The organism is Lamprocystis purpurea DSM 4197 (assembly GCF_000379525.1).
GTDB lineage: Bacteria > Pseudomonadota > Gammaproteobacteria > Chromatiales > Chromatiaceae > Thiodictyon > Thiodictyon purpureum.
In genome coordinates, this window is sequence record NZ_KB902518.1 from 1 (window position 1) to 52,421 (window position 52,421).

The 52,421-nt window shown below is 64.8% G+C and carries 38 protein-coding genes and 1 riboswitch; of the genes, 22 read left to right on the plus strand and 16 right to left on the minus strand.

Annotated features, from left to right (window positions below):
• Positions 1–599: Uma2 family endonuclease (locus A39O_RS0121055; protein ID WP_026199599.1), on the minus strand; the 599-nt coding region annotated here is incomplete at its 3' end.
• A 232-nt stretch (positions 600–831) separates the two neighbouring features.
• Here A39O_RS0121055 and A39O_RS43230 point away from each other — a divergent pair.
• The 3 genes from A39O_RS43230 (at position 832) to A39O_RS38970 (ending at position 4,185) form a co-directional block, all read left to right on the plus strand.
• Complete coding sequence (locus A39O_RS43230; protein WP_211211661.1) at positions 832–3,291, plus strand: tetratricopeptide repeat protein; 2,460 nt, start codon at positions 832–834, stop codon at positions 3,289–3,291.
• A gap of 314 nt (positions 3,292–3,605) precedes the next feature.
• On the plus strand, positions 3,606–3,884 hold the full coding sequence (locus tag A39O_RS0121065) for a type II toxin-antitoxin system RelB/DinJ family antitoxin (protein ID WP_020506652.1): 279 nt from the start codon (positions 3,606–3,608) through the stop codon (positions 3,882–3,884).
• Positions 3,856–4,185 (plus strand): type II toxin-antitoxin system YafQ family toxin, encoded by a 330-nt coding sequence (locus A39O_RS38970; protein WP_083924820.1) that lies wholly within the window; start codon positions 3,856–3,858, stop codon positions 4,183–4,185. Before A39O_RS0121065 ends, A39O_RS38970 begins: the two co-directional genes overlap by 29 nt.
• A 49-nt stretch (positions 4,186–4,234) precedes the next feature.
• Here A39O_RS38970 and A39O_RS34480 read toward each other — a convergent pair whose 3' ends face one another.
• The 3 genes from A39O_RS34480 to A39O_RS42810 are packed head-to-tail and all read right to left on the minus strand — an operon-like array spanning position 4,235 to position 9,000.
• Positions 4,235–6,352, minus strand: a complete 2,118-nt coding sequence (locus tag A39O_RS34480) for a hybrid sensor histidine kinase/response regulator (RefSeq protein WP_020506653.1) — start codon at positions 6,350–6,352, stop codon at positions 4,235–4,237.
• Positions 6,349–6,807: a response regulator gene (locus A39O_RS0121075; protein WP_020506654.1), complete on the minus strand. Its 459-nt coding sequence runs from the start codon at positions 6,805–6,807 to the stop codon at positions 6,349–6,351. The genes A39O_RS34480 and A39O_RS0121075 overlap by 4 nt, the downstream gene beginning before the upstream one ends.
• A gap of 3 nt (positions 6,808–6,810) precedes the next feature.
• Positions 6,811–9,000: a sensor histidine kinase gene (locus A39O_RS42810; protein WP_020506655.1), complete on the minus strand. Its 2,190-nt coding sequence runs from the start codon at positions 8,998–9,000 to the stop codon at positions 6,811–6,813.
• 239 nt (positions 9,001–9,239) lie between these two features.
• Between A39O_RS42810 and A39O_RS36930 the strand changes: the two genes are divergently transcribed.
• Entirely contained in the window at positions 9,240–13,328 is a 4,089-nt protein-coding gene (locus A39O_RS36930; protein WP_020506656.1) for a PAS domain S-box protein, read from the plus strand.
• A 345-nt stretch (positions 13,329–13,673) separates the two neighbouring features.
• Here A39O_RS36930 and A39O_RS0121090 read toward each other — a convergent pair whose 3' ends face one another.
• The 8 genes from A39O_RS0121090 to polA form a co-directional block, all read right to left on the minus strand.
• Positions 13,674–14,759 carry an AI-2E family transporter gene (locus A39O_RS0121090; protein WP_020506657.1) on the minus strand — a complete coding sequence of 362 codons (1,086 nt, stop codon included), beginning with the start codon at positions 14,757–14,759 and terminating at the stop codon, positions 13,674–13,676.
• Between the two features lie 183 nt (positions 14,760–14,942).
• On the minus strand, positions 14,943–15,551 hold the full coding sequence (locus A39O_RS0121095; protein WP_245561950.1) for a DUF3611 family protein: 609 nt from the start codon (positions 15,549–15,551) through the stop codon (positions 14,943–14,945).
• A gap of 346 nt (positions 15,552–15,897) precedes the next feature.
• Positions 15,898–16,389 carry a Na+/H+ antiporter NhaC family protein gene (locus A39O_RS42815; protein ID WP_051088863.1) on the minus strand — a complete coding sequence of 164 codons (492 nt, stop codon included), beginning with the start codon at positions 16,387–16,389 and terminating at the stop codon, positions 15,898–15,900.
• A complete protein-coding gene (locus A39O_RS42820; RefSeq protein WP_026199602.1) occupies positions 16,386–16,712 on the minus strand; it encodes a hypothetical protein in 327 nt (108 codons plus the stop codon). The genes A39O_RS42815 and A39O_RS42820 overlap by 4 nt, the downstream gene beginning before the upstream one ends.
• 15 nt (positions 16,713–16,727) lie before the next feature.
• A complete protein-coding gene (locus tag A39O_RS34495) occupies positions 16,728–17,414 on the minus strand; it encodes a tetratricopeptide repeat protein (RefSeq protein WP_157640309.1) in 687 nt (228 codons plus the stop codon).
• Between the two features lie 143 nt (positions 17,415–17,557).
• The gene (gene arcA / locus A39O_RS0121115; RefSeq protein WP_020506660.1) at positions 17,558–18,826 is read right to left on the minus strand and encodes an arginine deiminase; all 1,269 of its coding nucleotides are present in this window, start codon (positions 18,824–18,826) and stop codon (positions 17,558–17,560) included.
• A 78-nt stretch (positions 18,827–18,904) separates the two neighbouring features.
• A complete protein-coding gene (locus tag A39O_RS0121120; protein WP_245561951.1) occupies positions 18,905–20,371 on the minus strand; it encodes a basic amino acid/polyamine antiporter in 1,467 nt (488 codons plus the stop codon).
• 222 nt (positions 20,372–20,593) lie between these two features.
• Positions 20,594–23,299 carry a DNA polymerase I gene (gene polA / locus A39O_RS0121125; protein ID WP_020506662.1) on the minus strand — a complete coding sequence of 902 codons (2,706 nt, stop codon included), beginning with the start codon at positions 23,297–23,299 and terminating at the stop codon, positions 20,594–20,596.
• A gap of 266 nt (positions 23,300–23,565) precedes the next feature.
• Here polA and A39O_RS0121130 point away from each other — a divergent pair, with 266 nt between their 5' ends.
• Positions 23,566–25,053, plus strand: coding sequence for a hypothetical protein (locus A39O_RS0121130; RefSeq protein WP_020506663.1), 1,488 nt, complete (start codon positions 23,566–23,568; stop codon positions 25,051–25,053).
• Here A39O_RS0121130 and metF read toward each other — a convergent pair.
• From metF to A39O_RS41090, 4 genes are all read right to left on the minus strand, one after another.
• Positions 25,050–25,907 (minus strand): methylenetetrahydrofolate reductase [NAD(P)H], encoded by an 858-nt coding sequence (metF, locus tag A39O_RS0121135; protein ID WP_026199604.1) that lies wholly within the window; start codon positions 25,905–25,907, stop codon positions 25,050–25,052. The two genes, A39O_RS0121130 and metF, sit on opposite strands and share 4 nt — an antisense overlap.
• Positions 25,908–26,085: 178 nt before the next feature.
• Positions 26,086–27,492 carry an adenosylhomocysteinase gene (gene ahcY, locus A39O_RS0121140; protein WP_020506665.1) on the minus strand — a complete coding sequence of 469 codons (1,407 nt, stop codon included), beginning with the start codon at positions 27,490–27,492 and terminating at the stop codon, positions 26,086–26,088.
• Positions 27,493–27,514: 22 nt separating this feature from the next.
• A riboswitch (S-adenosyl-L-homocysteine riboswitch) is annotated at positions 27,515–27,602 on the minus strand.
• 171 nt (positions 27,603–27,773) lie between these two features.
• Positions 27,774–28,964 carry a methionine adenosyltransferase gene (gene metK / locus A39O_RS0121145; protein WP_020506666.1) on the minus strand — a complete coding sequence of 397 codons (1,191 nt, stop codon included), beginning with the start codon at positions 28,962–28,964 and terminating at the stop codon, positions 27,774–27,776.
• A 73-nt stretch (positions 28,965–29,037) separates the two neighbouring features.
• Positions 29,038–29,190 (minus strand): hypothetical protein, encoded by a 153-nt coding sequence (locus tag A39O_RS41090; RefSeq protein WP_157640310.1) that lies wholly within the window; start codon positions 29,188–29,190, stop codon positions 29,038–29,040.
• Between the two features lie 90 nt (positions 29,191–29,280).
• Here A39O_RS41090 and A39O_RS34500 point away from each other — a divergent pair, with 90 nt between their 5' ends.
• From A39O_RS34500 to A39O_RS0121240, 17 genes are all read left to right on the plus strand, one after another.
• Positions 29,281–32,820 (plus strand): response regulator, encoded by a 3,540-nt coding sequence (locus A39O_RS34500; RefSeq protein ID WP_020506668.1) that lies wholly within the window; start codon positions 29,281–29,283, stop codon positions 32,818–32,820.
• On the plus strand, positions 32,817–33,707 hold the full coding sequence (locus A39O_RS0121160) for a GGDEF domain-containing response regulator (RefSeq protein ID WP_020506669.1): 891 nt from the start codon (positions 32,817–32,819) through the stop codon (positions 33,705–33,707). Before A39O_RS34500 ends, A39O_RS0121160 begins: the two co-directional genes overlap by 4 nt.
• Before the next feature lie 358 nt (positions 33,708–34,065).
• On the plus strand, positions 34,066–34,530 hold the full coding sequence (locus A39O_RS0121165) for a YybH family protein (protein ID WP_083924821.1): 465 nt from the start codon (positions 34,066–34,068) through the stop codon (positions 34,528–34,530).
• Between the two features lie 60 nt (positions 34,531–34,590).
• Positions 34,591–34,860, plus strand: a complete 270-nt coding sequence (locus A39O_RS0121170) for a hypothetical protein (RefSeq protein ID WP_157640311.1) — start codon at positions 34,591–34,593, stop codon at positions 34,858–34,860.
• Positions 34,861–34,965: 105 nt separating this feature from the next.
• The gene (locus A39O_RS0121175; protein ID WP_020506672.1) at positions 34,966–35,763 is read left to right on the plus strand and encodes a hypothetical protein; all 798 of its coding nucleotides are present in this window, start codon (positions 34,966–34,968) and stop codon (positions 35,761–35,763) included.
• Positions 35,753–36,904, plus strand: coding sequence for a radical SAM protein (locus tag A39O_RS0121180; protein ID WP_157640312.1), 1,152 nt, complete (start codon positions 35,753–35,755; stop codon positions 36,902–36,904). Before A39O_RS0121175 ends, A39O_RS0121180 begins: the two co-directional genes overlap by 11 nt.
• Before the next feature lie 301 nt (positions 36,905–37,205).
• The gene (locus A39O_RS0121185; RefSeq protein ID WP_026199605.1) at positions 37,206–37,760 is read left to right on the plus strand and encodes a thioredoxin family protein; all 555 of its coding nucleotides are present in this window, start codon (positions 37,206–37,208) and stop codon (positions 37,758–37,760) included.
• Between the two features lie 371 nt (positions 37,761–38,131).
• Positions 38,132–40,138, plus strand: a complete 2,007-nt coding sequence (gene tkt / locus A39O_RS0121190) for a transketolase (protein ID WP_026199606.1) — start codon at positions 38,132–38,134, stop codon at positions 40,136–40,138.
• Positions 40,139–40,346: 208 nt separating this feature from the next.
• Entirely contained in the window at positions 40,347–41,345 is a 999-nt protein-coding gene (gene gap, locus A39O_RS0121195; protein WP_020506676.1) for a type I glyceraldehyde-3-phosphate dehydrogenase, read from the plus strand.
• Between the two features lie 197 nt (positions 41,346–41,542).
• The gene (locus tag A39O_RS0121200; protein ID WP_020506677.1) at positions 41,543–42,724 is read left to right on the plus strand and encodes a phosphoglycerate kinase; all 1,182 of its coding nucleotides are present in this window, start codon (positions 41,543–41,545) and stop codon (positions 42,722–42,724) included.
• A gap of 30 nt (positions 42,725–42,754) precedes the next feature.
• Complete coding sequence (gene pyk, locus A39O_RS0121205) at positions 42,755–44,197, plus strand: pyruvate kinase (RefSeq protein ID WP_026199607.1); 1,443 nt, start codon at positions 42,755–42,757, stop codon at positions 44,195–44,197.
• A 64-nt stretch (positions 44,198–44,261) separates the two neighbouring features.
• Positions 44,262–45,326: a class II fructose-bisphosphate aldolase gene (gene fba, locus A39O_RS0121210; RefSeq protein ID WP_026199608.1), complete on the plus strand. Its 1,065-nt coding sequence runs from the start codon at positions 44,262–44,264 to the stop codon at positions 45,324–45,326.
• A gap of 81 nt (positions 45,327–45,407) precedes the next feature.
• Positions 45,408–45,845, plus strand: a complete 438-nt coding sequence (locus tag A39O_RS0121215; RefSeq protein WP_020506680.1) for a DUF29 domain-containing protein — start codon at positions 45,408–45,410, stop codon at positions 45,843–45,845.
• 610 nt (positions 45,846–46,455) lie between these two features.
• Positions 46,456–46,683 carry a type II toxin-antitoxin system Phd/YefM family antitoxin gene (locus A39O_RS0121220; protein WP_020506681.1) on the plus strand — a complete coding sequence of 76 codons (228 nt, stop codon included), beginning with the start codon at positions 46,456–46,458 and terminating at the stop codon, positions 46,681–46,683.
• Positions 46,683–47,069: a type II toxin-antitoxin system VapC family toxin gene (locus A39O_RS0121225; protein WP_020506682.1), complete on the plus strand. Its 387-nt coding sequence runs from the start codon at positions 46,683–46,685 to the stop codon at positions 47,067–47,069. The genes A39O_RS0121220 and A39O_RS0121225 overlap by 1 nt, the downstream gene beginning before the upstream one ends.
• 25 nt (positions 47,070–47,094) lie before the next feature.
• Positions 47,095–51,237: a DNA methyltransferase gene (locus A39O_RS42825; RefSeq protein ID WP_020506683.1), complete on the plus strand. Its 4,143-nt coding sequence runs from the start codon at positions 47,095–47,097 to the stop codon at positions 51,235–51,237.
• Between the two features lie 224 nt (positions 51,238–51,461).
• On the plus strand, positions 51,462–51,785 hold the full coding sequence (locus tag A39O_RS0121240) for an STAS-like domain-containing protein (RefSeq protein WP_020506684.1): 324 nt from the start codon (positions 51,462–51,464) through the stop codon (positions 51,783–51,785).
• Positions 51,786–52,421: the final 636 nt, after the last annotated feature.

Consider the following 52,421-nt stretch of genomic DNA (forward strand, 5'->3'; position numbering starts at 1 on the left):
TCGGCGCGCAATCGCTCCTGCTCGGCTTCCCGTGCCAGCTCGACCGGACTGCGGAAGGGACGGCCCGCCGGGTCGAAGATCTCCAGGGTTTCCGGAAGCACGGCAAAGCGAATCCCGAGCCGCGGGCTCGTCCAGCCGTTCAGGTGGGACATCTGCCGCAGGCTGCCCCCTTGGCGCAGCCAGATCTCCAGCCGATTGTGCTCGGGGTCGTAGACATAGTATTCCTCGACCCCATAGGTGTCGTAGAACTCCAGCTTGTCGCGCATCTCCTTCACACTGTTGGACGGCGACATGATCTCGAAGACCACCGCAGGCGCGACGCCGCCTTCCTCCCATTGCCGGTACGAGCCGCGCGGGCCCTTGGGCCGGCCGAAGGCGATCATGGCGTCCGGTGTCAGGGGGCCGATGAGCCGCCGGTCCGGCACCGGGTACCAGAAGAGATCCCCGGCGACGAAGACATCGGCGCGATCCGCGAACAGGATCTCCAGGTTCTCCTTGATCTTGACGATCCAATCGAACTGCAGCGTATTCTCCGCCATCGGTGCTCCGTCGCTCTCCGGGTAGGGATCATCCGGGTCGATACGTAACAAGGGGTTCATGGCACTGGCTCCGGGCCGGTGTGGCGGCCCCAGGGGTGGTCCGGTCTGCCGGCTGCGCCGACACGGTCAATCATTCCAAGAAGCATCGCTATGCGCAAGCCGCGCTGCGCAAAGAACCCCCCAGCGGAGCCGACCCGCTCGCCGACGACCTCGGCGTGCCGAAGACGTCGACCGGACGCTTGGTCGAGCGGGTCCGGGCCGGGTTTNCCTTTCCCGAGTTGGAGTGGATTAGGTGGTCGGGATTCCCGGGACAAAGAAATCGCGCGAAAGCCCATGGTTTTTGTATTGCCGCAAGAAAGGCAGGGAATCGTGGTCTGTCCCCGGTATTCCGCTGCCGAGCGTCCCGCCCCCCGGGCGCGCCGCCCTGATCGACCTCTTCGAGCGGGTCGCCTTCCACCCGCTCTCCATCCGGGTGCTGGCGCAGCAGCTCAAGGACCGCGGCCCGGAAGCCCTGGGCGAGCGCCTGGAGGCCTTGCTCAAAGGAGCCGGGGCGTCCCGCCCCGACGCCGCAGGCGAGACGCCCGCGTCCCTCCACGCCTCCATCCAACTCTCGCTCGACCGCCTGGACCCAACCGCCCGCGCCCTGATCCCGCGCCTGGGCGTCTTCCAGGGCGGCGCCTGCGAGGACGACCTGCTCGCCGTCACCGGGCTGGGCGTGCCGGACGAGGCGCCGCCGGACGCGCAGGGACGCGCCCAGTTGCAGATGCTCCTGGAGGCGCTGGAGTCCGGGGACCTGGGGCCGGTCCTGCGGGCGAGCGGGATGCCGGAGGGCACCGTCCTGCCGCCGGAGGTCCTGGCGCAGATTCGCGACCAGATCGCGGGGCAGGTCGATGAACTCCGCGCCCGGCTCGCCGCCCCAACCCCGGCCCCGGCCCCGGCCGCAGCAGGGGGCAGGGGAGAGGCCGTCGCCTGGACCCAGGTCCGCGACCAACTCGTGGCCGCGGCCCTGATCGAGCCCGAGCCGCTTCCCGGCGTCCGCTGGCCCTATCTGCGCTTCCACCCCAGCCTGGCCCCGCTCCTGTGGTCCGAATTGGACGCGCCCGAGCGGGAGCGGCTGACCAAGGCACACCGGGCGCGCTATGCGCAGACGGCCCGCTACCTGTATGTCGAGGACCCCAAGCATCCGCACCAGGCCCGGGCCATCGCCCGGCTGGAACTGCCCAACCTGATCCACGCCTGCCATGGCGCACTGGCCGCGGGGGAGCCGGGGGCGGTCGACTTCGCCGACAGCCTCAACCGGTTCCTGGGCGTCTTCGGGCTCGGCCGGGAGTCCGACGACCTGCTCGCCCGCGCCGGTGCCGCCGCTCGGGTGGACGACCAGGCAGACTGGTACCTGGCCGAGTTCAACCGGGGCGAGCGGCTGCGTACCTCCGGCCGGATCGGCGAGGCCATGGGGTGCTTCGAGTCGATCCTGGCCCGGCTCGGTGAGGCACCGGGCTATCAGCGCGCCGTCATCCTGGGTCTGCTCGGCAGCTGTCTGACGGCCGACGGCCGGCCGGACCTGGCCGCCGCGTGCCAACGCGCGGAAATCGCGGTACTGGACCGGCTGGAACAGACGGATCAGGTCAGGCGCGAGCGGGGGTTCGCACTGACCGAACTGGCCGATGCACTCACCAATAGCGGGGACTATGCCGGGGCGCGGCGGGCCTATGAGGACGGGTTGGAGGTCGCAAAGGGCCTGAGCGACGAGCGCGCTCAGGGCGTCAGCCTCGGCCAGCTCGGCACCCTGGCCATGCGGGAGGGCCGGCTGGACGAGGCGGAGCGCCGCTACCGCGAAGCCCTGGACCTCTTCCAGCGGCTGGGCGAGCCCGCCAGCGAGGCGGTCTTATGGCACCAACTCGGCGTGGTCTATCAGGATGCGCGCCGCTGGGACGACGCGGAGCGTCACTACCGCGAATCGGCGCGGATCAAGGAGCAGCGTGGCGACCTGGCCGCCGCCGCCCGGACCTGGAACAACCTCGCCATCGTCACCATGAACGCCGGCAGGCCGGAGGCGGCCGAGCACTGGTACCGCAAGGCCATTGAGGGCTCCCGCGCCGTCGGCGACCGGGTCAACCAGTCCAATGGTCTTGGGAACCTCGCCAACCTGCTCCAGTCCCAACCCACCCGACTCGCCGAGGCCAGGCGCCTGGCGGAGGAGTCGCTGGCAATCAAGGAGACCCTGGACCCGGGCGCCGCCGAGATCTGGAACACCCACGACATACTCGCCCAGATCACCGACTGCGAGCGCGCCGCCGCCCCGGACCCCGCGACTGCCGCCGCGCTGGCCGCCCAGTCCAGCGCCCACCGCCGCCGCGCCCGCGCGGCCCTGCGCGCCTTCCCCGGCACCCGCCACCGGCTCCAGCCCCACCTGCCGCTGATCCGCCTGGTCGTGCAGGCCCTCGCCGCCCCGGCCCCCGGGCGGGCCGGCCGACTCGCCCGCCTGCCGCTGATCGGCCGGCTGCTCCGGCGCGCACCCGCCCCCGGCCCCGCCGCCGCGCACCTCCAGGCCGAGTTGGAGCAGGCCCTGCCGCAACTGGAGGCCAAGGGCCGGACCAACCTGGCCGCCGCCATCCGCCTGCTGCGCACCGGCGAGCGCGACCCCGACACCCTCTGCGCCGCCCTGGACCCGGAGGACGCCGTCATCATCGACACCATCCTCCAGGCCATCGCCGACCCCGCGACCCTCGCCGCCCTGACCGACCCCCCGTAGGGTCCGCTGTGCGGACCAACGCCCTCGCGTTGACCATGACCGTGCGGCACCGCCCCGGTGGGAGCGGCTTCAGCCGCGACGCGACCTGGGGAAATAGGGGACGTACCACGAAATGCATTTCTGATCGCCCCGCAAGCGCGGGCAAGGGGGCACCGGCGGGCCGCTTGCGCGCGAGCGGTGAGCGGCTGGAGGTGCGGATGGACTGAGGCCGCCGGGGTGATCCGCCGGATCGAGGCGGCTGCGCCGCCCTGCAGGTGCCCGCACAGGCGCCCATTGCGCTACAATGTATCTCATCCCGCTGAGCAGAGGACCCTATGACGACCACATCCATGATCCATGTGCGGATCGACGAGCAGGTCAAGGCACAGGCGAACGCGACGCTGGCAGCGATGGGCCTGACCATGTCCGATGCCGTTCGCGTATTCCTGACGCGCGTCGCCGCCGAACAGCGGCTTCCCTTCGCCCTGGAGGCGCCGAACGCCGAAACCCGCGCGGCGATGTCCGAGGCCGATACGATCGCCCGTCAGCACCACGCCCGTTTCACCACCGCGGCCGTTCTGTTCGATGACCTCGACAGGGCCAGCCGCGAGTAAGCGTGCAATCCCGCCGCGTGCGGCGGACTACACGAAGTCGTTCCTCAAGGACTGGCAGCGACTGACGCGATCCGGGCGGTTCGACATGCGGAGGCTGAAGGAAGCGATGTTGCTCCTGATCGCCAACGACGGCCCCTTGGGGCCGGAGTGGCTGGATCACCCCTTGGTCGGCGACTGGGAGGGGCATCGGGAATGCCACAGTCGAGGCGATCATCGATTTCCAGATGGATGCGCGAGCCGCCGGAACGCGACGGCGCCTGATCGCCGTCTCCTAGCTCCTGATGCGCCCCACTTCACATAGAACGATCAATCGGTGGCAAAAGGGCACCAGGTTGTAGCCGCAACTCCAGTCAGGCCAGGGGCTCCCGGACGTAATCGGGCTCGCACGATACGGGCACCGTGGGCGGCGGCACATGCCCGAACCCCGCAAGCGTTACCAGCAAGGGGGCGAGATCGGCGTCCAGGGCAGTGATGCGCGCCTCCAGGTCGGCCCGTGGCGCCTGCACATGCAGGGCCGTTTCAAGTTCCTGCGCCCGCAGGCACACGGCCGCGGCCCCGAGGGTAGCGGCGGAGCCTTTTAGGGCGTGAGCCAACCGCAGCACCTCGTCTAGCGCACCGGTCGCCAGGTGCCGACGCAGTGCGGCAATGTCGTCGGCGTGGCACTGCGTGAACAGGGCCAAGAATCGCATGTAACTCGACAGATTGCCGCGCACGCAGCGCAACCCGGCCTCCAGGTCGATTCCGGCGATGCCGTCTAAAGTCTGTCGTAAGGTCACGTCCTCGGACTGCGCAGCCGGTGCGGTCACGTCGGCCAGTCCCGGCGCGGCGGGTCGCGGCAGCCAGCGCAACAGGACCGCATAGAGCTGTTCGGGTTCCACCGGTTTGCCGATGTGATCGTCCATGCCGGCGTCCAGACAGCGTTGCCGATCCTCCGCAAAGGCATTGGCGGTCATGGCCAAGATGGGCAAGCGGGCATGTCTCGGCTGCGCGCGGATCCGGCGGGTCGCCTCCAACCCGTCCATCTCCGGCATTTGCACGTCCATCAGCACCAGCGCGTACTCCCTCGCCATGGCGCGCTCGACCGCCTCGTGACCCGTTGCGACCACGTCCACGACCAGACCCAGGCCGCTCAAGATCTCGCACGCCACCTCCTGATTGACCGGGTCGTCCTCCGCCAGTAGCAGGTGCACACCCCGGTAATCGCGCGCCAGGACCACCTCCGGGGGCTCCGCCCCTGGCCCCATCCCGGCGCACGCCGGCGCGGCCTCCGGCACCGCGACCCGGGTCAGCCGGGCCGTCGCCCAGAAGGTGCTGCCCTGGCCCGGGGTACTCGTCACGCCTACGCCACCGCCCATCAGGTTCGCCAGGCGGCGGCAGATGATCAGCCCCAAACCCGTACCACCGAAGCGACGGGTGGTCGAGTCGTCGGCCTGGGCGAACGCCTCGAACAATCGCGCCTGTTGGTCCGCCGTCAGTCCGATCCCCTGATCCTCCACCTCCAGACGCAGCAGCAGGGTCTCCCCCTGATCCTCCGCCACCCGGACACGCACCTGGACCCGGCCCTGCTCGGTGAACTTGATGGCATTGCCGATATAGTTGAGCAAGATCTGTCCCAGGCGCAGGGGGTCACCGCGCACCGCCGCCGGGACCGCGGAGTCGATGTCCCGCTCGATCGTCAGGCCCTTGGCGAGCGCCCGTTCACCCAGGATGCCGAGTGTATGATCGACCACCTCGGCCAGGACGAACGGGACCTCTTCCAAGCTCAGTTGATCGGCCTCGATTTTGGACAGGTCCAGGATGTCGTTGATGACGCACAAGAGGTGCTGGCTTGCCTCACCGACCTTGGCCAGTTGTGCGCTGGACTGCGGGTCGGTGAGCCGCTTGCGCAACAGATAGGTCAGGCCGACGATGGCGTTGATGGGGGTGCGGATCTCGTGGCTCATTCGGGCCAGGAAGGCACTCTTGGCGCGGGTGGCGGACTCGGCCTGGTCGCGGGCCTCCACCAATTCTGCGGTGCGCTGCGCGACCAATTGTTCGAGGTGCTGCCGATAGCCTTCGAGATCCGCCTCCAGCCGCTTGCGGTTGACCCTCTGTTCGGCCTGCGCCAGGGCCCGCGTGACCGCCTCCGGCAAGCGGGAGAGCCGATCCTTCAGCAGATAGTCGCTGGCGCCCTGGTGCAGGGCCGCCACCGCCAGGTCCTCACCCATGGCGCCGCTGACGAAGATGAACGGCAGATCGGGGTCCCGCGCCCGGACCAGGGCCAGTGCACGGCCGCCGTCGAAGTCCGGCAGGTGATAGTCCGCCAGGACCAGATCCGGGCGGAAGGTGTCCAGCGCCGCGACGAAGTCCGCCTCGTGTTCGACCCGTCGCGACGCGAAGTCGATCCCGGCCTTGCGCAGATTGCGCTCGTTGAGCTCAGCATCGGCCGGATTGTCTTCCAGCAGCAGGATGCGCAATGGGCAGTTCACGACGGCGAACGGATATCGGGCGGCACGCGATTGATCAGCACCCAGTACATACCGAGATCGGCCACCACCCGGGCGAACTCGTCGAACGCGACCGGCTTCGCGACGAAGCTGTTCACCCCGAGCTTGTAGGTGGAGACCAGGTCGCGCTCCTCCTTCGACGAGGTGAGCACGACCACCGGCAGATCGTGGGTCTGCGGATTGGCGCGGATCTGCGTCAGCACCTCGATGCCGTCGACCTTGGGCAGTCGCAGATCGAGCAGCACCACGCGTGGCAGGCCATTAGGCCCCGCGTACTGGCCGCGATGGAACAGATAATCCAGCGCGGCCTCGCCGTCCTTGACCCAGATGACCCGGTTGGCCAGGTTGTGTTTCTTCAGTGCGCGCAGCGCCAGCTCAGCATCGTTGGGGTTATCCTCCACCAGCAGGATATCGACCACCGAATCGGTCATGCTCATGATTCACTCCTTCCCGGACAGGGCCTGATCCGGTCTGACCGGAAGCCCGAAGCGGAACTTGGCCCCGACATTGACGGCACCCTCGGCCGCCACCTGTCCGCCGTGTTTTTGGACGAAGCGCTTGACGATGGCCAGGCCGACGCCGGTGCCGGCGAATTCGTCCATGCCGTGGAGCCGCTGGAACAGGCCGAACAGCTTGTCCCGATAGTCCGCATTGAAGCCGGCCCCGTTGTCCTTGACCTCAAACCAGATCAGGTCATGCCGGCGTTCCGCGCCGACCTCGATGCGCGCCGGGTCGCGGTGGCGGCTGAACTTCAGGGCGTTGTCGAGCAGATTCTGCCAGACTTGCTGTAAGGCGCGCCGATCGGCACAGACCGACGGCAAGTCGGCCCGATGGAATTCGACCAGCCGCCCGGTACGTTGTTCCGCGAGCCCCGCCCAGACCGCGTCGACCAGGCCATTCATATCCAGCTGCGCCAGTTCCAGGTCCATCCGCCCGGCACGGGACAGGGCCAGGATGTCGTCGATCAATTGGGCCATCTTGCGGGCGTTGTCGCTGACCACGCCGAACAGCCGCAGCCCTTCTGCATCCAGTTGGGGCGCATAGTCTTCGCGCAGGATGGCGCTGAAACCGTCGATGGCGCGCAGCGGCGCGCGCAGGTCGTGAGAGACCGAGTAGCTGAAACTCTCCAGGTCCGCGTTGGCGGTTTCCAGCTCCTGGGTCCGGCATGCCACGTCGGCTTCAAGGCGAATCCGATAGGCACTGCGTTCCGCCTCCAACTGCTTGCGCACCGCGATGTCCTCGACCAGAAAGATGAAATGCAGCGCCTCGCCGTCGGTGCCCCGCACCAGCGAGATGGTCCGGTTGATCCAGACCAGGGAGCGATCCTTGCGGACATAACGCCGCTCCACCGAATCGACCGGCCGCTCCCCCGTCAGGAGCTTGTGCATCGCCGCGGTATCGGACTCAAGGTCGTCCGGATGCTCGATGTCCTGGAGGGCGATGCGCGGCAATTCCTCAATGGGGTAGCCGAGGATCTCGCACAGCTTGTGGTTGACACGCAGCCAGCGCCCATCGACGCCGACATGGGCGATCCCAATGGCGGCCTGCTCGAAGGTGACACGGTTGACCTCCTCGCTGGCAAACAGGGCCGCGGTGGCCTGCTGAGTCGCCAAGGCCTGATCCAACCCCTGTTGGAGGATGCGCGCGCGCCAGTGGCTGGTCTGGGCGCGCCACCAGGACCAGTTCACCCCACCCGCTGCGCCCAACAGCAACAGGGTGACCAGCATGACCCACAGCGCCCATTGCCGCAGCGGGGCATCGACCTCGCGTGTGTCCTGCTTGGCGACCAGGACCCAGGGTGTCCCCGTGACCCGGGCGGCGTAGCCGAGCACCGGGTCGCCGGCATAGTCGCGGGAGCCGCGCTGGATGCCGGACTCGCCACCCACAGCGCGGGCCGAGAGCAGTCCCGGCTGGTCGATCGGGACCCGGATGGTCATCGGCGGCGCCTTGCGCGTGACAATGTTCAGGATGCTCTCGCCCTCGGGTCTGGCCAACACGGTCTCGCCGGTCTGGGAGGGCAGCGGCCAGTGCAACAGCAGCGGGAAGACTTGCCGCTGCGCGGGCGCGCCCAGATAGATGGCGCCGACGATTTGAGTGCCCTGTACCGCGATGCGTTTGATGGGTCCGACCATGCCGATGCGGATCGGTTGGCCCGGCTGCCGGTGAAAGTCGACCAGTTGGGGTTGGTCCTGCCGCATTGCCGCGCTGGCCTGCGGCCCGAATTCCGCCTGGGAGGCAATCCCTTCGCTGCGAATGCGTTCATTGCCCGCGGCATCGAAGAGCGCAATCGTGTCATAGCCCACATTGCGTTTCATCGCGGCGAGACGCGCCTTAATCTCCGCCAGTGCCGCCTCATCCTGTCCGTCCTGGCTCAACCAGCGATTGAAATCGCTCGCCAATTGCGAGTCCGACCCGAACAAGGCGACGTCCGCGGTGCGCTCATTCAACCAGGTATCGAGCTGGTCGATCTTCAGCTCGGCCACCGCCTGCAAGGCGGCCTCGACGCTGGCCTGGCGCTCGGCGCGCAGGCCATGGAAGACGGCCAGTGCGACCAGCAGCAACAAAGCCGCGCTGACCAGAAAAACGGTCAGCGGCAGGGTCGGTCGGCTCTCGGGTTCGGAGGCGGTCATGGGGGTCCAGTCGGCGGTGCCGTTCAGCTGAGTTTAACCGTTCGCGCTCCCAATGGGCTCGGGGTCTCGACATCCTCTCAACGGTTGCGGCAACCCTTGCATAATCTTTCCGAAGATTGTCAGACCCCGCCTTCGACCGCAAGGGCCGCACGGCGTTTCCGTCGGCCTTGCATTCCCATCCGCATCGGGACTACCCTCGACCCTAGTCTCGCACTTAGACGGTTGGGTTTCCTCCCCGCATGTTGGTCATTCTCGGAAGGTACCGCAGTATCATCCCGGCAATCGCGGCCTGGGGTCTTGCAGTACTTTGCCTGCTGGTTGCCCCTGGCGCCAGAAGCGCGTCGCCTCGCCCGATCCTGGTCGGTTCCGAGAGCGGCTTCCCGCCGTATGCCGACACAGACGCGAGCGGCCGGGCGGTCGGCTTCTCCGTGGACCTCTTTTCCGCCGTCGCCCGCGTCATGGATATCCCGATCCAGTACCGGGTCAGCGACTGGGACCAGACCTGGAACGGGCTGCTGAACGGTAACGTCGATGCACTGCCGCTGGTGGCCCAGATCAAGGAGCGTGAAGGACTGGTTGAATTCGCCAAGACCCATACCAGCGGCTTCGATGCCTTCTTCGTACGCAAAGGCAGTCAGACGCTGGCCTCGATCGACGCCGCGCGCGGTCGGCAGATCATCGTTATGCGCTCTGATGCCGGCCACCAGGCCCTCGCCGGCCGGGGTTTCGCCAGTGACCTGGTGCTTGCCGACAGCTTGCCCGACGCCTTGGGTATGCTCGCCGCCGGCCGGCACGATGCCGTGCTCGCACCGCTGGTACAGGGGAGCCTGATACTTCGTAAGTACGGGCTCGATGGGATCGAGGCCGGTCCGCCGCTGAAGGAATACCGCCGCGATTACGCCTTCGCGGTGAAGAAAGGCGATACGATGCTGCGCGACCAGTTAGACCAGGGGCTGCTGATCGTCAAGACCAGCGGCGAATACCAGCAGATTTACGATCGCTGGCTGGGCATTTACGAGCCGTCACCGTTTCCGCTGAAACTGCTTGCCTGGGCGGGCGGCGGACTGGGACTGGCGTTGCTGTTGTTTGGGAGTTGGGCGTGGACGTTGCGCCAAAGCCGTGAACGTCTGAGAGTGAGCGAGACACGCTTCCGCCATTTCTTTGAGAAGAATACCTCGGTGATGTTGCTCATCGATCCGGCAAGCGGTGAAATCATGGCCGCCAATCAGGCCGCGGTCACCTATTACGACTACCCGCGGCCCGGCCCGGTCGGCATGCTCATCAGCGCGATCAACACCCTGCCCCCCGACGAGGTCGCGCTGGAGCGGCAACGGGCGCTGCACGAGGAGCGCAACTATTTTAATTTTCGGCACCGCATCGCGAACGGCGAAGTGCGCGATGTCGAGGTCTTTTCGACGCCGGTCGACGTCGGTGGCAGGCCGCTGCTGTTTTCCATCATCCATGACATCACTCAGCGCAAGCAGCAGGAGATTTCCCTGCTGGCGTCCAACGCGCGTCTGGCCTTGGCGCAAAGCACGGCCCATGCGGGCGTTTGGGATTGGGACATCGCCAGCGGCAAGCTGTCATGGTCGGATGAATTTTTTCATCTCTTCGACCTCGATCCGGCCAAGACGGAAGCGAGCTTCAGCACCTGGCGGTCCGCGCTGCACCTGGAAGACCTGTTGACGGCTGAAGCACGTATCGGCGATGCCATGCGTGCCCATGTCCCACTGATCAACGAATATCGCATCATTCTGGGATCGGGACAGGTCCGCTGGATCTACGCAACCGGCGACACGACTTACGATGCGCAGGGTCAGCCCCTGCGCATGACCGGCATTTGCATCGACATCAGCGCGCGCAAGCAGGCGGAGGCGGCATTACGCGATAGCGAGGAAACGTTCCGGACCTTGGCGGAATTGGCGCCGGTCGGCATTTATCTGACCTCGCCCGATGGCGGCTGCCTGTATGCCAACAAACGCTGGTGTGGCATGGCGGGGATGGCCCCGACGGCGGCGCTCGGGAACGGTTGGTTAGCGGCACTGCATCCTGAGGATCGCGCATCCGTTGCCTCGGACTGGCAACGGACGGTTGAGTCCGGTGGAAGTTGGGACCAGGACTACCGCTTCCGAACGCCGGGTGGGGTCATGACCTGGGTGCACGGGCTGGCTACGCCACAACGCGACCGCACCGGTACGATTGTCAGGTATATCGGCGTCAACCTGGACATTACCGAGCACAAACAGGCCGCCGACGTTCAAGCCTTTCTGGCGCGAACCAGCGGTCGATCTCCGGACGAGACATTCTTCCATGTCCTGGCACGCTACCTCGCCGAAACCCTGGATGTGTTCTATGTCTGCATCGACCGTCTGGAAGGGGATGGGCTGACGGCCCGCACCCTTGCGGTTTGGTGCGACGGACAGTTCGAGGACAACGTCAGCTATGCCCTGAGGGACACGCCGTGCGGCGATGTCGTCGGCAAACAGATCTGCTGCTTTGCCGCCGGCGTCTGCGAGTCCTTCCCGCGTGACCAGGTGCTCCAGGACTTGCGGGCGGAAAGCTACATCGGCACGACGCTGTGGAGCCATGATGGCCGGCCGATCGGCCTGATTGCGGTGATCGGACGGCAGCCGCTGCACAACCGCCAGTTCGCCGAATCCGCATTGAAGCTCGTGGCGGTGCGCTCCGCCGGGGAATTGGAACGGCTGTTGGCCGAAGAGTCACTCTACGCCAGCGAAGAGAAGTACCGCCGGTTCGTCGAGTCGGCCAACGAAGGCGTCTGGGCCACGGATGCCGCCGACCGCACGATCTTTGTCAATGCTGCGATGTGCCGGATACTGGGTTATCTGCCCGCAGAGATGATGGGGCTGACCGTCGAATCGTTCATCGTCGAGCAACACTTGGCGGACCCGGATTCGCACATTCAGCAAGGGCATGCCGGCAAGGTGGATTCCCACGACGAACGCTGTTTCCGTTGCAAAGACGGTCGCGCCTGCTGGTGCCTGGTCAGTGCGACCGTGCTAAAGAACGAACAGGGCGAATATACCGGTTCGTTCGCCATGTTGACCGACATCACCGCCGCCAAAGCAGCCGCGGCGGAACTCGCCCTATATCGCGCTCAGCTCGAACAACTCGTTGAGAAGCGTACTGAACAACTGGCCGCCGCCAAGGACGCTGCCGAAGCCGCCAACGCGGCCAAGAGCGCGTTCCTCGCCAATATGTCGCACGAAATACGCACCCCACTCAATGCGATTACCGGCATGGCCTATCTGATGAAACGCGACGGCGTGTCCCCGAAACAAACCGAACGGCTCGACAAGATCGAGGCCGCCAGCCAACACCTGCTTGAAATCGTCAATGCCATTCTCGACCTCTCGAAGATCGAGGCGGGCAAGTTGGCTCTCAAGGAGGTAGAGGTCAACCTGAGTGCCATCGCAGCCAATGTGGTGGCCATGCTCACGAGCCAGGCGCAGGCCAAGAATATCCGGCTGCTGGTCGAGGTGCCGCCCATGCCCTGCAGGCTGCTGGGTGATCCCACACGGCTCCAGCAGGCGCTGTTGAACTACGCCAACAATGCGGTCAAGTTTACGCCAAGCGGTACCGTGACGTTGCGTGCCGCCGCCGCGACGCAAGGAGCAGACAGCATCCTGGTGCGCTTTGAAGTCCAGGATACGGGCATCGGCATCGCGCCGCAAACCCTGCCCAGGCTGTTCTCGGCCTTCGAGCAGGCGGACAACTCCTTCACTCGACAATATGGCGGCACCGGTCTGGGCCTCGCTATCACCCGCCGCCTGGCCCAGTCGATGGGCGGGGATGCCGGGGCGCAAAGCATCCTCGGCAGCGGCAGCACCTTCTGGTTTACGGCACGGATCAAGATCGGCAAGTCGGCCGCGGCGACTGCAATCCCCCCGGTTGCCGATACCATCGAAGCCACTCTGTCGCGCGACTATTGTGGTTGCCGTATCCTGCTGGTTGAAGATGAACCGGTCAACATGGAGGTTTCACGAGAGCTGCTGGAGGCCGCCGGCTTGGTGGTGGAGGTCGCTGCCGATGGTGCCGAAGCGGTGGAACTAGCCAGTCGACACGCCTACGACGTGATTCTGATGGACATGCAGATGCCCAACATGGACGGGCTCGAAGCCACTCGGCGGATACGGCAGCAGGCGGACGGCTCTCGGGTTCCCATTCTTGCGATGACGGCGAATGCCTTTGCGCAGGACCAGGCGCTCTGTTTCGCTGCCGGGATGAACGATTACGTTGGAAAACCGATTGACCCGGATACGCTGTTCGCAACACTATTGAAGTGGCTGGCACGCCCTCGCGACTGAGGCGTTCCTCATCGCCGATGCGCCAGGTTGGCATTCAGGGATAAGAATTTCAATTGCCCGAGACCCGATATGCTCGGCGTCGACCTGCGTCAGATTTGTTAATGATCGACAGCACGACAACCAGTCGAGCCAGAAAGACCTGTACATTCTCCAGGCCCGCCGGTCCGGAAGGCTAAACGACAATGGCGCCGAAACGCCATAGCGCTGGACGGTGCTCCAAGGCGCGGTAAGCCCCAGCGCGCCGGGGCTTGAGAATGAGTAGTCGAGATAGTCGTAGGTGAGCACGACGCCGACCGAGCCGGCGAGGCGTCGGCTTGATGACCGAGACGCGACGCGTGCGGCCCCTCAGTGATCCGTTCCGGCTGCGTCCGGCTCCGCTGCCATGGCGTCCGCCGGCTCCTCGGTAATCGCCGGCCCCATCAGGATGGCGAGCGGGCGGGTATGCGGGCTCGCATCGAGCGCGATGATCAGTGCCGTGGTCAGCGGTACGGCCAGGAACATGCCGACGGTGCCGAACAGCCAGCCCCAGACCAGCAGAGCGATGAATACCGCAAGTGTCGAGATGCCGAGCCCCTGACCCATGATCCGCGGCTCGATGACATTGCCGATCGCGGTGTTGATCACCAGGTAACCGGCCGCGACCAGCAGTGCCGTGGTCAAGTCAACCTGCACCAGTGCCAGGAGGACCGCCGGGATCATCATCAGGATGTTGCCGACCACCGGCAGGAAGTTCAGGAAGAAGGCCAACACGGCCCACAGGACGGCGAAGTCGATCCCAAAAAACCACAGCAGCAGCCAGACACAGACGGCGGTGGCGAGACTGGTCAGGGCCTTGATTTGCATGTAGCGATTGATGTTGTTCAGCATCCGCTGCAGCCGCGCCTCGCCGTCCTCCGTGATGTGAAAGGCTGCCCGCAGCTTGGGCGCCATCGTCGGCACTTCGAGCAGGATAAAGATGACGGTGAGCAGCACCAGGAGTCCGGTCGCGAAGACCCCGCCGGCGCTGGACAACAACCGCGGCACCAGGGCCATGAGCTTGCTCGGGTCCATCAGGTCCGTCGCCGCCGCGGCCGGGTTGTCGACACCGGTCCCCGCCATCAGGCCGCCGAAGTGCTGGGCCAGCAGCGCAAAGCGTTCCTGATAACTCGGGAGGCTGTCCTTGAAGCCCTCGAGCGCCCCGGTCGTCACCAACGCCAGCAGGCTGCCGACATCGAGCAGCACAAACGCGATCAGGAACAGGGCGCCCCATTTCGGCACGCCTTTGCGGCGCATCCAGGCCAGCGCCGGGGTGGCGACGATCGCGATGAAGATCGCGAGCAGGATCGGCGTCAGCAGCGGCGCCGCGGTCTTCAACAAGGTGATGACCAGCGCGACGGCCCCGGCGATGATCAGACCGCGGGCGGGCGCAGAGAAGGTGGATAGGACATTCATGGCCGCAATGGCTCCTGCACTGGGGTTGAGTGAACTGGGTTGAGGTCAGGTCTAAGGGCCTCGATCAAGATTCCGGCCACTTGGCTTCGCCGGGTGCGTAGTCAGGCCATCCTGGCCTGATAGCGTCAGGGCTGGAAGCCCTGACTACGCACGCCACTGGTCGGGATTACGATCAAGGCCGGTCTAAGCAGCTTCGGGGAACTCACCGGCGGCCTGGGTGGTACGGAACATCAGCCAGAGACCCAACACCAGCGTAATCACCTCGGCAGCCAGCATCTGCAGCAGGGCCAACAAGCTCAACAGATCGACCGCGGAGACCCAACTGGCAGCCCCGCCGGCCGTCTGGATGGTGGCGACTCCCGCCTGGGGGGCGGCGAGGAAATAGAAGAGGAGTTGCCCCACTTCCAGCAGCATCACCACCATGGAGAACAAAACGCCCAGACTGCTCGCGAGCAAGCCTGTCCACACGGTCGCGAGCACCGCCGACTCGGTCGGACGCGACTGGGGATCGGCAATCCGCCTGCCGAGACCGGTATAGCGATAGAACCAGACGATCGTAAACAGGAGCACCAGCATATTCGCCAAGCTCAGCAGCCCGACAATCGGCAGGCCGCTGCGCGGGCCGGAGATGCTGCCTGAAAACACAAAGATATAGAAGGTAACCACCAGGGGGATCGAGCCGAGCACCACCTGGAGCCAAAAACCGATCTTCCCCAAACGGGAAAAGGTCTTGGCCAGACCCTCGATCTTCGCGCCATGCAGACCCTCAACGATTCGCGTGAACATACTCATGACTGACACCTTGGCCGCGTTGCGGTCCGGCTGGGGGAGTGATCGAAGCAGAGCCGGGCGGCCCTGGTCGGGATTCTAGCGCGGTCTAGGCTGAAATTGGGCTAAGAAAGAAGAAAGGGAACTAAACCTCGCCCAGCGCGGTTCGCGATGTTTTTGGATGGGATCGGCCCAGGCTGCGGAGTCGACGATTGCCGCAGTTGGCGGGGTCTATAGCCTTCTCACCTGATATCCAGACAGACCCTTGGTGTAGGGCGGGTTTGAAACCCGACCCGATCGTGCGGTTATCGCGTTGGGGTGGGCTGCTCAAGGCGGCTCGCATCACAATGCGAGAGCGCGTTGGACTGGGTCATCCCAGGGTGGCGGCTATCGCGACGGCAGCGGCAGCGACCACCATCAAGCCCGCCAGCAGCGGCCACACGAAGCGCAGGTACTGGTCGTAGCCGACCTTCGCGATCGCCAGGCCCCCCACCACCACCACGTTGGTTGGGGAGGCCAGCAGGGCCAGGCCGTGGCCCAGGCTCCATGCAGTGATTGCCGTAGGACGGCTGACGCCCGCAAAGTCCGCGAGCGGCGAAAGCATCGGCATCGCCAGCGCCGCGTGGCCGGAACTTGACGGGATCAGGAACGCGAGCGGGATATTCGCAAGCAGCGTCACGACCGCGAAAGCTCCCGCCGAGGCGCCGGTAATGAGTTGTTCCATCGCATGGAGGATGGTGTCGAGGGTCTGGGTGTTGGTCATGATTACCGAAACACCTCCCGCGAGCAGCATGACCATAGCGGGTCCCATCATGTCCGCGGCACCCGCGGCGATGAGCCGCACGATCTCCTTTTCCTTCATCTTCGCCACCCGAACAGGCGCCCAACCGTCCCGGTGTCCACAAATCCGCGCACGGGGCTCAGCAGGCCGTAGATGCCGTTGACCGGGGCCAGGATCAGTTGCTCCACCCGTTGGCCGGAGGTGAGCGGCGATTCGATCCGCTGGTAAGTGCCGGGGATCGGCGATCCGTCGGCGTCCCTGGCATACTGACCGGCGGGGATGACCAGGGCCGCCAACCAGACCAGGATGCTGACGATGACCAAGGTGGTGACGGCGCTCGGAAACTCGAATGTCCATTTCCGGGATTCAGGTGGCGCGGCAGCGCTCGCGGTTGGTTCGGACATGATCGCTCGTGAAGTCTAGAACGTTTTGCGGATCGTCAACCACAGCTCCGTCGAGCTGTAATTGCCCCCCACCGTAGTGCTCTCGTCGCGCAGATACAGCACCTCCGGGCGCAGGGACCACCCCCGCGCGAAACCGTAGGTCAGTCCGCCGCCGAGTTCATAGATGTCGTCGCTACGGGTATAGACGGCGACGGGCTCGAAATCCGTATCGACGAGGGTGCGGTCGCCAAGATAGGCATTGTGTTCCCAGAGTCCGAACAAAAAGCCGCCGAGGCTTGGCGTAAAGTCCATACCAAAGTTGAACTCGGTCCCGAAGAAGGTGTTGTCGCCATCGGGTCTGTTGTGGGTCGCCCACTCACGACCGCCGTTGACCGCGAGGGTCAGCGACGCCCGGCCGTCCAGTAAGGCGCGCGTCCAACTGGCGGTGACCTCGGCGATGTCGCGACTGCGTTCACGCAGATCGGGCGGCAGGTTGTCGAAACGCAGTACCTGCTCGAATTCGAGGACCGCACGGGCATACTCGCCGCGCTCCAGATAGGCCCGGCCCAACGCCAGGTGAGTGGCGACCGGGTCGGCATCCGGGCTGACCGCGGCTAGTGTGACCGGCGGCGCGGCGTATCCCGCATCGGCCAATAGCAGCGAGGTCCCGAGAAGACCGGCTGCCAACCCGGCGCCGATCGGCCCGTCTTGATGTGTGCTCACGTCGCTCGGCACCTCGCTTGCAGTCCCGTAGGTCGGGTCAGGCGCGCCTGAAACGGCCCATCAGATGAAACCGCTGTTAAGCGCGCGCCGTAACCCGACATCGCGGCACCGCAAGCCGGGTTACGCTAGACCCCGCTCAAGGCTCAGAAGTCGACCGGGTCCCGAATCAGCGGGCACGTCATACAATGCCCGCCGCCCCGTCCGCGTCCCAATTCGGCACCGACAATGGTAATGACCTCGATGCCCGCCTTGCGCAACTCGGTATTGGTCCAGGTATTGCGGTCATAGGCAACGACCACGCCGGGGGAGAGAGCGACCAGGTTGTTGCCGCTGTCCCATTGGCCGCGCTCTGCGGCATAGTGGTCGCCGCCGGTCTCGATGACCCGCAATTTCTTGAAGTTGAGCGCCTGCGCGACGACATCCGTAAAGGGCGCCTTCTCCAACGTCGCCTCGATGCCGGAAGGGCCATCGCCGGGTCGGATCGAGATGGCATGCACCTGATCCATGATCGGCGGATAGAGGGTCACCAAGTCCCGGTCGGCGAAGGTGAAGACCGTATCCAGATGCATGGCCGCGCGCAGCTTGGGCATGGCCGCGACGATGACCCGCTCGGCGGCCCCCTTGGCAAAGAGTGCGGCGGCGGCCTGAGCAATGCCCTGGCGCGAGGTCCGCTCGCTCATTCCGATCAGCACGACGCCATTGCCGATGGGCATGACATCCCCGCCCTCCATGGTCGCCGACCCGAAGTTCTGGTCCGGGTCGCCCCACCAGACCTTGATACCGGCGTTGGCAAAGCTCGGATGGAACTTGTAGATCGCCGCGGCCAGCAGGGTCTCTTCCCGCCGCACCGGCCAGAACAGCGGATTCAGCGTCACGCCGCCGTAGATCCAGCAGGTCGTATCGCGGGTGTAGATCGTGTTGGGGAGCGGCGGCAGCAGGTACTCGTAGACGCCATGGGCCTCGCGGACCAGTGAGAGGTACTCCGATTGGGCATAGGCATCCGGGATATCGACGACCGAGAGCCCGCCGATCAGAAACTCGGCGAGCGCGCGCGGGTCGAGACTCTCCAGAAAGCCGCGCGTGTCTTCCAGCAACCCCAGGCCGACGTTATTGGCCGTGACCTTGCGATCCAGCAGCCAAGCGCGGGCCGCCGGGTCGGTGACGGTCTCGGCCAGCAGGTTGTGCATCTCCACGACCTCGACTCCACGGTCACGCATCTTGGTCATGAAGTCGAAATGGTCGCGCTTGGCGTTCTGCACCCACAGCACATCGTCGAACAGCAGGTCGTCGTTGTTGCTGGGCGTCAGGCGCGTATGCCCCAGCCCAGGCGCACAAACCATCACCTTGCGCAGCGTTCCGACCTCTGAGTGAACCCCGTAGACCGGCGTATTCGCGTCACGAATCGAGCGCATGGGACTGTCCTCTGGTGATGGATGTCGGTTATTGGATAGACGCTGCCGGATGGCGATCAGCTGGCGATCAGCTGGCGATCAGATGGCGATCACGCCGGTGGCGAGCGCGTAGATACCGATGCCCGCCCCGCCGAGGATCACGGCGAAGATGGCGATCTCGGCCGCGGTGAACACCTGCCTGGCCTGCTCGCGCCGGGCGAAGATGAACAACAGCGTGCCGGGCGCGAAGAGGATGCAGGACAGCAGCACATGGGTCAGCCCGCCCGCGACGATCATGAAGATGGTGTAGATGGTCGCGATCCCCGCCCAGGTCAGATCCCATCCCCGGTCCCGGTCGCCGGACAGATAGGTCTCCCGCGTGAGTGTCAGTTTGAGCGCGTAGCCCGCCACCAGCACATAGGGGATCAGGGTCATGGCGCTGGTCATCTCCAGCGCGAGGTTGAATGCCTCCTGGGCGAAGAGCGTCGAGATCAAGAAGACTTGCACCAGGATGTTGGTCAACCAGAGCGCGGCGACGGGCACCTGATTCTTGTTCTCGATTCCTAGCCATTTCGGTACCAGTTCGCTCTTGGAGGCGGAATACAAGACCTCCGCGGCGAGCAGCGACCAGGCCAGATAGGCACCCAGTACCGAGACGATGAGACCGACACTGACGAACCAGGCGCCCCAGTCCCCGACGATGAACCGCAAGACCCCCGCCATGGAGGGCTGACGCAGCTCCGCCAATTCCGGCCGCAGCATGACGCCATAGGGAAGCAGGGTCACGAGGACGAGCAGACAGAGCACGCCGATAAAGCCCATCACCGTCGCCCAGCCGACATCCTCCCGCCGCTTGGCAAAGCGCGAGTAGACACTGGCGCCCTCGATACCGATGAAGACGAAGACCGTCACCAGCATGGTGCTGCGCACTTGGTTGAAGACCTCGCCGGCATTATAGGCGCCGCCGCCCCAGAAGCTGCCCGTAAACAAGTCCGCCTTGAAGGCGAAGGCGACGATAATGATGAACAGAAAGATCGGCAAAATCTTGGCGATCGTCACCACCTTGTTGATAAAGGCGGCCTCTTTGATGCCGCGCAGGATCATAAAGTGAAAGGCCCACAGGATGACGGACGAGGCGGCGACCGCCTGCGGCGTATTGCCGTCGCCAAAGATCGGGAAGACCGCGCCCAAGGTGGACTTAATCAGGACGAAGTACGTGGTATTGCCGAGACAGGTGCCGGCCCAGAATCCGAAGGCCGCGGCAAAACCCAGATAATTGCCGAAACCGGCCTTGGCGTAGGCATAGATACCGGCATCGAGATCGGGTTTGCGGATCGCCAGCGATTGGAAGACGAAGGCCAGCATCAGCATGCCGCCGCCCGCGATCAGCCAGGCGACGATGGCGCCGAAGGGCCCGGTCGCCCCGCCAAAGCGTGCGGGGAGTGAGAAGATGCCGGCCCCGACCATGGACCCGACGACCGTCTCCGGGATCGCCGATTGCCCGCGAATAGTGACAAGAATTGAGAAAAAAGAAACCCCGTAGTCCGGGAGCGGGCTACGGGGCAATCGCTTCCCCGGCTTGGCCGGCCGGGAATTAGGAACCGCTGTCGGGGGGGATCAGCGGCTCCGAGCATTCGTCGCATGATCTTTCAGAGCGCCATATTCCGACGAAGTTCCTCTGCTGGTGGGGGCTGTTTGTCAAATTTCTTCTACCGTTCGTCGGATCAGACACGATGGACCCCGGTGCGCGCGGCCAGCCTCTTCTTCAAGCTGTCCGCGCCGGCCGGATCAATGCGCCTGATCCCAGTTTTCGCCGATGCCGATGTCCACCACCAGCGGGACGGCGAGGTCGGCGGCGCCCTCCATGGCGGTGCGGATGCGCGCGGCGGCAGTGCCGCGGGACTCCTCTGCGACTTCGAACACGAGTTCGTCGTGAACCTGCATGATCATGCGCACCGCCGGGCGTTCGGTTTCGATCCAGTGGTCGACGGTAATCATGGCGCGTTTGATGATGTCGGCCGCGGTACCCTGCATGGGGGCGTTGATGGCGGTGCGCTCGGCGGCGGCGCGGCGGGCCTTATTGCTGTGGGCGATCTCGGGAAGATGGAGGCGGCGGCCGAAGACGGTCTCGACATAGCGGTCGGCGCGCGCCTGGGTGCGGATGCTGTCCATGAACGTGCGCACCCCCGGATAGCGGTTGAAATAGAGGTCCACATAGTCCTGGGCGGCACCGCGCTCGATGCCGAGCTGGCGGGCCAGGCCGAAGGCCGACATGCCGTAGATCAGTCCGAAGTTGATGGCCTTGGCCGAACGGCGTTGATCCGCGGTGACCTGGTCCGGGGGAATTCCCATCACCTCGGCGGCGGTTGCACGGTGGATGTCCTGGCCGCTGGCGAAGGCGGCGAGCAGGCGTTCGTCGCCGGACAGGTGGGCCATGATGCGCAATTCGATCTGCGAGTAGTCGGCGGCCAGGATGTGATAGCCCGGCTCGGCGATAAAGGCGCGGCGGATGCGCCGGCCCTCCTCGGTGCGGATCGGAATGTTCTGCAGGTTGGGGTCGGTAGAGGAGAGCCGGCCGGTCGCCGCCACGGCCTGGTGATAGGAGGTGTGGACGCGGCCGGTGTAGGGGTCGATCTGCTGTGGGAGCTTGTCCGTATAGGTCGAGCGCAGCTTGGAGAGTCCGCGGTGTTCCAGGATCAGTTTGGGCAGTTCGTGCCCGTCCGCCGCGAGTTGTTCCAACACCTCTTCGCTGGTGGACGGGGCGCCGGTGGGGGTCTTGGCGATCACCGGGAGTTTGAGTTCGGTGAAGAAGATCTCGCCGATCTGCTTGGGTGAGCCCAGATTGAAACGGCGCCCGGCGTTCTCATAAGCCCGCAACTCGAGCGTGTGGATGCGCGCCGCCAGTTGTTGGCTCTGTTCAGCCAGCAGGTCGGGGTCGATGCGCACACCGGTGCGCTCGATGCGCGACAGCACCGGGATCAGCGGGACTTCGATCTCCTGGTAGAGCGGTGCCAGACGGCCGGTGCTTTCCAGCCGCGGCCACAGCGCCTGATGCAGGCGCAGGGTGATGTCGGCGTCCTCGGCCGCGTAATGGGCGGCCGGCTCCAGGGGAATCTGGTCGAAGCTGAGCTGTTTGGCGCCCTTGCCGGCGATCTGCTCGAATTGGACGGTGTCATAGTCCAGGTATTTCTTGGCCAGCGCGTCCATATTATGGCGCGTGGCGGTGCTGTCGAGGACATAGCTCTCCAGCATGGTGTCATGGGCGATGCCCAGCAGGTTGACGCCGTGGCGGGCGAGGATGCTCATGTCGAATTTGAGGTTCTGGCCGACCTTCGGGCGGCGCGGGTCCTCCAGCAGCGGCTTGAGGCGGGCGAGGACCTGCTCGCGGGGCAACTGATCCGGTGCGCCGGGGTACACATGGGCGACCGGCACGTAGGCGGCGCGGCCCGGCGCGATGCAGAACGAGAGCCCGACCAGTTCGGCGCGCATGTAGTCGAGACCGGTGGTCTCAGTGTCGAAGGCGAAGAGGTCGGCGGCGGCGAGGCGCTCGATCCAGGCGTCCAGTGCCGCGGTGGTGAGGACGGTTTCATAGTCCGCGGCGGGCGCCGGGTGTGGCGGCGCGTCAGGCGCGCTGCCCGCGGTGTCGTTCAGGCCGGCCAGGAGCCGGCGCGCGTCCAGCCGCTCGTACCAGGTGCGTAAGGCGGCGATATCCGGGGCGGCGGGGGTGAGGTCGGTTGGCGCCAGGTCCAGGGCGACATCGCGCTTGATGCTGGTCAGGCGCCGGGCGAGCGGCAGTTGGTCGAGCACTTGACGCAGGCTCTCGCCGACTTTGCCCGACACCCGGTCGGCATTGGCGATGACGCCGTCCAGGTCGCCATAGTCCTGGAGCCATTTCACGGCGGTCTTCGGGCCGCACTTGGGAACACCAGGTATATTGTCGCTCGTATCGCCCACCAGGCTCAGATAGTCGATGATCCGCTCCGGGGGCACGCCGAACTTGGTGATGACCCCGGCGCGGTCGAGCAGGGTGTCGGTCATGGTGTTGACCAGGGTAATATGCGCGTCGACCAGTTGTGCCAGATCCTTGTCCGCGGTGGAGATCAGGGTCGGGATGCCTTGCGCCGCCGCCTGGGTGGCCAGGGTGCCGATCACGTCGTCGGCCTCGACATCGGGGATGACCAGCAGCGGCAGCCCCATGGCGCGGACGACGGCCTGCAAGGGTTCGATCTGGGCGCGCAGTTCATCCGGCATCGGCGGCCGCTGGGCCTTGTAGGCGGGGAAGATCTGGTCGCGGAAAGTCTGGCCGGGGGCATCGAAGACCACGCCGATGAATTCCGGGCGCTGCGCCTCGATCAGCTTGCGCAGCATGGAGAGCACGCCTACCACGGCGCCGGTGGGTTCGCCCTGGGAATTGGTCAACTTGGGCAGGGCGTGATAGGCGCGGAACAGATAGCCTGAACCGTCGATCAACAGCAGGGGATACTTGGCGGCCATGGACGCAGTCCTCGCGGGGTAAGATACAACGGTAGCATGGCGGTCGCGGGTTGGGCAGTCGCGCGCGTGACCAGCGCCCCGGCTGTTGCCGGGCGTCTGATCGGACGGGAGTCTTCCCGATGCACCCGCGCCAGGCGCCGCCGGCCTCGGCGATGTGTAAAAAAGACGATTATTCGCTGAATAGCAGAACTAGGCGACACTTCGCGCGTGATTGACGGCCTAACATCCATCCATAAGCTCCATTCCTGATCGTCGACTGTTTCCAGATGCGAAGTACCTGTCTCATCCTGGCGGCCTTGATGGCGTGCACCGTCGCTGTCGCCGCTCCCCCTGACGGTGCGCCGGCGGCCGCGGCGCCGGAGGGCACGCGTGTGCCCGCGGATGAGTTCTGGTCGGATGAGCCGCAATTGCTGATCACCGGTGTCACCCTGGACCCGGAGACGCGGCGGCTGACCATCAACGGCCAGAACTTCGGCGGCCACCGCTTGCCAACGGTCAAGCTGGGTGCGCTCTTCCTGAGTTTGTCCCGATCCACCGATAACATGCTGGTCACTGACCCGCTGCCGCGGGCGCTGGATGTCGGCACCCATCTGGTGACGGTGGTGGCGGGTAACGACCGGACCCGCTTCGATGTCTACAGCCTGGTCGTCGGCCAGCAGTCCGCGATCATCGCGACCGCGGCGCAGGTTCGGCCGAATCAGGTGCGGATTCTGGATTCGACCGGAGACGTGGGTTGGCACACTGCGACCGCGGTGGGCAGTGACGGCAATCCGCTGGTTGCCTATCTCGATTACACCAACCGCGACCTGAAGGTCATCCAGTGCCAGGACCCGTCGTGCGGCAGCGCGAGCACGCACGCGCTCGATCGGGAAGGCGACCAGGGCTGGTGCAACGCGCTGGTGGTGGGCGCCGACGGCCTGCCGCAGATCGCATATTTCGACAATACCAACAAGGATTTGAAATTCGCGCGTTGCCAGGACCCGGAGTGCCGGGTCTTCCAGCCACAGGCGATCGATACCGAGGGCCAGGTCGGTCAGCATGTCTCACTCCTGCTGGGGAGCGACGGACTGCCGGTGATCAGCTATTACGACAAGACCCGCGGCGATCTGAAGGTGGCGCATTGCCGTGATCCGGACTGCACGGAGGTCACTCACACGGTGGTCGACAGCGCGGGTAATGTGGGCTGGTACACGAGCATGGCCATCAGTGCCAAGGGCTATCCGATCATCAGCTACTTCGATGTGACGCGGCGTGACCTCAAGGTGGCGCATTGTGAAGATCCGGCCTGTACGTCCGCGACGGTCACGGTGCTGGATACCGGTGGGGTCGGTCTGGGGACCGGCATCATCGTGCCCGACGACGGACTGCCGTTCATCGTCTACTGGGATTTCTTCAACGACGACCTCAAGCTTGCGCACTGCGCCAACCCGGAGTGCACCAAGGCCAATGTGCGGGTCATCGACAGCACCGGAGCGGTCGGCTCCAATGCCGCCATCGCCCTGGGCCGCGACGGCCATCCCATCATCGGCTATCACGACCATACCAACAGTGACCTCAAGGTCGCCTACTGCGAGGATCCGCGCTGTGCTCGGGTGCGGATCTCCGCGCCGGACACCGAGGCGTCCGTGGGGTGGCATATCAGTATCGCCATCGGCGCCGATGGACTGCCGATCGTGAGTTACTACGACGAGACCAATGGGAATCTCAAATTCCTGCACTGCGGCAATCCGGCCTGTAGCGTGACGGATGATTAGTCGCTGAGACCCAGGTCGTTCCACAACCGCAGCGTCGGGCCGGACTGATTCATGGTGTAGAAGTGCAGACCGGGCGCACCGCCGGTCAGCAGGTTGCGGCACAGACGCAGAACGACCTCGTGTCCGAAGGCGCGTACCGCGTCCAGATCGTCCCCGCAGCCTTCCAGCCGGCGCCGCGCCCAGCGCGGGATTTCGGCGCCGCAGGCATCGGAGAAGCGGGCCAATTGGGTGTAGTTGGTGATCGGCATGATGCCCGGGATGATGGGGATCGCGATGCCTTGGGCGCGGGCATTGTCGATGAAGCCGAAATAGGCATCGGCGTTGTAGAAGTATTGGGTGATGGCGGAGTCGGCGCCGGCCTGCACCTTGCGTTTGAAATGCTGCATGTCCTGTGTGGGGTTGGGGGATTGGGGGTGATACTCCGGATAGGCCGCGACCTCGATATGGAAGTGGGTGCCGCGCTCGGCGCGGATGAACTCGACGAGTTCGTTGGCGTAGCGGAAGGCACCGGCGGTACCGGTCCCGGTGCCGGAAGGCAGGTCGCCGCGCAGCGCGACGATGCGGTGGATGCCCTGCGTCTGGTAGCGAGCGAGGATGGCACGCACCTCGTCCGGGTTCGAGCCGATGCAGGCGAGGTGCGGGGCGGTGTCGATGCCCTGGCCGCGTAGCCAGGCGACGGTCTCGAAGGTCCCGTCGCGGGTGGATCCGCCGGCACCGTAGGTGACCGAGAAATATTCAGGACCGACGGCGTTGAGTTCCGCAATCGTGGTCTTGAGTTTCTCCATGCCCTCGGGGGTCTTGGGCGGGAAGAGTTCGAAGCTGAATGAAGGTTTGGAACCGGTTGGCGAGGACATGCGTGGGGAGCCTCCAGCCGCCGGCCGCCGGCCGCCGACTCGGGATCAGGGGTAAAACCCTGAGCCGCGAGTGGCCGCGGGTGGTCGGAGGTCAAGCAAACGGTGGAGCCAGCCCCAGCCGCCGTCGACCGGGCCTTGCGACCCCCCGCTGGCGGCGGGCGGCGGGCGGCTTAGTACCTCAGTACCGATAGTGCTCGGGCTTGTAAGGCCCATTCACCGGGATGCCGAGATAGTCAGCCTGTGTCTTGGTGAGTGTGGTGAGCTTGGCGCCGATCTTGCCCAGATGCAGCCGCGCGACCTCCTCGTCCAACTGCTTGGGCAGGATGTAGACCCCGATCGGATACTTCTCGGTGTGGGCATAGATCTCGATCTGCGCCAGCACCTGGTTGGTGAAGCTGTTGGACATCACGAAACTCGGGTGGCCGGTGCCGCAGCCCAGGTTCACCAGACGCCCTTCGGCCAACAGGATGATCCGCTTGCCGTCCGGGAAGATGATGTGGTCGACCTGCGGCTTGATGTTCTCCCACTCGTACTTGGCGATGCCGGCGATGTCGATCTCGTTGTCGAAGTGACCGATGTTGCAGACGATCGCCTGATCCTTCATGGCGGCCATGTGGTCGTGGGTGATGATGCCCAGGTTGCCGGTGGCGGTGACGAAAATATCGGCGAGCGGCGCGGCCTCTTCCATGGTGACGACGCGGAAGCCCTCCATCGCGGCCTGCAGGGCGCAGATCGGGTCGATTTCGGAGATCCAGACGGTGGCGCCCAGACCGCGCAGTGACTGCGCGCTGCCTTTGCCCACGTCGCCGTAACCGCAGACCATGGCGATCTTGCCGGCGATCATCACGTCGGTGGCACGCTTGATGCCGTCCACCAGCGACTCGCGGCAGCCGTAGAGGTTGTCGAACTTGGACTTGGTGACCGAGTCGTTGACGTTCATGGCGGGGAAGAGCAGGGTCCCGGCCTTGGCCATATCGTAGAGGCGGTGCACGCCGGTGGTGGTCTCCTCGGTCACGCCCTTGATCGCCTCGGCCAGATGGTGCCAGTGGCGCGGATTGCGCTGGAAGGTGCGGGAGAGCACGCCGAGGATGGCGGTCCACTCCTCGTTATCGTCCGCCGTGGGGGCGGGGACGCGCCCGGCCTTTTCGAATTCCACGCCTTTGTGGACCAGCAGTGTCGCATCGCCGCCGTCGTCCAGGATCATGTTGGGGCCGCCGCCGTCAGGCCAGTTGACCACCTGCTCGGTGCACCACCAGTAGTCTTCCAGACTCTCACCCTTCCAGGCGTAGACCGGCACGCCGGCCGCGGCGATGGCGGCGGCGGCGTGATCCTGGGTGGAGAAAATGTTGCAGGAAGCCCAGCGGACCTGGGCGCCGAGCTGGACCAGGGTCTCGATCAGCACCGCGGTCTGGATGGTCATGTGCAGGCTGCCGGTGATGCGCGCCCCGGTCAGCGGTTTGGACTGACCGTATTTCTTGCGCAGGGCCATCAGGCCCGGCATCTCGGTCTCGGCGATGCGCATTTCCTTGCGGCCCCAATCGGCCAGGGACATGTCCGCTACTTTGTAGTCGGTGAACTCACTCATGGGTTTAAGCTCCAGTGTTAAACGTGAGTGAGCGCCGTTGTCAGAGTCGACCCGGCCGCCGAGCCTGGCCTGGAGCCGTCAGGTCCCAGGTCGCAACGCTCCTCGGTGGCGAGGTGTTGGAAAAATGTTCGTCCGCAGATGGACGCGAATCAGCGCAAATCAAGTCCGCGGGCCAGCCGACGCCCGCCGGCGGCGAAGACGGCCCAGGTCCGCTCGAGGCTTGCCGACCAGCGGATCCTACCGCATCACTCAGTTCGCGTCTGTCTGCGGTCGCCGGCGGCTTAAATTCCGGCTGCCGCGCGCAGCGCCTCGGCCTTGTCGGTGCGCTCCCAGGAGAAACCCGGCTCGGTGCGTCCGAAGTGACCATAGGCGGCGGTGGTGCGGTACTTGATCAGGTCGCGGTTGCCCAGATCGAGCATGCGGATGATACCGTAGGGCCGCAGATCGAAATGTTCGCGGATCAGCTCGATGATCCGGTGTTCGCTGACATTGGCGGTGCCGAAGGTGTCGATCGAGACCGAGGTCGGCTCGGCGACGCCGATCGCATAGGAGACCTGGATTTCGCACTTGTCGGCCAGGCCCGCGGCGACGATGTTCTTCGCGACATAACGCCCGGCGTAAGCCGCCGAGCGGTCGACCTTGGATGGGTCCTTGCCGGAAAAGGCGCCGCCGCCGTGCCGTGCCATGCCGCCGTAAGTGTCGACGATGATCTTGCGTCCGGTGAGTCCGCAGTCGCCGACGGGGCCGCCGATGACGAACTTGCCGGTCGGGTTGATGTGGTACTGGGTCTCGCCCTTGAGCCAGCCGGTCTCGCTCAGCACGGGCTTGATGATCTCCTCCATGACTGCTTCGTGGAGCATTTCCTGGGTGACGTCGGGGCTGTGCTGAGTCGAGAGCACCACGGCCTGGACCGCCACCGGCCGGCCATCCTGGTAGCGGAAAGTGACCTGTGATTTGGCGTCCGGACGCAGCCAGGGCAGGGTGCCGTTCTTGCGCACCTCGGCCTGGCGCTTGCACAGGCGATGCGCGTAGTCGATCGGCGCCGGCATCAACAGGTCGGTTTCGTTGGTTGCGTAGCCGAACATGAGCCCCTGGTCGCCGGCCCCCTGCGCTTCCTCGGTCTCCCGGTCCACGCCCTGGTTGATGTCCTTGGATTGCTCGCCGAGGGCGACGAGCACCCCACAGGTGTGACCGTCGAAGCCGACCTCCGAGTTGTCGTAGCCGATCTCGTTCACGACCTGACGCACGACGCGTTCGTAGTCGATTTTCAGGTCGGCGTCGGTGAGGGTGATCTCACCGGCCAGCATGACGAAGCCCGTCTTCACCAGGGTTTCACAGGCGACCCGCGCCTTCGTGTGATTGGGGTCGCGCCGGTAGATCTCGTCGAGCACCGCGTCGGAGATCTGGTCGGCCATCTTGTCGGGGTGGCCTTCGGAAACGGACTCGGAGGTGAAGATGTAATCTTTGCTCATGGACTTGAATTGGTTTGTTCGGCCAAGTGTGGAAAACCCAGCCGCTAAGGATAAAGCTTCGTCGGGAGAGATCCTAGCCCCGCGACGGCAGTTCCAAATTCGGGTGGCCGCCGCCGGCAGCGTGTCGGCAGCGATGCTGATGGTGGATGCGCTGCTCCACCCGACGAAACCTATCCAGCGCCGGGCGCGGCGCGGCGCGTAGCGGGACGGTGACGACGGTTGCCATTTTGCCGCGTGGGTAGCTTATGCTTATCGTCAAATCGGGCCGTCCGGTCGGGGCGTCAGCGGGTACGCGCCCGGCTGACGGGGAGTTCAAGTGCATTTCACTCAAGAGATTATCGAGGGTCTGACCCAGGGCGTGGCGGTCTACCGGCCGACCCCGGATGGTCAGGACTTTCTGCTGACTTACCTCAATCCGGCGGCGGCCCGTCTGGTGCGCCGCGACCGTGCCGAACTGATCGGGCAGACGCTGCGCGAGGCCTTCCCCGGCGCGGCGGCCATGGGTTTGCTGGAGCTGTTGCGGCAGGTCCACGCCACCGGCGAGCCCGGGCTGATCGAGGCCAGCCGGTATCAGGACGACCACCTGGACATGTGGGCCGCCAACCGGGTGTTCCGCCTGGCCTCGGGCGAACTGGCGACGGTCTTCGAGGATCAGTCCTCACGGGTGGCCGCGGACCGCGCCCAGGTGTCCATTCGCAACCGCTACCGGTCGGTCTTCGAGAACAGCCTGATCGGCATCTTCACGGTGAATCGCGAGCGGGTGATCGAGGAGATCAACCAGCGCGCCTGTGAGATTTTCGGTTTCACCGTCGAGGAGGCCGTCGGCAGTTCGGTCGCGCTGCTCCATTGCTCCCCCGAACACTACCGGCGCTTCGGTGTCCAGTTCTTCGCCCAGGTCGACGAAGGGGGCGTGTTCAATATCCGCTATCCCCTACGGCGCGCGAACGGCTCGGTTTTTCCGGCCGAGTTGTCGGGTAAGCCGCTGAACGGGCGCGATTTGACCGACGGGGTGGTCTGGGTGGTCGCCGACCTGTCCGAAGCGCAGGCGATCGAGGCGGCATTGCGTGAGAGCGAGTCGCGTTACGCCCTGGCCGTGGCCGGTGCGAATGACGGTCTGTGGGACTGGAAGGTCCCCGAGGATCAGGTGTACTACTCGCCGCGCTGGAAGGCGATGCTGGGCTATGACGACGCGGAGCTTCCCAGTCGCTTCGAGGAGTGGCGCACGCGGGTGCACCCCGACGATCTGCCGGGTGCGCTGGCGGCCATCGATGCCCATCTGCAGGGCGCCGTCGATCACCTGGACATCGAGTTCCGGATGCGCCACAAGGACGGCACCTGGCGTTGGATTCTGGCGCGTGCCGCCTGCGTGCGCGATGCCGACGGCCGGCCCCTGCGGATGGCCGGGTCCCACACGGATATCACCGAACGCAAGCGCGTTGCCGACCAACTTCAGGAGAATGAGCACCGCCTGCATGCGGTCTTCACCGCCGTGCAGACCGGGATCGCCATCATCGATCTGGAGGCGCACCGTGTCGTCGATGCCAACGAGAAGGCGTCTGAAATCCTGGGGATCGACCGTCAGGCGCTGGTGGGTGCGCGCTGCTACGCGCATTTTTGCGCCGACCCGCTCGCCTGTCCCTTCCTGTCCGACCTGCACCAGCGCAGTCATAACGAGATCAGCCTCAGTGGTCCTGATGGGCGCGCCATCACCGTGCTGAAGAGCGGGGTCGCTCTGGATCTGAGCGGGCGGCGCCTGCTGGTGGAGAGTTTCGTTGATATCACGGAGCGCAAGCTGGCCGAGCAGGACCTGCGGGCCGCCAAGGAGCAGGCCGAGCAGGCGGCCCTGGTCAAGAGCGAGTTCATGGCCAAGATGAGCCATGAGATCCGCACGCCGATGAACTCGATCATCGGCATGACCAAGCTCACCCTGGACAGCGACCTGGACGCGGAGCAGCGGGAAAATCTGGAGATCGTCGAAGCCTCGGCCGAGGCTTTGCTGTCGCTGATCGACGATGTGCTGGATTTTTCCAAGATCGAGGCCGGGCAGGTCGAGCTGGAGGCGGTGGACTTCGAACTGGCCGGGGTGGTCGAGGACGTGATGGACAGTTTCGGCTACCGTGCCGCTCAGAAGGGGATCGAACTGGTGCACCTGATCGAGCATACGGTGCCGGCCAGTCTGTGTGGGGATCCCAGCGGTCTGCGCCAGATTCTGGTCAATCTCATCGGCAACGCGCTGAAGTTCACCGAGACCGGCGAGGTGCTGCTCGAAGTGGCCCCGGAGATCCAGGACGCGGGGGGCCTGATGCTGCGCTTCACGATCACCGACACCGGTATCGGTGTGCCGGTGGACAAGCGCGCGGCGATCTTCGAGGCGTTCATTCAAGCCGACAACGGTACACGTCGACGTTACGAAGGCACCGGGTTGGGGCTCACCATCAGCCGCCAACTGGCGCGCATGATGGGCGGGGAAATGGGTCTTGAGGGCCGTCCGGAGGGCGGCAGCCGATTCTGGTTCACGGCGCGCTTCGGATTGGCCGAGTCCCCGGCGCCGCCGGCGGATGGGGCGGCCGTGGTGCTGGCGGGGGCACACTGTCTGATTGTCGATGACAACCGCGCCAATCGGCTGGTGCTGGAGAAGACGCTGAGCGTCTGGTCCTGTCGGGTCGCCGCGGTGACCGGCGGGCGCGAGGCGCTGGTGGAACTGGCGCGGGCGGCCGCGGCCGGCACACCCTATGACCTGGTGCTGTTGGACATGATGATGCCGGATCTGGACGGCGAAGAGACCGCCAGACTGATCCAGGCCGACCCCGCCAGCGGCCGGCCGCGGGTCATCGTGTTGACCTCGGTCGGGCATCGCGGGGAGGCGCAGCGCCTGGCCGGTCAGGGTGTCGTGGGCTGTCTGCTCAAACCCATCCGCCGCGCCCAGCTCTTCGAAACGCTGACCCAGGCCATGCAGCGGACGCCCGCGGTCGGCACGCGCGAGGGCCGGGAGCCGCCGCCCGCCGGGTCCGCGCGGCCCGCACGCGATACCAGTCTCGCCGGATTGCGCGTCCTGCTGGCCGAGGACAAACCCTTCAACCAGCGCTTGGCGGTCCAGTTGCTGGCCCGGCGCGGGGTGCTGGTCACCACGGCGGACGACGGTCGACAGGCGTTGGAGATTCACGCGTCCGTGCCTTTCGATCTGATTTTGATGGATGTGCAGATGCCGGTGATGGACGGCTTTGATACCACCCGCGCGATCCGGGAGCGGGAGTCCGCGGCCGTCGCGCCGCCGGGCCGGCCCCAGCGGCGCACCCCGATCATCGCGATGACCGCCCATGCGCTGAAGGGCGATCGGGAGCGCTGCCTGGCCGCCGGCATGGACGACTATCTGACCAAGCCCATCGATGCCGAACGGCTCTGCGAGAAAGTCCGGCTATGGTCGGGACGCGCGGACGGGGCGCCGTCGCCGGTGTCCGCGGGGATCGAGCCGCGCCCCGCGGGGAGGGTGGGTGCGCCGATCCATCCCGACAGCGCGGTGGCGCTCGCGCGGATCGCGGCTGCCTTCGGTGACGACCCGTCGGGACTCGCGGGACTGGTCGCGCTGTTCATCGAAGATGCCGAGCGGGATCTGGCCGCTCTGCAGGCGGCCGCCATGGCCGGCGACGCGACCGCGATCGTGCGGCTCGCACATTCGCTCAAGGGCATGATTCGCAACGTCGGATTGAGTGAGTTGGGTGAACTGTTCAGCCGCATCGAGGGGCTGGGAGGCGAGGGGGCCGACGGGGCGGTCGCGGCCCCGGTGGCACTGGCCGCCCGGCGCATCCACGACCTGCTTGCCGGGCTGCGTGCTTATTTGGACGGAGCGGCACCATGAAGATTCTGGTGGTTGAGGATCAGCGCTTCACCCGGCGGATGCTGGCCAGCTTTCTGACCAGCGCGGGCTATGCGGTGGCGGAAGCGCAAGATGGCTGCGAGGCCATGGAGGTGCTGGCCCGCGAACCGATCCGGTTCGTCATCACCGACTGGATGATGCCCTGTATGAGCGGTCTGGATCTGATCCGCGCCATCCGCGGGCGCAGCCTCGACCGCTGGGTCTATGTGATTCTGCTGACCGCCCGCGACGAGAAGTCGGGCATTGTGGAAGCCCTGGACGCGGGGGCGGACGACTTCATTCACAAACCGTTCGACAACGACGAACTGGCGGTGCGCATCCGCGCCGGACAGCGCATCATCGAACTCACCGAGCGGCTGGAGCGGCTGGCGATGACCGACCCCCTCACCGGGCTGCTGAATCGGCGCGGGCTGCAAGAGACGCTGGCGCACAGCTGTCCGGCGGACGCCCCGCTCGGATTCGCGGTGGCGGACATCGACCACTTCAAACGGGTCAACGATGCCCACGGGCACGATCGCGGCGATCTGGTGCTCAAGCAGATCGCCGGCCTGCTGCGCGGATTGTTCGAGCCTGACGGGATCGTCGCCCGGGTGGGCGGCGAAGAATTCTGGCTGGTGCTGCGCAACGGCGATCCGGCAGCGTTGTGCGGGCTGGTCGAGCGGGCGCGCGCGCGCGTTGCCGCGACCGCCCTGACCGATGAGGGGCATGACACCTTGAGCCTGACCTTGAGCTTCGGTCTCACCATGGTCCCCGCCCTGCAGGGACGTGATATCACGACGCTGTTCAAAATCGCGGATGGTGCCCTGTACCGGTCCAAGCAGGACGGGCGCAATCGTGTGACCTATGTCGCGCCTGATGCGTGTCCCTGAGGGTGCTTCGCTGTTGTCGCCTTTGCACCTGATATAGCCTTCGTACCTGATATCCAGGCAGACCCTTGGTGTAGGGGCGGGTTTGAAACCCGCCCCTACGTCCGGTTATCACGTCCGAATGCTATGTCCGAACATGGCCTTGGCGTAGGGGCGGGTTTGAAACCCGCCCCTACATTCGGTAATTGCATTGGACGCTGATCAGCACCGGAAATACTGCTATGCTGATTCACACAGTCGGGGCAACGAATTTCGAGCCGGCGCGGACCCGTCGTGCCGGCCGATTCGAGGCCGGCCTGACTGCAACCGCTTCCCAGGGTTTCCGGCAACGGCCGGTCCCGGTCGACCATAGGTGCAAGATATGACTTCCAGACCTCTATTGCTCGCGGCCGTCCTTTCGGCGTGCTGGGTTCCGGCCAGCGCCGCGGACGCACCGGTACCCGGCTTGCGCGAGGTGTTCGAGGCCCACGAAAAGGCACTCGACGCCCACGACCTGGCCGGTGTGATGAAGCTGTATGCCCCAGGTGAGACGACCGTGGTCATGGGTACCATCCCCGCCGAGCGCTGGGTCGGCAGTGCGCAGATCGAGGAGGCGTATCGGAACTTCTTCGCGGACTTCGACGCCGGCTCAGTGAAGCGCAGTTGCCCGTGGGTGATCAGCGACAGCAGCGGCGATGTCGGCTGGCTCACGGCCACCTGCGATTACCAGGATGCGCGCAAGGGTGCCCCCCGCACCTTTACACTGAATGTCTCGGTGGTCCTCCAGAAACTGGACGGGGCCTGGAAGCTGCGCACCATGCACTACTCCAATCCGACGCCGCCTTAGTGAACGGTCCTTTTAGAGTGCAATCGTGAGGCCAACAGTGTCCGCTGCGGAGAATCCATGATGAGCGATAAGCCTGTAACCGTGCCCGATCCCGACCTGGACCACCTCGACGAACCAGGTCGTCGGGACTTCCTGATCGGCCTGGGTCGCTGGTCGAAGATCGCGATCGGTGTCGCGGTCTTTGGCGGCCTGGCCGGGGGCGGGACGAACGCCGAGGCCGGCTGGATCAACCGCCGCGGCGGCGGGGGCGGCTGGATCAATGGCGGGGGTGGCGGTTGGATCAACCGCCGGGGTGGTGTTGGCGGCGGCAGTTGGATCAACCGGCGCTGATCGACACGGTTTGGACTCACCTGGGCTTGGTTCTGGTCGCCGACTCGATGGTGCCGCCATGGCCATGAGCGCCGTTGCGGCCACCGCGACCACTCGGATTTATCCATGATGGTCTACAACATCCCGGCGGCCCTGTTTCGGACCTTCCCGGATCGCCCGCTGATCGTGCGGGCCGCTGCCGCCGCCGAGTTGCGGGGGGCATTGGGGGATGCGGTCCCCGACGGGGTGGCGTTCGTGCAGCTCACCGCCCTCACCGGCGACATGGCACCGCTCGCGGACTGGGGCGACGGGCTGGCGGTCGATCTGGTCATGGCGGATCCCGCGACTGAGCTGCCTTTACTCTACGGCTGCACGCCATTGTTGGCCCGGCATCCGGTGCGGGTGACCATCCCCTGGTTGCCGGGTTTGGCCCGGGCCGTCAAGCTGGCTGTTTCGCTTGGCTTTCCGGTCCGTCTGGCCGGCGCTCAGCCGGCCGCGGAAGCTGCCGCCGAGGCGCGCCGGGCGCTCGATTTGTTCCTGCACAACCCCACCGTGGCCCAGCCCGTGGAGCCCTTTCACGGGTTGCTCAGCGGGTTCCTCCACGACACGCCGGTCGATCTCTGGGACCTGCTGGAGCGCGATCCGGAGCAGACCTGTGTTCTGGACGCGCGCGGCGAGGTTCTGCCGGACCAGGGGCCGGCGTCCGTCACCGCGTTTCGCGAGACCCTGCTGGCCGCCGGGGCCGAGTGTTGCGGGTGTCCCTGGTTCGCCTCCTGCGGCGGGTACTTCAAGTGGCCCCGGACCGATGTTGCCTGCGACGGGGTCAAGCCGTTGTTCGCGGATCTGGCGTCCGCCGCCGCCGAACTGCGCCAGGGTCTGGCGGCCTATGCCGCGCAGCGGGACGGACCCGGCGATGGGGCCTAGGGTCTTCTCGCTGATCCTGCTGCCGACGCTGCGGTGCAATGCCGATTGCGACTATTGCTTCGAGGACAAGGACGGGACCTGGCTGACGTTGGACCGCCTGCCGGTGCTGATCGGCAAAGTCCTGGATCATCTCGTGGCCAAGGACATCGCCGAACTCCAGATTCACTGGCAGGGCGGCGAAGTCATGACGCTGCCGCCGTCCTGGTTCTCCCAGGCGCAGGGTCTGATCGACGCCGCCGCCGCCGCGCGCGGACGGACCGTGACCCATGCGCTGCAGACCAACATGATCGGCTACAGCCCGGCCTGGGACGGCGTGATCCGCGCGATGTTCGGTAACAGCCTCAGCACCTCGCTGGACTATCCCAATCACTACCGCCATCGGCGGGGACGGGAGCCGGCCGAGTATGACCGCATCTGGCAGCGTCACGTCCGCCTGGCCCGTTCAGTCGGGATCGAGGTGCAGGTCATCGCGGTGGCGAACCCGGCCACCCTGGATCTCGGCGCCGAGCGGTTCTACCGCTATTTCGTCGATGAACTCGGGGTCGACAGCTTTCAGGTCAACACACCTTTTCCGGGCGGGCAAGCCAATCCGGTCAAGCGTCTGTTACCCCTGGAGACCGAGGCATTGGTGCGTTTTTTCATCGCGTTGGCCGACCTCTGGCTGGAGCGCGGCGCTGCCGCGGGGGTGCGGATCGGACCCTTCGATGAATTGTTGCGCTATTTCAGCGGCGCTCACGCGGTGCTGCCCTGCATCTGGACCGACGATTGCACCAACCATCTGCTCGCCATTGATCCGCACGGCCATGTGGCGCAATGCGACTGCTGGGTCACGAGCTACCCCGAGTACCGGTTCGGTAACCTGTTCGCCGACGCGGACTTGGGAACGCTGCTGGCCGTCAGCTCCGCCAGGGAGGATTTCCGTCGACGCCCCGCCGCCTTGATGCAGGGCGACTGCATCGCCTGCGACTACCTGGCGCTCTGCCACGGCGGTTGCCCGGTGCGGGCCTTCACCGTCCATGGCACCCTGTTCGAGAAAGACCCTTACTGCGCCCTCTATCGGGCGCTGTTCGCGCACATGAACGCCGCCGCGGTCCGCCGCGCCCGGCGGCGGCCGGAATATCCAAAAGCGCAGATCGGGTGAACGGCGATCGTCAAGATCGCGCTTGGCCCCATCGCGGCCGGAGGCCGCTCCCACGGGAGATTATGACCTTCAGGGGCAGGTCGCGCAGCGACCCTGTGGGAGCGGCCTCCGGCCGCGATGCGATGTCGCGGTGAACGGCGATGGTCATGATCACGCGAGGGCCTATCGCGGCCGGAGGCCGCTCCCACGGGAGACTGTCAGTGCCATGCACACGGGGTTTGGAATCCCGATCAATTTGGTTACCATGGGGAACCTGGGTCGCCCGGACCCGACCGCCACTTCAAGAGACCGGAGGACTGCTATGGCCTCGTTGCAAACCCCAGTCTGCGACTTCGGCGCTCCCGCGCCTGCTTTCTCACTTCCCGGCGTGGACGGCCGGATCTGGACCCGCGATCAGTGCGCCGGCGAGCGTGGGTTGCTGGTGATGTTCATTTGCAATCATTGCCCTTACGTCAAAGCCGTGCGCGAGCGCATCGTGCGCGACGTACGGGAGCTGCAGGCGCTCGGCATCGGCTGTGTCGGGATCATGTCCAATGATCCGGTCGACTACCCGGAAGACGGGTTCGAGAACATGCGGCAGGTGGCCGAGACCTTCGGTTATCCCTTTCCCTATCTGTTCGACGAGACCCAGGCGGTTGCCCGTGCCTATGGCGCGGTGTGCACCCCGGATTTTTTCGGTTACAACGCGGATCTGGGTCTCCAGTACCGCGGCCGGCTCGACGAGAGCCGCAAGGAAACCGCGCCCGCCGGGGTGCGGCGGGATCTGTTCGAGGCGATGCGGGAGGTTGCCGCAACCGGGCGCGGACCCGCCGACCAGATTCCCAGCATGGGCTGTTCGATCAAGTGGAAGACCTGATGCCGGCGCGGCACGCCCGCCCGTCGCGCCGACTCCAAAAAGCGCCATGATCTTTGTCAATATTGAATATTCTGATATCATGAATCGTCTTGTGCCGGCATCAATTTGTTTTGATGTCCCGGATACGGTCTTTCGGTCACAATACCGGGCCGCTGGAGAAGGTCGCCGTTGAGTCCGCTCGGCGGTAGAGTATCCCGTTTTCGCCCGTGGGCCGCGAACGGGCCGGCCCGGCGTCGGTCGCGGCCGAACGCCCGGCCTTAAGGTTTCCCGCATTGCGCCACCCGCATTCGTGCCGTCGCCCCCGACCTGTCGGGTCGGGGGTGTCGGGCCGCACAATTTAATGAGTCAGCTTACAACGATCAGGAGGGGCCATGTCCTCACGCAGAGAACTCGCTAACGCCATCCGCGCGCTCAGCATGGATGCGGTCCAGAAGGCCAATTCCGGCCACCCCGGCGCACCCATGGGCATGGCGGACATCGCCGAGGTCCTGTGGAACGATTTTATGAAGCACAACCCGGGCAACCCGCACTGGGCTGACCGCGACCGCTTCGTGCTCTCCAACGGGCACGGCTCCATGCTGATTTACTCGCTGCTGCACCTGACCGGTTACGGGCTCGGCATCGAGGACCTGAAACAGTTCCGCCAACTGCACTCCAAGACCCCTGGTCATCCGGAATACGGCTATGCCCCCGGCGTGGAGACCACCACCGGTCCCCTGGGTCAAGGCGTCACCAATGCGGTGGGAATGGCCCTGGCCGAGAAGATCCTGGCCGCCCAGTTCAACAAGCCGGGACATGCGATCGTCGATCACCACACCTACTGTTTCCTGGGTGACGGCTGTCTGATGGAAGGCATCTCGCATGAGGCGTGTTCGCTGGCCGGCGCTTTGGGGCTCGGCAAGCTGATCGCGGTTTATGACGACAACAACATCTCCATCGACGGTGAGGTGCGCGGCCACGGCAACACCCCCGCCTGGTTCCTGGATAACACCCCCAAGCGCTTCGAGGCGTACGGCTGGCATGTCATCCCCAAGGTGGACGGGCATGACGCCGAAGCCGTGAAGGCGGCCATCGAAGAGGCCCGGGCGGTCGAGGATCGGCCCTCGCTCATCTGCTGCCAGACCATCATCGGCTTCGGTTCGCCCAACAAGCAGGGCAAGGAAGAATGCCACGGCGCGGCCTTGGGTGACGCTGAGGTCGCGTTGACCCGCGAGGCCTTGGGGTGGCCCTATGCGCCTTTTGAAATCCCGGCCGACATCTATGCCGGCTGGTCCGCCAAGGAGAGCGGCGCCAAGGCCGAAGCGGAGTGGAACACGCGTTTCGATGCCTATGCCGCCGCCCACCCGGCGGAGGCTGCCGCGTTCAAGCGCCGCATGGCCGGTGAGCTGCCCGCCGACTGGAGTGAGCAGGCCAACGCCTTTATCGCCGCCGTGGTCGAGAAGGCCGAGACCATCGCCTCACGCAAAGCCTCGCAAAACGCCCTGAACGGCTTCGGCCCGCTGCTGCCCGAGTTTCTGGGCGGTTCGGCCGACCTGGCCGGCTCCAACCTGACCCTGTGGAAGGGCTGCAAAGGCGTGGGCAAGGCCGATGCCTCGGGTAACTATGTCTATTACGGCGTGCGCGAGTTCGGCATGTCGGCCATCATGAACGGCCTGGTGCTGCACGGCGGTTTCATCCCCTACGGCGCCACCTTCCTGATGTTCTCCGAGTACGCCCGCAATGCGCTGCGCATGGCGGCCCTGATGAAGATTCCGACGATCTTCGTCTATACCCACGACTCCATTGGTCTGGGCGAAGACGGCCCCACCCATCAGCCGGTGGAGCAGATCCCGACGTTGCGCATGATCCCCAACATGAGCGTCTGGCGCCCCTGCGATGCGGTGGAGTCCGCGGTTTCCTGGAAGCTTGCCATCGAGCGGCGCAGCGGGCCGTCCTGCCTGATTTTCTCGCGCCAGAATCTGGCCCACATGGCGCGGACCCCGGCCCAGGTGGCCGATATCGCCCGCGGCGGTTATGTGCTGCGCGATTGCGCCGGCACCCCGGACGCCATCCTGATCGCCACCGGCTCCGAGGTGGAGTTGGCGGTCAAGGCGGCCGACGCCATGACCGACAAGAAGGTGCGGGTCGTCTCCATGCCCAGCACCAACGTCTTCGACGCCCAGGACGCCGCCTACAAGGAGTCCGTGCTGCCCAAGGCCGTGACCGCGCGGGTGGCCGTGGAGGCCGCGGTGACCGACGGCTGGTGGAAATATGTCGGCACCAACGGCGCCGTGGTCGGTATCGACCGCTTCGGCGAGTCCGCGCCGGCCGGTGCGCTGTTCAAGGAATTTGGTTTCACCGTAGACAATGTGGTTGCCACGGTCCGGCGCGTCCTCTAACCTCACCCCCTTTGCGGCCGGGCACTAAAGCCGCATACCTGGGGCTTATAGCCGTCGGACGTGATAACCGGACGTAGGGGCGGGTTTCAAACCCGCCCCTACACCAAGGGTCTGTCAGGATTTCAGGTACGAAAGCTATAGCCGCACGATTGACTCAGCCCCGTCCGTCGGCGGGGCACGATTTTTACCACTCCACAGGAGAGACTGCATGACAATCAAAGTTGGTATCAACGGCTTCGGCCGTATTGGGCGGATGGTTTTCCGCGCCATTTCCAAGGATTTCCCCGGCATCGAGGTCGTCGGCATCAACGACCTGCTGGACCCCGAGTACCTGGCCTACATGCTCAAGTACGATTCGGTCCACGGTAACTTCCCCGGCGACATCTCGGTCGATGGCCATACCATGATCGTCAACGGCAAGTCCATCCGCCTGACCGCGGAAAAAGACCCGGCCAACCTGAAGTGGAACGAGATCGGTGCGGACCTCGTCATCGAGTCCACCGGCTTCTTCCTCACCGAAGAAAGCTGCCAGAAGCACCTCGCCGCCGGTGCCAAGAAGGTGGTGCAGTCCGCCCCCTCCAAGGACAGCACCCCGATGTTCGTCTACGGCGTCAACCACAAGACCTATGCCGGCCAGGCCATCATCTCCGGCGCGTCCTGCACCACCAACTGCCTGGCCCCCGTCGCCAAGGTCCTGCATGACAACTGGGGGATCAAGCGCGGGCTGATGACCACGGTTCACGCCGCCACCGCCACCCAGAAGACCGTCGATGGCCCATCCTCCAAGGACTGGCGCGGCGGCCGCGGCATCCTGGAGAACATCATCCCGTCCTCCACCGGTGCGGCCAAGGCCGTCGGTGTGGTGCTGCCTGAACTCAACGGCAAGCTGACCGGCATGGCGCTGCGCGTCCCGACCTCCGACGTTTCGGTGGTCGACCTCACCGTCGAGCTGAACAAGGGCGCCTCCTACCAGGAAATCTGTGCCGCCATGAAGGCCGCCTCCGAGTCCGGCGATCTCAAGGGCGTGCTCGGCTACACCGAGGAAAAGGTGGTCTCCACCGATTTCCGCGGCTGCGGCACCCCCTCGATCTTCGACGTCGGCGCCGGCATCGCGCTGGACCCCACCTTCGTCAAGGTCGTCTCCTGGTATGACAACGAGTATGGCTACACCTGCAACATGCTGCGCCTGGTCGAGCACATCGCGTAGGGTGGGTTAGGCGCGCCGGAACAAGGTTTGGGATCTGCTCCGAGTTCCGCGCGCGCCGTAACCCACCATCGGCACGGACGTCCCGGCACTGATCGCGGAGCGCTTCGCGCGCCCCGCGGCCAGTCCGCAGAGTCCTCCGGAAAGCCCCGCGGCTTTCCAGATGGCTCGATTCACCACCAGATAAAGAGGGTTGCCCCATGTCCTTCATCAAGCTCACCGACCTGGACCTCGCCGGCAAGCGGGTGTTGATCCGCTCCGACCTGAACGTCCCGGTCAAGAACGGCAAGGTCACCTCGGATGCCCGGATCACCGCCTCCCTGCCCACCTTCGAGCACTGCATCAAGGCCGGTGCCAAGGTCATGGTGATGTCCCATCTGGGCCGGCCGGAGGAGGGCGTTTTCTCCGAGGCGGATTCGCTCAAGCCCGTGGCCGATGACCTGTCGGTGAAGCTCGGCAAGCCGGTGCGCCTGATCCGTGACTATTTCGAGCACACGCCGGAGGTCGCGAACGGCGAACTGGTGATGCTGGACAACGTCCGCTTCAACAAGGGCGAGGGCAAGGACAACGAGGAGCTGGCCAAGAAATACGCTGCCCTGTGCGATGTCTTCGTCATGGACGCCTTCGGCACCGCCCACCGCGCCCAGGCGTCCACCCACGGGGTCGGGAAGTTTGCGCCGACCGCCTGCGCCGGCTTGCTGCTCGCCGAGGAATTGGATGCACTGAAGAAGGCATTGGCCAGTCCGGCGCGCCCCATGGTCGCCATCGTCGGCGGCTCCAAGGTCTCCACCAAGCTCACGGTGCTCGAAGCCCTGTCGGAGAAGGTCGACCAACTCGTGGTCGGCGGCGGCATCGCCAACACCTTCCTGGCGGCGACCGGGCACAACATCGGCCATTCGCTGTGCGAGCATGACCTGATCCCCACGGCCAAGGCCCTGATCGAAAAGATGACGGCGCGTGGCGCCACCATCCCGATCGCGGTCGACGTGGTAACCGGCAAGAACTTCGCCGAGACCGAGCCGGCCGTCACCAAGGACGCCAACGCCGTGGTCGACGACGACATGATCTTCGATATCGGCCCCAAGTCCGCCCAGCAGTTGGCCGATATCATCGCCAAGGCCGGAACCATCGTGTGGAACGGCCCCGTCGGCGTTTTCGAGTTCGACCAGTTCGGCGGCGGCACCAAGACCGTTGCCATGGCCATCGCCAATGCCGCGGGCTTCAGCCTGGCGGGCGGCGGCGATACCATCGCGGCCATCCAGAAATACGATATCTACGACAAGGTGTCCTACATCTCCACCGCGGGCGGCGCCTTCCTGGAGTACCTGGAGGGTAAGACGCTGCCGGCGGTGGCGATGCTCGAAGCGCGGGCCAAGGGCTGAGCGCGCCGCGCCGGGGGCACGATCATGCGCATACCCAGACGTACCAAGATCGTCGCGACCCTGGGGCCGGCTACCGACCCGCCGGCCATGATGGACGCGATGATCGCCGCTGGTGTCGATGTGGTGCGGCTCAATTGCTCCCACGACACCCATGAGCGTCACCGCGAACGGGTGGCCCTGGTGCGTGAGCGGGCCGCGGCGGCCGGCCAGGAAATCTCCATTCTGCTCGATCTGCAAGGACCGAAAATCCGTATCGGCCGCTTCAAAGACGGGCCGATCGACCTGGCGCTGGGCGACGCCTTCGCCATCGATACCGCCTGTCCGCTCACCGAGGGCGACCGCACCCGGGTCGGCACCACTTATACGACCCTGGCGGATGACGTCTACCCGGACGATACGCTGTTGCTGGACGATGGGGCGATCGAACTCTGGGTCGAGTCGGTGAGCAGCGGACGCATCGACTGCAAGGTCGTGGCGGGCGGCAAGCTCTCCAACAACAAGGGCATCAACAAGAAGGGCGGCGGTCTCTCCGCCCCCGCACTGACCGACAAGGACGAGGCCGACATCCGCCTGGCCGCCGAACTGGGCGCGGACTACCTGGCGGTCTCGTTCGTGCGCAACGCCGCGGATGTGCAACTCGCGCGCGAACTGTTCCAGGCGGCCGGCGGCCGCGGCGGCATCGTCGCCAAGATCGAGCGGGCGGAGTCGCTCAACGCGGTGGACGAGATCATCCAGGCGGCGGATGTCATCATGGTCGCCCGCGGCGACCTGGGCGTGGAGATCGGCGATGCCAAGCTGCCGGCGGTGCAAAAGCATCTGATCAGCCGCGCCCGCTCGCTCAACACCGTGGTGATCACCGCCACCCAGATGATGCAGTCCATGATCGACAACCCCATCCCGACGCGGGCCGAGGTGTTCGATGTGGCGAACGCGGTGCTGGACGGCACCGACGCGGTGATGCTCTCGGCCGAGTCGTCCATCGGCAAGGATCCGGCCAAGGTGGTGGAAGCGCTCGACCGCATCTGCAGCGAGGCCGAGCGGCACGTCACCCGCTCCGGGCATCGCATCGACACGGTGTTCGGCCGGGTCGACGAGGCGATCGCCATGGCCACCATGTACACGGCCAATCATCTGGGGGTCAAGGCGATTGCGGCCTTGACCGAGACCGGTTCCACTGTGAAATGGATGTCCCGTATCAGCTCCGGCATCCCCATCCTGGCGATGGCCCGCAATGCCGAGACCCGCCGCAAGGTGCGAATCTTCCGCGGTGTCTATCCGGTCAGTTTCGAGCTGGCGAGCAAGGATGTGAACGAACTCAACATGGAGGTCGTCGAGGAGCTGCTGCGGCGCGGAACCGTGCGCAATGGCGACCTGGTCATCATCACCAAGGGTGACCGTTCCGGTGTCGGAGGCCAGACCAATATCATGAAGATCATGCGGGTCGGCGAGCACAAAACATTGGTGCGGGACTAGCCGCACCCGCTCGACCTGAATCAACCCCTAACCCACCTTTCCACCAAGAACGAGGAGAACCACCATGGCTTTGATCACAATGCGTCAACTGCTGGACCATGCCGCCGAGCATGGCTACGGCGTCCCGGCGTTCAACGTCAACAACCTGGAACAGATGCGCGCGATCATGGAGGCCGCCGCCGAGACCAACTCCCCGGTCATCGTCCAGGCCTCCGCCGGGGCACGTAAGTATGCCGGTGCGCCCTTCCTGCGCCACCTGATCCTCTCCGCCATCGAGGAATGGCCGGACATTCCGGTGTGCATGCACCAGGATCACGGCACCTCCATGCCCATCTGCCAGCGTTCCATCCAGCTCGGCTTCTCCTCCGTCATGATGGACGGCTCGCTCGGCGAGGACGGCAAGACGCCGACCTCCTACGAGTACAACGTCGACATCACCAAGGCCGTGGTCGCCATCTCCCATGCCTGCGGCGTCTCGGTCGAAGGTGAACTGGGCTGCCTGGGCTCGCTCGAGACCGGCCAGGCCGGTGAAGAGGACGGCGTCGGCGCCGAGGGCACGCTGGACCACAGCCAGTTACTCACCGACCCCGAAGAGGCCGCTGACTTCGTTGCCAAGACCAAGGTCGATGCCCTGGCTATCGCCATCGGCACCTCGCATGGCGCTTACAAGTTCACCCGGCCGCCCACCGGCGACATCCTGGCGATCGAGCGCATCAAGGAGATCAACGCCCGCATCCCCAACACCCATCTGGTGATGCACGGCTCCTCGTCGGTGCCCCAGGAATGGCTGGCGATCATCAACAAGTTCGGAGGTGACATGGGTGAGACCTACGGCGTGCCCGTCTCCGAAATCGTCGAGGGCATCAAGCACGGCGTGCGCAAGGTCAACATCGACACCGATCTGCGCATGTCCTCCACCGGCGCCATCCGCCAGTTCTTTGCGGAACACCCGAAGGAATTCGATCCCCGCAAGTTCCTCGCGGTCGCCACCAAGGCGATGAAGGGCATCTGCAAGGACCGCTACGAAGCCTTTGGTACGGCCGGCAACGCCGGCAAGATCAAGGTACTCTCCATGGATGCCATGACCACTCGCTACGCCAAGGGCGAGCTTGATCCCCAGATCAAGTAGGCTTTTTTGGCTAGCGCCAAAAAAAATGAAGGGCGCCTCAGGGCGCCCTTTTTTGTTTGGCCTGATTCACTGAGTGAGCCAATGACTGTCTCGACCTATGACCGAGATTTCCATGCCTGGTCGCAGGAGCCGGCGGACTTGTTGCGCGCTCAGCGCTTTGCCGAGATCGATTTGGATCATCTGATCGAGGATCTCGATGCCATGGGCGCGCGCGAGCGTCGGGAATTGATCAGTCGACTGAAGGTGCTGCTGGCGCAGTTGCTCAAATGGCAATTTCAACCGCAGATGCGGAGTCGAAGTTGGGAAGCGACGATCAAGGAGCAGCGCCTGTCGCTCCAAGACCTGGTGGATGAAAATCCCGGCTTCGAGGCGCTGCTGGAGCAGCAGGCGATCCCGAAGGCGTACCGCCTGGCCCGTCTGTTTGCGGTCAAGGAGACCAATCTTGAAGAGAGCACCTTTCCGCGGGATTGCCCCTATGCTTTGACGGAGACCCGCGACCCGGATTATTACCCCCAATGATCATCAAGGATGACCTATGCGCAATGGCCGACTGAGTTCTGCCCCGCATCGCCGTCGTCAGGAAGAATCTGTCACTGTATCTTGTTGGCCGCACGGCGGTATCAGCGTCCCGGCCAGTGGCCGGGCGTCACGCACTGGAGGCCGAGGCTTTAGCCGGTGGCGCACTGACCCCGACGGGATGGCCCAGTCGAACCGCATCGGGCTGAAGAAGAACACCCCCAACCGGAGGCCGAGGCTTTAGCCGGTGGCCCCATTCAAGGCAAGCACCGCCCTTCGGGCACCCACCGGCTAAAGCCTCGGCCTCCGGTTCTGCACCACAACCGGAGGCCGAGGCTGTAGCCGGTGGGGACCGACCAAGGCCCAGCATCTCGATCGTCGTTCCGGCCGCAGCGATCCCCCGGATTTATCCACAGATGACACAGATGTTCACAGATGAAGAATCTGTGTTCATCTGTGACATCTGTGGATGTAATTCCCGCCCTAGGGCCACAACGAAGCTGGCCGGTGCGACCACGCAGCTCTGCGCCGTCAGGGTGACCGTCACCAGCGGTCAGATAGCGTTTCGTAAAGGGGTTAGAATAACGAGCAGGTTGCTCACCGAGACTCCACCATGAGCCAGTACAACATCGCCGAAGCCCAGACCCAACTTTCCGAATTGACCCGCCGCGCCTTGGCCGGGGAAGAGATCGTTATCGCGCGCGACAGCGTTCCCTTGGTCCGGCTTGTGCCGGTTCAGCCACCCAAGCGACCCAGGCAGCCCGGTTCAGGTAAAGGGCAATTGCTCTGGATGGCGCCGGATTTCGATGCCACCCCCAAAGAATTTGAGGATTACACCTGATGCGGCTCTTGCTTGACACCCACAGCCTCCTCTGGTGGGTGGACGATGATCCGCAACTCTCCCCGGAGGCCCGGCGCCAGATTGGCGACGAACAGAGCGAATGCTACGTCAGCTTGATTTCTGCCTGGGAGATGTCGATCAAGGCTGCCACCGGTAAGCTCAAGCTCGCCGTGTCCGTTGCGCGTTATTTTCATGAGAATCTCACGCCCAATGACTTTAAGCTCCTACCGATCGCGCTGGACCATGTGACCCGGGTGGAGACCTTACCTTTTCACCATCGCGACCCCTTTGATCACTTGTTGATTGCGCAGGCGTGGCAGGAGGGGCTGACCTTGGTGTCCGCCGATCGCATCTTTGATGCGTATGAGGTCACGCGTGTCTGGTGAACGATGTTGGTAACGAGAATGCGTGATGGCCGATAAATACCAGGATTACAGCAAGGACGAACTGATCCGGCTGCTGCGCGAGCGCGATCGGCGCCCGCGCTTCGGGTTGGTGTGGGAGCGCGACCTGATCGACCATGACCGCTCGGTGAACGGTGATTTCGTAGCCCTCGATCTGGTGCCCGAGTTGTCGCATGGGGCAGCCCCGTTTGGCAATCTCATCATTGAGGGGGACAACTTCGATGCCTTGCGCAGCCTGCGTATGACCCATGCCGGGCGAGTCAAATGCATCTATATCGATCCGCCCTATAACACCGGCAATCGCGACTTCATCTACAACGACCGTTTCATTGATCGGGAGGACAGTTTCCGGCACAGCAAGTGGCTGGAGTTCATGTATCGGCGGTTGGACCTGGCGCGGGAGTTGTTGGCCGAGGATGGGGTGATCTTTGTCTCCATCGATGACAATGAGGCTTTTCACCTCGGGATGCTGATGGATCAGGTGTTTGGCGAGAAAAATCGGGTGGCGATTTGCATTTGGCAGAAGGCGTATTCTCCGAAGAACAGTGCCATGCATTTTTCTGATGATCATGAGTACCTGCTGATTTATGCGCTCAATGGCGAGCGATGGCGTCCCAATCCAATGCCACGGACCGCGGCGCAAGACAAAATGTACAAGAACGCGGACAATGATCCGCGCGGATTCTGGAAATCATCTGATCTTTCAGCACGCAATCCTTATAGCCTTGGCACCTACCCGATAACCTGCCCTTCCGGGCGCGTTATTTTGGGGCCGCCATCGGGTAATTACTGGCGTGTTTCCGAGAAAAAATTCAAGGAACTGGATGCCGATAATCGTATTTGGTGGGGCAGGGACGGAAACAACGTCCCGGCGATCAAGCGGTTCCTTTCCGAAGTCAAGCAGGGTGTGGTTCCGCAAACACTATGGAAATATGAAGAAGTTGGTCATACGCAGGATGCGAAGAAGGAACTGCTGGACGTCCTTCAGTTCGACGATTCGGCATCGGTATTTTCAACGCCCAAGCCGCTGCGCCTGCTTGATCGGATCCTGCGTATCGCCACCAACCCCGGTGACCTCGTGCTCGACTTCTTTGCCGGCTCCGGAACCACCGCTCAGGCGCTGTTGAAGCTCAATGCGGAAGACGGCGGCGACCGTCGTTTTATCCTGGTCTCCAATACCGAGGCGACCGCGGATGAACCCGGCAAGAATCTGTGTCGCGATGTTTGCGCCGAGCGGGTGCGCCGGGTCATGGCCGGGTATTCCAACCGCAAGGCCGAACTGGTGCCAGGTTTCGGCGGTGACTTTGCCTACCTGCGCACCCGCCGTATTCCAGCCGAGACGGTCTTTCGCGCCATCCAGCATGAACAGGTATGGATCGCACTCCAGTTGATCCACGGTGACACCCTGACACCACTGGATCCGACGGCCGACATCCAGGTGCTTGCCACCAAACCGGCTAAAGTCATCTACCTGCCCCAGGTCAGCGACGCGGCCGTCACCGCGGTTGAGGCCGCGCTGATGGGTGCCGCGCAGGTGGTGGTCTACTCCTGGCAGGCCCCGCTGCTCGCCCAACGCATCCACGATTCCCGCGCCAGTTTCGAGCCGATTCCGGAGTCTCTGGTCAGCCGCTTCGGCACGGGGGGGCGCGCGATGACTCGCATCGCGCCCAAGCGCTACCAGCACGATGCCGTCGACCAAGCGCTGGAGATTTTCCGCTATGCGGAAGGGCAGATCCGCCGGGCGCCGGACGCGCAGGACCGACGTATCGCCAGCGCGTATAACGGCTGCGTCCTGCTGGAGGCGCCGACCGGCTCGGGCAAGACGCTGATGGCGGGGATGATTGCGGAAGCGCTCAGCCAACCGGGGCGGGAGGACAACCCCCGCATGGTCTGGTTTTGGTTCACCCCTTTCAAGGGCTTGGTGGATCAGGCGCGCGGCGCCCTGAAAAAGGACTTTCCCGGACTGCGGGTGCGCGACCTGCAGATCGACCGCACCACCCGCAACGCCCGGAGCGGGGACTGCTTCGTCACCACCTGGGCGGCGGTGGCGGCCAACAACCAGGAGACACGGCGGGTGCGCAAGAGCAGCGATGCCAACGCCGCGCTGGATGACTTTATTGCGGAGTTGCGCCAGGACGGGTTCCGCATCGGGGCCGTGGTGGACGAGGCGCACCATACGTTTTTCAAGGCAACCAGTGAGGCGGTGCGGTTCTATCGCGAGGTTCTGGCGCCTGAGTTCACGCTGATGGTGACCGCGACCCCGAATGATCGGGATATCGAACGCTTCAAGCAGGCCGGCGGCATCGTCGAGGTCCACCGCAACGCGGTGAGCCGTCAGTCCGCCGTGGATGCGGGCCTGATCAAGGAGGGGGTGCAGTCGGTCGCCTTTCTGGCCGGATCAGAGCAACAGACGCTGGTGAATTTTGCCGAGAACGCGCTGGGCGCGGCTTGGGCAACGCATCAGGAGATCGCGCGCGGTCTGCGCGTGGCGGGCATCGACTTGGTGCCGCTGATGCTGGTGCAGGTGGGCAATAGCGATCAGGCGGTGGCGGAGGCCAAGTCACTATTGATGGGGTTGGGGGTGGCGGAGGCTGGTATCGCGTCCTATACCGCCAAGGAGCCGACCAATGACCTGCTGGCCGTCGCCCTGGACGAACAGTTTGAGGTCTTGATCTTCAAGGTCGCGGTCGCCCTGGGTTTCGACGCGCCGCGCGCCTTTGTGTTGGCCGCCCTGCGCGGAGCCAAGGATACGGACTTCGGGATACAGGTGGTGGGCCGCATCCTGCGGGTCCATCGGCTCCTGCAACCGGGGACCCTGGACGGCACGCTGCCGACCGGTCTGCGCCGCGGCTATTGCTTCTTGGCGGACGCGGACAACCAAGCTGGCCTGACGAGCGCCGGTGAGCGAATCAATGCCATTCGCGACGAACTGGCCAAGATTTGCCCCTCGACCATCGTGGTCCAAGTGGGAGGGGAGACCCAGGTTCAGGCCGCGGTGAATGGTCAAGCCAGTCTGTTCCGGGTCGAACGCAATCCTCCGGATTCGGCCGCAGACCCTGACCCTGCCGGGGAGACCGCGCCGATGGTAGTCGGGACGGGCCTACCGGTCGGTTTCGGCTATTCCCTGCCGGGGATGGACGATTTGTTCGACGGGACTGGGGCTAGCCTTCCAAATGAGCGTTCGATCAAGCACCCTCCGCGCCTGGGTCAGCCGATGGCTGCGCCGGCCGGAGCGCCGCTACACCCCTTGCGGGCGGACGCGCAAGCGGTTCTGAATACCGAGCGGATGCCGATCTCCACCAGCCAGCTACTCGCCTGTATCGCCGCCCGCATCGGCTTCGACGATACCGTGATCAACGCTGGTCTGCGGGTCAGCGTGACCCTGACCCGCAAGACGATCGGCGTGTTCGACGGCTCCGAGGAATTGGCAGAGGCGCCGGCGCGGCTGGAGGCCAAGGCGCTGGCCGCACGCGCGCAGTCTGAGTTGTTACATTTCGGGTGCCTGCACCCGGCGCACCTTTTTGAGGCCCTGCTCGGGCGGCTGCGGACCGAGTTCAGACATCGCGGCCTGCCCGATGACGAGAGGACGCTGGAGCGGGCGCTCAACCTGCTCATGGCGACCCAGCCGGCCCTCTTGCGACGGGCCGAGCGGGAGTGTGCCGGCAGCTTCAAGGAGGTGGTTGATGCCGGGCGCTGGCCCGCGGCCATACCGGCGGTGACTGAGCGTTCCCGATTGAACGTCTACGGGGTCATGCCGGATGGCCTGAATGCTCCGGAACTGGCCTTTGCCGCCCTGCTGGATGCCGACTTGTCCGGGATCGTTGAATACTGGTACCGTAACGAACCGCACAAGCCCTGGTCGGTCGCCGTGGTGCGTCCCACCGGTTACCAGTTCTTTCCGGACTTCATCGTCAAGGTCAAGGGGCGCATCCGCGGCGGCGGTTTCGTGCTGGTGGAGACCAAGGGCGACTATCTTCTGAATAGCGCAGATACCATCGAGAAGGTCAATGCGGAGCACAAGTTCTATGGCCCCGCGTTATTCCTCAAGCAGGACGCCCAGGGCCGATTCATGACCGTTCGCTACATCGAAAAGACGAACCGCTGCGAAGAGGATCAGGTGTTTCGGTTGGAGAATTTGGCCGGGTATTGAAATGCTGAGGACGGCGGCCTCGATCAAGATTCCGGCCACTTGGGCGCGCCGGGTGCGTAGTCAGGCCATCCTGGCCTGACACCGTCAGGGCTGGAAGCCCTGAGTACGCACGCCGCTGGCCGCGATTACGAACAAGGCCGGGACGGCCGCTGAAGAGGCGCGCAGACCGCTGCGTTCTTCGTAGGTGCTTTACTTTCCTCTGGCTTCGACCCCATTATCCTGCGATGGACACGCCCACCCACCGTAAACATCTGCTGCTCAGCGCCCAATCGAAGGGTCGTTTTGCGGGCCTGCGCTCCGTTGCCGTGCCCCCTCGACAGCAGGCTGAAGAGGCGTTGCTGCAAGGCCATGAGGTGGTTTTCGACTTCGCCGGTCTGGCGGTGACCCAGTCCTTTGTTGATGAGTTGATCGGCGCACTGATCCTGCGTCATGGTCCCGATATTCTTGACCGCATCGTCTTCAAGAACTGCTCGGACGACACGCGTGCCATTATCGAGTTCGTCGCGGCCGATCGCTGCGATCAGTGTTCGAGCGCCCGGCCTCACTGACGGCTATACCTCTTGCGGGCGGGCCTTGGTCATCGTTCCGGCCACTGGAGGTCGAGGCTTTAGCCCGAAGTTCCATCGAGAACCATTCTCATCTTGACCTTAAGTCTCTGATCTCTTAGAGCGTTGATCATTGGGGTCCGCTATCTTGACCATAAATGTACCCATGTAAATATCTCTTAGACACTTGTAAATCTGCGTATATGTTTTATGCTTGTATGCATGTACATTGACATCGTGCCGAACCGCAACTCCCCCCCGGCGATCTTGCTGCGCGAGTCGGTGCGCGAGGGCAAGCGGGTCATCAAGCGCACCCTGGCGAACCTCTCATCGCTGACCCTCGCGCAAGCGCAAGCCATTCGGGCCGTCCTCAAAGGCCAGCCACTCGCTGCAGTCGATGAGGTATTCGAGATCATTCGCTCGCGCGCCCATGGGGCGGTCCAAGCGATNGACGTGGCCATGGGGCGATTGCGCATCAGTGCCTTGTTGGGACGCGAGGCGTGTCGGGAGCGCGACCTGGTCTTGGCGATGATCGCCGCCCGGGTCCTTGATCCACAGAGTAAGCTAGCCACCACGCGGACGTGGGACCACAGCACGCTGGGGGAGCTGTACGGGGTCAGTGATGCCGATGAAGACGCG

What these genes read in the sequence shown, in the direction of transcription:
- metK (WP_020506666.1), bottom strand. Translation starts at nt 28,964, where the DNA reads ATGAGCAAAGATTACATCTTCACCTCCGAGTCCGTTTCCGAAGGCCAC.
- A39O_RS0121065 (WP_020506652.1), top strand. Translation starts at nt 3,606, where the DNA reads ATGACGACCACATCCATGATCCATGTGCGGATCGACGAGCAGGTCAAG.
- A39O_RS42825 (WP_020506683.1), top strand. Translation starts at nt 47,095, where the DNA reads ATGGCCGATAAATACCAGGATTACAGCAAGGACGAACTGATCCGGCTG.
- A39O_RS0121075 (WP_020506654.1), bottom strand. Translation starts at nt 6,807, where the DNA reads ATGAGCATGACCGATTCGGTGGTCGATATCCTGCTGGTGGAGGATAAC.
- fba (WP_026199608.1), top strand. Translation starts at nt 44,262, where the DNA reads ATGGCTTTGATCACAATGCGTCAACTGCTGGACCATGCCGCCGAGCAT.
- metF (WP_026199604.1), bottom strand. Translation starts at nt 25,907, where the DNA reads ATGTCCTCGCCAACCGGTTCCAAACCTTCATTCAGCTTCGAACTCTTC.
- A39O_RS0121225 (WP_020506682.1), top strand. Translation starts at nt 46,683, where the DNA reads ATGCGGCTCTTGCTTGACACCCACAGCCTCCTCTGGTGGGTGGACGAT.
- gap (WP_020506676.1), top strand. Translation starts at nt 40,347, where the DNA reads ATGACAATCAAAGTTGGTATCAACGGCTTCGGCCGTATTGGGCGGATG.
- A39O_RS0121180 (WP_157640312.1), top strand. Translation starts at nt 35,753, where the DNA reads ATGGGGCCTAGGGTCTTCTCGCTGATCCTGCTGCCGACGCTGCGGTGC.
- A39O_RS0121175 (WP_020506672.1), top strand. Translation starts at nt 34,966, where the DNA reads ATGATGGTCTACAACATCCCGGCGGCCCTGTTTCGGACCTTCCCGGAT.
- A39O_RS0121215 (WP_020506680.1), top strand. Translation starts at nt 45,408, where the DNA reads ATGACTGTCTCGACCTATGACCGAGATTTCCATGCCTGGTCGCAGGAG.
- A39O_RS0121160 (WP_020506669.1), top strand. Translation starts at nt 32,817, where the DNA reads ATGAAGATTCTGGTGGTTGAGGATCAGCGCTTCACCCGGCGGATGCTG.
- A39O_RS0121130 (WP_020506663.1), top strand. Translation starts at nt 23,566, where the DNA reads ATGCGAAGTACCTGTCTCATCCTGGCGGCCTTGATGGCGTGCACCGTC.
- A39O_RS0121240 (WP_020506684.1), top strand. Translation starts at nt 51,462, where the DNA reads ATGGACACGCCCACCCACCGTAAACATCTGCTGCTCAGCGCCCAATCG.
- ahcY (WP_020506665.1), bottom strand. Translation starts at nt 27,492, where the DNA reads ATGAGTGAGTTCACCGACTACAAAGTAGCGGACATGTCCCTGGCCGAT.
- A39O_RS42820 (WP_026199602.1), bottom strand. Translation starts at nt 16,712, where the DNA reads ATGTCCGAACCAACCGCGAGCGCTGCCGCGCCACCTGAATCCCGGAAA.
- A39O_RS42810 (WP_020506655.1), bottom strand. Translation starts at nt 9,000, where the DNA reads ATGACCGCCTCCGAACCCGAGAGCCGACCGACCCTGCCGCTGACCGTT.
- A39O_RS36930 (WP_020506656.1), top strand. Translation starts at nt 9,240, where the DNA reads ATGTTGGTCATTCTCGGAAGGTACCGCAGTATCATCCCGGCAATCGCG.
- A39O_RS0121185 (WP_026199605.1), top strand. Translation starts at nt 37,206, where the DNA reads ATGGCCTCGTTGCAAACCCCAGTCTGCGACTTCGGCGCTCCCGCGCCT.
- A39O_RS41090 (WP_157640310.1), bottom strand. Translation starts at nt 29,190, where the DNA reads ATGGCAACCGTCGTCACCGTCCCGCTACGCGCCGCGCCGCGCCCGGCG.
- tkt (WP_026199606.1), top strand. Translation starts at nt 38,132, where the DNA reads ATGTCCTCACGCAGAGAACTCGCTAACGCCATCCGCGCGCTCAGCATG.
- polA (WP_020506662.1), bottom strand. Translation starts at nt 23,299, where the DNA reads ATGGCCGCCAAGTATCCCCTGCTGTTGATCGACGGTTCAGGCTATCTG.
- A39O_RS38970 (WP_083924820.1), top strand. Translation starts at nt 3,856, where the DNA reads ATGACCTCGACAGGGCCAGCCGCGAGTAAGCGTGCAATCCCGCCGCGT.
- arcA (WP_020506660.1), bottom strand. Translation starts at nt 18,826, where the DNA reads ATGCGCTCGATTCGTGACGCGAATACGCCGGTCTACGGGGTTCACTCA.
- A39O_RS42815 (WP_051088863.1), bottom strand. Translation starts at nt 16,389, where the DNA reads ATGAAGGAAAAGGAGATCGTGCGGCTCATCGCCGCGGGTGCCGCGGAC.
- A39O_RS0121170 (WP_157640311.1), top strand. Translation starts at nt 34,591, where the DNA reads ATGAGCGATAAGCCTGTAACCGTGCCCGATCCCGACCTGGACCACCTC.
- A39O_RS0121200 (WP_020506677.1), top strand. Translation starts at nt 41,543, where the DNA reads ATGTCCTTCATCAAGCTCACCGACCTGGACCTCGCCGGCAAGCGGGTG.
- A39O_RS0121220 (WP_020506681.1), top strand. Translation starts at nt 46,456, where the DNA reads ATGAGCCAGTACAACATCGCCGAAGCCCAGACCCAACTTTCCGAATTG.
- A39O_RS0121165 (WP_083924821.1), top strand. Translation starts at nt 34,066, where the DNA reads ATGACTTCCAGACCTCTATTGCTCGCGGCCGTCCTTTCGGCGTGCTGG.
- A39O_RS0121095 (WP_245561950.1), bottom strand. Translation starts at nt 15,551, where the DNA reads ATGAGTATGTTCACGCGAATCGTTGAGGGTCTGCATGGCGCGAAGATC.
- A39O_RS0121090 (WP_020506657.1), bottom strand. Translation starts at nt 14,759, where the DNA reads ATGAATGTCCTATCCACCTTCTCTGCGCCCGCCCGCGGTCTGATCATC.